The following is a 57,671-nucleotide window of genomic DNA, read 5'->3' as shown; positions in this document are numbered from 1 at the left end:
AATCTCGTGGGTTTTTATGCCCATCAAAAGAGTAGTTAGTAGATAGATAAATAGGCGGAACAACGGCACCATGTTGGCTATCGGACTCAATGCCTTGACGCACTGCCGCAGTGGCGAGTTTACGCTCAGTCATGTACTACTCCTTTTAATGCTAATTTTCTTATTAGAGATGTCTGGACGTCTAAATGTACCGAAGCCATACCTCGCCGTCAACCACTTTAGACGTTTAGACGTCCATGCATATAGAAATCTATTTGCAATTGTCATAAATAAGAGGCAATAATTTGACTGCACAATTTAAAGGGTTAAAATCTGCCCCGAATTTTGAAATAACAGGTGAGTCAATGACTGAGTGGAATGGCGATTATATCAGCCCATATGCTGAACACGGCAAAAAGAATGAACAAGTAAAAAAAATTACTGTGTCCATTCCTTTGAAAGTACTTAAAGTGCTTACCGATGAACGCACCCGCCGCCAAGTGAATAACTTGCGTCACGCCACGAATAGCGAACTGTTATGCGAAGCATTCTTGCATGCGTATACAGGCCAGCCACTACCAAACGATGCAGATCTTACCAAAGATAAACCTGACAGCATGCCTGCAGAAGTGAAGCGTTTGATGGATGAGATGGGCATTGAGTGGGAAGAACTTGAATAATCTTCATCGATTATCCAAATATACTTTCTAGATAAGGACTGCTAAGCAGTCCTTATCTGTTTTTGACATCTGCACAATCTTAAGAATCATTCCACTTTAGCCATTTGCGACTGGACAAACTAATGATAGAGCCCATCACTCTTCTACTCGCCTCACTGATTATTTTTTGTGGTGCATTGACCCAAAGCTTAATAGGCTTTGGTCTCGCCGTTGTTGCCAGCCCTTTACTTTATATTATCGACCCAAGCTTAGTCCCTGCTCCAGTGATTATGATGGGGTTCTCTATTGCACTACTTACACTATTTCGAGAACGAGGTCAGTTGGAATTCAATGGCCTGCAATATGCGCTTTTAGGAAGGATCCCAGGCGGTATTATTGGTGCGACCTTAATTATTATCACACCGCAGCCGATCTTAGGCTTGGCCATTGCCGGAATTGTTGCGCTAGCTGTAGGTTTAAGCTTGATGAAATTTAGTATACCGGTTAATCGATTTAGCTTATTTATTGCCGGCGTGTTGTCTGGGGTATTTGGTAATATCGCTGCTATTGGTGGACCACCATTAGCGATATTGCTATCAGGTAAAGACGCGGGGCAATTTAGAGCGGCTTTATCAGCCTTCTTTATTTTCAGCTCAATGATTGCATTGATAATTTTAGCATTTGCAGGCCTACTCACCCTTGAACATTTTTATATTTCACTAATGCTACTACCTTCAGTGATATTGGGTTATCTAGTAGCGGGTCGGTTGGTTGGAAGAGTCGATAAGCAGAAAACCAGATCACTCACTTTGGCCTTATGTGCTGTCAGTGCGCTTGTTTTAACGATTAAATCGATTATTGAACTAGCTTAAATCTGACTAGAAATGATAGGAGGTTTGCAACACGCCTCCTATTGCGTCACCGTCACCAAACATGCCGGTAAAGTCTAAAGAAAAAGACTCCCCAATCATAAAGCCAGAACCCAAAGAATAAATGTCCGCTGATGAGTCTTTCATATCATGACGATACCCCACACGCACTGACATCCAATCAAAAGCTCTCACCTCACCACCAAGTCGCCAATATTGCGCCCCATCAAGCTCTTTAAACTTTTGATTCTCAATCAAATCAATATCAGAGGAGACTGATAACATGCTCCAGTCATAAGCCACACCTGCTGTCACTAACGGCTCAACCTGATATGTAAAACTTTGCCTATCGACCTTTATAGAATCAACGCTTTGGCTTATAAGGTTACGCCCAGAAACAGCTAAGGTTAAGCCATCAAGTGGCTGTATGGCGATACCTATGTCGACATTGAAATGACTTTCATCATTGCGGTATTGCGCTTCATCAAAATCACTGTCTCCGAAGTGGTTGCCATTAGCAACATAACTATAAGTATCAATGCGTTGTAATTTGGGCGATATCCCCATCGAAATAGGCATATTCACTATAGAAAGAGGAAAGCTCAGCGCAACACCTAAATCTGACACTGTACCACCAATCATTTGTCCTTGAGGTTCAAGAGCATCAACTTCTGCAGCTATATTCACATCGAGATTATTCAAACTGCCCATTCTAGACATGGCAGCATTAGACTGAGCGGTGTCTGATTGGCCATTATCAGAGAAAGCAATATCCTCAACATCGATTGCGCTTAGCTCACTCTGAAAAAAAATAGCCATTGGCATGTTTTGATAAGGGAAAGCAACACTTAAGTCAGAGATAGCGCTAACATAGGCAGAGCTACCCTTTAGCGCTCTTGAATCACGAATACGTTGGTCATGATAGCGGCTATTGTTATTGCCCGTTATCGTAATAGCTAGAGCAAGTTCATTGTAAGCATCACTGAATGAATCAATTATCTCACTCATTCTATCGCGATCGACCATTTCTACGCCCAGAGCAGGAGCACGAACCGGCATAACAACGGCGTTGTCTTTGCGGATATTTAGCGCAAGCAAGGCTGGATTAACAAGTATGGCGCTATCGAGATAGGTGGCGGCAACAGATTCTCCGCTAATACCATTAATCCGAACCTCACTGTATTCTTGATCTGCTAGGACAGAAAAGCAGGGAAGCAAGACTAAAAATAACGCTATTTCAGATCGTTTCATCCATCTCACCCTTTTTATGTCCTTAACGCTTTAAGCTGCAATACGGCTCAAATCGAAAAAAGGTTAATTTTTGTTCTTAGAATATTCTAAGACAAAATTTTCTAGTGAGGAGGAAAATAAACAACTTAAAACGAACATTTTTAAAACAGAAGTTAGCGACATCTTGTTTCGCGGCGGACTAACCTAAATATTAGGTAAATCTACATAATTCATAAAGTTCTCCATCGTAAACTCAATAAACCGTCTTAACCTAGCAGGTTGAAATTGGTCTTTGCTATAGAGTAGGTAGAGTGGAGTGTCGGATATGGTCCAATCATCGAACACATGCACTAACTCACCATTATTTAACTCGCTACTACAATAAATCTCAGGCAGTCGCACAATCCCATTACCTGCTATTGCGCTACTTTTCATCACCCTACCGTTTTTACACAAAAATGCGCCAGCAATGGTGACTTCTGTCTTTTCAGTTTTATCAGCACGGCGGTGGTAGTTCCAATGATAGATAGAGCCAGTTATACAAGCGTGGGATTTGAGCTCTTTCGGGTGTTCAGGTCTGCCCCGGCGGGCAATATAACTAGGTGAAGCTAGGGTGCAGTTCGCAATATCCATCAGCTTTCTGGCGACTAGGCTTGAATCCTCAAGCTCACCCATACGAAATACCAAATCAAACTCATCGAGCACTAAATCCACACGTTGACTACTAAAATCGAGGTGGATTTGAATATTAGGATGCAGACTCATAAAGTCATTCACCAATTGATTGACTATCTCCTCACCGATATAGCCGCCAACACAGTTGATATTGATCTTACCCTGAAGGTTATGAGCATCATCGACAGTCTTAGCTACCGCTTGCTCCATCACATCCAGCGCATGCTGGCAGCGTTCATAGAAAAATTGCCCCTGCTCAGTTAACCGCTGCGCCCTTGTAGTACGGGTAATCAAGGTTACGCCTAGATAGCGCTCAAGTTGAGTTAACTGCTTAGAAAGGTGTGAGCGTGAACATCCGAGCTTGTCAGCAGCCAAGGTAAAACTGCCCTTTTCTGCAATCACGGTAAAAGCACGTACATCTGCTAAATTTAGGTCTTGGTACATAAGTAGAAACTCGTGTTATCTCAGAATACAGCTTGGCATTAGGAGTTATATGTAAACAATCATATTCTCTATACATTATATATCAACAATAATCTGTTAGTTAGAATACTCACCAATTACTAAGACCCACATATTTGAGGCTGATATGAAACAATTAATCGTTATTACAGGTGCATCTTCTGGTATTGGCGCAGCCATGGCTCAAGCATTCAGCGCCAAAGGCCACCCTCTTCTTTTATTGGCGCGTCGTGTTGAACCGATGCAGGCACTAGCTTTAGAAAACAGCTTATCTATTAGCGTTGATGTAACCGATGCCGATGCAATGAAAGCAGCAATCGCAACAGCAGAAGCAAAATTCGGCCCAGTGGGCTGCTTAATTAACAACGCTGGCGTTATGCTTCTAGGCGCTGCAGACGTGCAAGATCCTGCAGAATGGAGCCGCATGCTTAACATCAACGTTATGGGTGTACTAAACGGCATTCATGCTGTTTTAGCTGATATGAAAACCCGTAAAACCGGCACCATTATCAACGTGAGCTCAGTTGCAGGCCGTAAGACATTCCCGAACCACGCAGCTTACTGTGCAACTAAGTTTGCAGTACACGCACTAACTGAAAACATCCGTGAAGAAGTCGCAATGGATGACGTACGCATGATAACAATTGCACCAGGTGCGGTTGAGACGGCATTGCTAAGCCATACCACCAGCGAAGAAATTAAAGACGGCTATAACGACTGGAAAGAGTTTATGGGCGGTGTAATGGACCCAACTGCAGTTGCAGATGCAGCGGTATTTGCCTTCGAGCAACCACAAAACGTATGTGTACGTGAAATCGTATTAGCACCTACGCGTCAACAGCCTTAACCTTATTACTGTAAAAATCAGCTCTACTTGAAATGACAAGTAGAGCTTTTTTATGTTTCATTTTTGGCTTTACTGTAAACCTTCATTTTATCTGCTCTCTGCTATGCTCAATAGACCATGAAAATTGGTTTAAAAATCATCTACAAATCCGTACACAAACCACAATTTTGCTGTTAGGTTTAAATAGTATCCAATCACCAAAAGTGCATCGATGCATTTGAGCTAACCGGCAAGTGACTTGTCTATAACTATGATTTGATTTATCCAAGGATGAGGTAAACAATGAGAGAAAACTTCAATCTAATAAAAGCTAACCGCGCTTGGACAGAGCTATTGCTGTCATCAACATTTATCAATCTCCTATCTCTCGCCTTGCCTTTCACCATGCTACAAATTTACGACCGTATCTTGCCTAATCAAGGCTATGGCACCGCCAGTGTGCTGGCATCGGCTGTTGCGGTGGCGATTTTACTGGAACTCATTTTACGTTATGCCCGCAGCTGGATGCTCGCCTCTTCAGCTGCTAACTTTGAACTACAGACCACCACCAAGGTCGTGTCAGCGTTAATGCAGTCTGATTATCATCACGTCGAAAAGTTGGGGACTGGTAAAGTCTATAACGGCCTTTCAGGCATTGCAGCCATGCGCGAGCTCTATTCTGGCCAAGCCTTAGTTGCCTTAATGGATTTTCCGTTCGTGCTTATATTTTTAGCCTTAGTTGCCTACATAGGTGGGCCTTTAGTGTTTATTCCTATCGCGGTTTGGGCGCTAATTGGTGTGATGGTATTTTTAATCGGCAAAAAACTAACGTTAGCAACGCAGGAGCTCGCGCTCTCTGAAGGCGAACGCTCACGCATGTTGATATTGGTATTATCAGGATTAACCACAGCTAAAGCCTTAGCCATGGAGTCACGCCTCGCATCAAGCTACAGCAAAATCAACTATCGGCGCTTGGCGGAGCAGCAGCAAGTAGACTGGTTGTCCTCTAAATTACAAGAGTTAATCCAAGGCGCCTCCCAAGGAACAACATTGCTGATTGTACTCATTGGTTGCCTAGAGGTGCTCAATGGCACATTAACAACCGGTGGATTAGCAGCTTGTTCAATATTAGCCGGACGCGCCATTGCTCCTTTAAGTGCCATCATAAGCCTACGTTCAAGACTCGCTAGTGCGAAAACTGCCATGTCACATGTGGATGATCTAACTAAGTTGCCGCAAGAGTCATTTAAAGCAAATGTGCAATATCAACAAAAACTTCCTCTCGGTCCCATCACTTTTACAGATGTAGCGAGCCACCAAGTGGGTGCAACACTCCATAAGTTTAATCTTGAGATTAAACCCGGAAATTTAGTTTGTATCACCTCAGATCCACTCACTCATGCCAGCTTGTTACTCAGTGTAGTCGGTGCATTTCATCACCTAGAGCAGGGGGCTATCTATATTGCTGAAGTTGCGCAACATGAACATAGCGCAGACGAGTATCGCCAATCCGTTACCTACGTTGCTCCTTGGCCAACTTTGTTTGCGGGCAGTTTGTTAGAGAACATGACGCTATTTAGACCAGAAAAAGAGTCACTCGCAATGGAGATTGCAGAGCAACTGGGACTAACAATGAGTATTGCCAAGTTACCCGCCGGTTACCAAACAGAGGTGGGTGTCAATGACAGCCAAATGCTCAATAAAGGTGCCATAAAGCTACTCGCTATCGTGCGCGCAATGGTGCAATCCCCTTCAATTTTATTACTTGATGAGCCGATGATCTCACTCGATGCAGACTCCCAATCGAGGTTACTAACGCTATTGACTCGATATAAAGGTCAAATGACCATTATTTGTGCATCTCACTTTGCCGCACTCGCCGATATAAGTGATTTAAGAGTCAATATTAATCCCAAGGGCCAAGCTGAGCTTCTAACACCAACGACTGCAACTGCAGCAACAAAAGGATGAAAACAATGACTGATAGCACCATGATTCATCCAGAAAGCCCGGCTCGATTCACAACAGAACAGTCTGCGAGTACTGAATTAAAAACCATTTTAATCGTCCTATTGCAGCAACTTGGTCTATATGCTCAAGCCACAAATCTAATTAGTGATAAAGCGATTACGAGTATTGATACAGCTCAACTTGCAGGATTACTTAAGAAACACCATCTGAACTTTTCTGTCTATAAACTGCATCAAAGCGCACTATCTCAATCTATCCACCCTTTTATTGTGGTACCTGATTGTGAACCGGCCTTTTTGGCACGCAGACATGGCGAAGTAATTGAGCGGCTTGATAGTTCCAGTAATCAATGGCAACAAATAGCTTACGCTGAGCTGCCAAAATCGAGCCATATCTTTGTGATTGAGTCACTACCCAGTAGCAAACAAAATGCACGCGCTTTTGCAGCCCACATGAGCAAGAGAACCAAGTGGTACCGACCCGTGTTTTGGTTAAGTTTACTGTCGAGTATTACAGGCCTTGCCGTGCCACTATTCACTATGGCCGTTTACGATAAGGTTATCGGCGGCCAAGCCCCTAACGTATTACCAAGCATTGCCCTTGGCGCAGCGCTAGCGCTAGCGGTATTAATCTCGAGTCGACTAGCCCGAGCCAACCTGCTCGCTACCGTCAGTAATCGATTTGCCCGAGACTTATCAGATATCACCTTCAGGCGCTTGCTTAGCATGCCATTAATGGTGCTATCACGAGTAGGTGTGTCTAATCATATTGCACGAATGCGCAATGCAGAAAAAGTGCGAACGTTATTGTCAGGTCCTGGTGGTGCTGGCTTAGTGGATCTCCCCTTTACCCTTATTGCCTTTGTCACTATTGCGCTATTAAGTGACTGGTTAGTCTTGGTGCCGATAGTGATGTTATTGCTGTTTTATTTTGTTATGAAGGCAGTCAATAAATATGCCCAGTCAGCCTCGCCAACAATCAGTAATGATTACCAAAACTCAATAAACGAGCTCGCTAAAAACTTACTCCAGCTAAAAACCAGTGGTGATACCGAGGGCTGGAATACTAAATTTGCCCGACAATGCAAAGAAAACTGCCGGCAAAACTTTTTATACGCCAAACGTAATGGCCTTAATGCGGCCGTGGCCCACGCGATGAGTCTATTAACCGCACTAGTGACGGTTTTCACAGGTATTTTCTTAGTATTAAATCAAAGTATTAGTCCGGGGGCCTTAATTGCGTGTGTGATGCTTATTTGGCGTATTACCGGCCCAGCACAATTAGCCTTTTCTTCCAGTCAAAAGATCACCATGATGGATTCGGCAATTAAGCAGTTTGATCGCTTTATGCAAGCTGGTACCGAGCATAGCGAATTACGCTTGGATACTCCCGCTACAGATCGCGCTCCGACGATTAGCTTCCAGCATGTAACCTTGCGCTATAGCGCCGAAACAGAACCAGCTCTCACTGGCGTATCGGTGGATATTGCTCCTGGTGAAAATGTTGCCATTATCGGCCCTAATGCCTGTGGCAAAACATCTATGTTACTCGCGGCAATGGGCGTTGCAGAAGCGCAAGCTGGCTACATCACAGTCAATGAGAAAAACCTTAAACAGTACGACCCTGAATCCTTTAGGTTATGGGCAGCCTTTTGCCCTGCAGAACCCGATCTGTTTCCGGGAAGCCTAGCTGAAAACTTAAGGATAGCTAAACCCGATGCTAGCGATGAAGAACTGATTAACGCACTTACCGCAGCGGGAGGTCGCTCGCTATTTACAGCGCTCAATAATGACCTAGATATCGACCTATTTAATCGCGGCCATACATTATTATCAGCAGTAGAAGGCAGTTATATCAGCTTAGCTCGGGCTCTGTTAAAACAATCAACTCTTATCATCTTAGATGAGCCCATTGCCAACCGTAACCCTGCAGCTAAAGCGGCACTACTTAATACCTTTAACGAATTAAAGGGCCAAGCTACCGTGCTATTTACCAGTCACGATCAAGAGCTGATTCAACAGGCTGACAAGGTCGTGATCCTTGATAAAGGCGCTGTTGTTTACGCTGGTCCTATTCCCGACAAAAATCAATCTCAAGCTGCTGGCTCACAAGAGGAAAACTCACATGGATAATCGTCAACTGGCAAATAGAGTCTACCCAGCGCATGAGTTTACCGATGCGATTGAGGCGCCCACTGAGCGTAAATTTATTAAGCGAGTTATATTGTTAATTACCGGTTCAGTCCTCGTCATGCTGCTTTGGTCCATCTTTACTCAGGTAGAGGAGATCTCAAAATCTAAGGGGCAAGTTGTGCCTTTAGGCCATAGGCAAGTCATACAAAGCCAAACCGGTGGCACTATTGCCTCGGTCATCGTAGAAGAAGGCGATGTTGTAAAAAAAGGCGATGTTCTCGCAAGTTTTGTCGCCATTGATAGCCAATCAGCAGAAGAGGAATTAGCCAGTAAACGAGCTAACTTACTCCTAAGAATTGAGCGTTACGATGCCTATATTGATGAGCGTGATGCCGACTTTAGTGAATTCCTCGAGGTATATCCGCAATTAGTTAAACTACATCGCTCATCGTTAAAGCGTATGAATGAAGAGCGCCTAGCTATGGCAAGCCTTTCTGAGTCTGACATTGCCAAATCACAAGCCGAACTGAATGGTTTAAAAGCAGAAATAGAACCGCTTAGCGACCAAATCAACACCGCGAAACAAACATTAAAAATGATGAATTCAGTAACAGAAGAGCAAGCTGTCTCTAAGTTACGTATTTTAGAATCGCAACAGAAACTCGACTCTTACATGCGTGAGTTAAAAAGCATGGAGAGTAAGCAGCAGGTACTCGCAAAAAATGTGGTTAACCTGGAGCGACAGCTCAACCAAAAACAGGCCACTTTAGTCAAAGAAGTCGGAGAAAAACGCACCGAAGCTCAAGCAGAACTGTTAGGAATTATTGCCAGATTAAAATCTTCAGGATCGCTGGTTTCACAAAATACCATCACTGCGCCAGTTGACGGCATTATCCAATCAATTCCATCAACTTCATCAGGCAGTGTTATTCAGCCAGGCGGAACGGTGGCAGTCATTGTGCCTATGACTAAAACCGGATTAATGGAAGCAAAACTATCACCTAGGGATATTGGCTTTGTAAGGGTTGGCCAACCAGTGCGCATCAAAATTGATGCTTTTGATTACAGCCGTTACGGCGCTTTAGATGGCGTAGTTAAGCGTATTTCCCCTAGCACCGACGCCGATGAAAAAGGTGGTGTGTTTTATAAAGTGCAAATCGCAATCGATAAGCCTTACTTCTCTGATAAACCGGGACAATTTGACCTGATCCCAGGAATGACGGGGGAAGCCGATATAGTCACTGGCGATAAAACTGTTTTTCAGTATCTTTGGAAGCCTGTATTTACCAACGTAACAGAAGCTTTTGGTGAGCGATAAAGAGGACGTAAACAATGAGCCATGATGATAACAAGCATGATAGTAAACATAGTTCTGCCTCTGAATCGCACAGCAATTCTGCTAGTAATCTTAATAACAAAGATAGAGATAACAACCTTGAAAGCGAACAGAGTAAACGTGATAAAACATCAAAAAATAAAGCCAAGCAGCTCGATAAAGATGTAGCGCGTCTGCAAGCTAAAGAATTAAGAGATTCAGCAAACACCACTAACATAGGCAATAAAGATTTGGTTGCCGATAAGTCATGGTCCAGTCAATCGACGGCCTCAACAGATGCGCTTGATGGTTCTAGTACCGCGAATGTCATAGATCCAGCGGAAAATCTTAAACAAGGCAATCAGGCGTTAACGGCTCTCGACAACAGTAGCACTGCAGCAGAAACAAGCAGTGTTACTGAGCCCGAAAATGCTGCAGAAACTCAAACCTCGCCTACAGAGCAAACCGCTGCCAATAAAGCTGCACGACCAACGGGATCGAGCGAAACAACAGGCTTGGGTTCAGGGGCTAATTTCCACTATCAAAACGCCCAAGCGCCAGCACTCACAAACTTAGAACAAGCACTGACGCTTAGTGGCAATGAATATCAGCAACCGCATTTTACTGTTACCTTAAAACTGCATCATTCTCAGCCGACAACTAGCACGCCGTCACACACACCCGATATTTTACCAAGTACCACGGCAACAACTGCGCCCTTACCTACAGGTACTGGCACAGGTACTGGCACAGGTACTGGCACAGGTACTGGTACTGGCACAGGCACAGGTACTGGCACAAGTACAGGTACTGGTACTGGCACTGGCACTGGCACTGGCACTGGCACTGGCACTGGCACTGGCACTGGCACTGGCACTGGCACTGGCACTGGCACTGGCACTGGCACTGGCACTGGCACTGGCACTAATGAAAAGCCATTAACTATCGATGGTCAACAACAAATTCAACAAGTTAAAGAGGATTCGTCTGTCGATACCGCTCAAGGAACATTAGTGGCTCATGGCGATAATAGCCAATCGATTACTTGGTCAAGCCATCAAACCCAAGGCCAATTTGGCGAACTCATTCTTGACGGAAAAACGGGGCAGTGGCACTACAGTCTCAACAATGCCTTAAACTCAACAAACTCGTTATCTGCAGGAGAGCAACAGACTGAACAGTTTGTTGTTACCGCGACAGATACTGAAGGCCATCAAGTTAACAGTGTTATTGCTGTTGCTATTGAAGGAAGTAATGATCTGCCCGCTATTTCAGGTATTCATCATGCGTCGTTAAATGAAATGGGCAGCATCGATAGCGCTTCTGGTCAGTTACTTGCTACTGATCCTGATCACAATGACACAGCAGCTTGGAGTGTAACCCAGAGCCAAGGCCAATTTGGCCAACTCGTTATCGACGCACAAACAGGCCAATGGAATTATCAACTTGATAATCAATCAGCTAATACCCAAGCACTAAATGAAGGTGATAAAGCCTCAGAGCAATTTATTGTCAAGGTTACCGACAGCTCAGGGCAAAGCGTGAGTCAGCTTGTCACTATCGATATTACAGGCAGTAACCAAACTGCACAGCTCCAAGGCGTTAACAGCTCAACTGTCACTGAGGACAAGAACTTAGATAATTTGGGTTCATTGCATGCTAGCGGGCAGCTAAGCATCACCGATCCTGATGCAGGCCAAGCCCAGTTCAATGCGGAGTCATTGCAAGGCCTGTTCGGCACGTTATCAATCAACAATCTTGGTCACTGGACTTATACTGCAGATAACTCACAGGCCAACATTCAAGGCCTTAAAACGGGTGAGTCGCTCACTGATACAGTATTGGTGCACTCAGTCGATGGTACTGAGCAAAAGATTACAGTAACCATCAATGGCACTGATGATAAAGCAGTGATCGCAGGGACCTCGACGGCAAATCTTACCGAAGATAAAGACGTTCATTCAGGGCAACTTCGTGTTGATGGCGCACTCAGCGTCACCGATTTAGACAATGGCCAAGCCCAGTTCAGTGCTGAGTCACTGCAAGGTCAATTCGGCACGTTATCAATCAACAATCTTGGTCACTGGACTTATACTGCCGATAACTCGCAGGCCAATATTCAAGGGCTAAAAACGGGTGAATCGCTCACCGACACCCTGCTAGTGCACTCCGTTGATGGCACTGAGCAAAAGATCACTGTCACGATTAATGGCACTGATGATAAAGCACATATCTCGTCCACAAGCAGTGCGGGCACATCAACCGCCTCTCTGACAGAAGATAAAAGTGTTCATTCAGGGCAACTTCGTGTTGATGGCGCACTCAGCGTCACCGATTTAGACAATGGCCAAGCGCAGTTCAGTGCGGAGTCATTGCAAGGTCAATTCGGCACGCTATCAATCAACAATCTTGGTCACTGGACTTATACTGCCGACAACTCGCAGGCCAGTATTCAAGGGCTAAAAACGGGTGAGTCACTCACTGATACCCTACTGGTACACTCTATCGATGGTACCGAACAGAAGATTAGTGTAACCATTAACGGCACTGACGATAAGGCTGTGATTTCTGGCACCAGTACTGCAACCCTCACCGAAGATAAAGATGTTCATTCAGGACAACTTCGTGTCGATGGCGCACTCAACGTCATCGATGCCGATAACGGCCAAGCGCAATTCAGTGCGGAGTCACTACAAGGTCAATTCGGCACGCTATCAATCAACAATCTTGGTCACTGGACTTATACTGCCGATAACTCGCAGGCTAGTATTCAAGGGCTAAAAACGGGTGAGTCACTCACTGATACAGTATTGGTGCATTCCGTTGATGGTACCGAGCAAAAAATTACCGTAACCATCAATGGCACTGATGATAAAGCAGTGATCGCGGGGACCTCGACGGCAAATCTTACCGAAGATAAAGACGTTCATGGCAGCCAACTGAGAGTCGATGGTGCACTTAACGTCCTTGATACCGATAACGGTCAAGCGCAATTCACTGCTGAGTCACTGCAAGGCCAATTCGGCACGCTATCAATCAACAATCTTGGTCACTGGACTTATACTGCCGATAACTCGCAGGCTAGTATTCAAGGGCTAAAAACGGGTGAGTCACTCACTGATACAGTATTGGTGCACTCCGTCGATGGTACTGAGCAAAAGATTACCGTAACCATCAATGGCACTGATGATAAAGCACATATCTCGTCCACAAGCAGTGCAGGCACATCAACCGCCTCTCTGACAGAAGATAAAGGTGTTCATTCAGGGCAACTTCGTGTTGATGGCGCACTCAGCGTCACCGATTTAGACAATGGTCAAGCGCAATTCACTGCTGAGTCACTACAAGGTCAATTCGGCACGCTATCAATCAACAATCTTGGTTACTGGACTTATACTGCAGATAACTCGCAGGCCAGTATTCAAGGGCTAAAAACGGGTGAGTCACTCACTGATACAGTATTGGTGCACTCCGTCGATGGTACTGAGCAAAAGATTACCGTAACCATCAATGGCACTGATGATAAAGCACATATCTCGTCCACAAGCAGTGCGGGCACATCAACCGCCTCTCTGACAGAAGATAAAGGTGTTCATTCAGGACAACTTCGTGTTGATGGCGCACTCAGCGTTACCGATTTAGACAATGGCCAAGCGCAGTTCAGTGCGGAGTCATTGCAAGGTCAATTCGGCACGCTATCAATCAACAATCTTGGTCACTGGACTTATACGGCAGATAACTCGCAGGCCAGTATTCAAGGCCTTAAGACAGGTGAATCGCTCACTGATACAGTATTGGTGCATTCTATTGATGGTACCGAGCAAAAGATTACCGTAACCATCAATGGCACTGATGATAAAGCAGTGTTCGCAGGGACCTCGACGGCAAATATTACCGAAGATAAAGGTGTTTATTCAGGGCAACTTCGTGTTGATGGCGCACTCAGCGTCACCGATTTAGACAATGGCCAAGCGCAGTTCAGTGCGGAGTCACTACAAGGTCAATTCGGCACGCTATCAATCAACAATCTTGGTCACTGGACTTATACTGCCGATAACTCGCAGGCCAGCATTCAAGGCCTGAAGACAGGTGAATCGCTCACCGACACCCTGCTGGTTCACTCAGTTGACGGTACCGAGCAGAAAATCACGGTGACCATTAACGGCAGTGACGACAAGGCTGTGATTTCTGGCACCAGTACTGCAACCCTCACCGAAGATAAAGATGTTCATTCAGGGCAACTTCGTGTCGATGGCGCACTCAGCGTCACCGATTTAGACAATGGCCAAGCGCAATTCACTGCTGAGTCACTACAAGGTCAATTCGGCACGCTATCAATCAACAATCTTGGTCATTGGACTTATACTGCCGATAACTCGCAGGCCAGTATTCAAGGGCTTAAAACGGGTGAGTCACTCACCGATACCCTACTGGTACACTCTATTGATGGTACCGAACAGAAGATTAGTGTAACCATTAACGGCACTGACGATAAGGCGGTGATTAGCGACGCTCAAGCAAACCTTGACGCTAGAGGTGTCACCGAAGATCGTGGTTATATCGATACACACTATAACCTGCACTATGATGGTAAGTTAAATATTCAAGATCCTGATAAAGGTGAAGGCTCGTTTGACCCCAATATCGGGTCGCAAACTTACCAAGGCATAGGTTACGACACCAAGCTAGGTGGGCACATACTGCTAATGCGGGATGGCCACTACACTTACACCTTAGATAATCGCAATATTCAGAATCTCGCCGCAGGAGAGACCAAACAAGATTCAGCGGTTATTCGCTCTGCCGATGGTACAACCCACACCATAGAGCTCACGGTACACGGAACCAATGATAAGCCAACGATTGCGGCACAATCGCATACAGTTGTTGAAGGCGGCACTCTATTACAGGGACAGATGGTCGGCCAAGATATTGATACGGGTGCGCAACTTCATTACTCAGCCCCAAGAATCGATGGGCTTATATTTAACTCTGATGGAAGCTATAGCTTTGACCCTAGTCATGCAAGTTATCAGTCTCTAGCCGCAGGGGCGACAAAAACGCTCACGATTCCTGTCACCGTAAAAGATGAACACAATGCCAGCAGTACTCAAGATCTGACAATTACAATCACTGGCGTAAACAATTCCGCTTCAATAACAGGTGTTAGTACAGGAGATGTGCATGAAGGCCACTATTACACCGCTGCTGATGGCAGTATTTCTGGCGGCAGTGTTGATGATCGCTCACCTGACCACAAGCACGGAAACATAGGGAAACTGTGGAACGATGAAATCCATACTGACGGCCACCTAGCAATCGTTGATGCAGATACGGGGGAAAGCCATGCCCAAACAGGCACTTATTACGGCACTCACGGTCATGTGATACTTCAAGATAACGGAGACTGGAGCTACTACGTTTCCATCGGCCAAGATGCAACAGGGAGAGCGATTGATCATCTGGGGCAAGGTGAGTCATTAACTGATACTGTCACCGTAAAGTCAGCAGATGGCACCACACACGATATTATTATTACTATTCATGGTGATAATGACCGCCCTTATTGCTCTTCAGAAGTACAACTTAACAGTGGCAAAGAAGACCTAGCCCAAACCTTATCAGCTGCAGAGCTATTAGCAAACACAGTAGACGTGGATGCCAACGATGCAGGTAAACTCACCATTAGCAATCTGCATGTTGATCACGGTTCAATTCAAGATAACCAAGATGGTACCTACACCTTTACACCAGAAAAAGACTACAACGGCCAAGTCCATTTTAGTTATGACGTAAAAGATGCCCATGGAGGTATTACCCACACTGGCGCCATCAGCACACTAACAGCAGTAGCAGATAGCGCCACTTTCAGCGGTAACGATAGTGACTCAATAAAAGAAGATCGACATGTTCAGGGAGATGCAGATCAAAGTGTTGCAGTTTCAGGGGTATTAAATGTTACTGATCCAGATGCAAATGAAAGTGAATTTGTTGCTAGTCGCAATGTTCATGCAGTGAGTGATCCGTTCGGTGGTAACTTGAGCATTGGCCGCGCGGGTGATTGGACATACTCAGTGCCAAATGCCAATTTAAATCATCTCGCGGAGGGGGAAACGGTACAAGTCACTTATCAAGTTCGTTCAAGAGGCGGTGATACCCACAACATTACCATTGATGTAGTCGGAACCAACGATGCGCCAACCATTAACGTGCAAACTCTTGCCCACGGCACTGAAGATGTTCATTACCAAATGCAGGCCAGTCAGTTTGGATTTGCTGATGTGGATAGCAAAGATACGCTACATTCTATTTCGATAACAGACTTACCCGATCCCGCTCAAGGTCTATTTGTACTCGATGGCCAAGCAATTCATGCCAATCAAGTCATTGCTACAGGCGACATCAGCAAACTACAATTTGTACCCGCACATAACTTTAATGGCGATGTTAACTTCTCCTACACAGTTAACGACGGCCGTGCTGATTCAGCCAAAGTGACTAATACTCTGCATATAACTCCTGTCAATGATGCAGCCAACATTGATGGACAAACACAGTCCACAGTCAGTGCTTCAATTACTGAAGATTCAGCCACCAGCACAATTTCGGGCCAATTAACGTTAGTGGATCCTGATACTGGCGAAGACAAATTTGCAGCCAATACCCTATTCAATGGTCAATATGGTCAGCTCGCAGTTGATGAAGATGGCAGCTGGCATTACGCACTCAATAACGCCTCCCCCCTTGTGAATATGTTGAACGCAGGGCAGCAATTAACAGACTCGATAACGGTTACCTCGCCCGATGGCACAGCTAGTAAGACTATTGCAATTACCATTAACGGTCATAGCGACACCCCGACCCTGCAACTGCAAGAGGCGGGCGCAACCCAAGGGTTAGATCTTTATGCCGGTATTCAAGGTAACCAAATTAGCCAGTTGCAATACTCTACAGACGGCGTCAATTTTACTAGCCAAATACCAGCGGGCTTTAGCTTAGCTGCCGATGGACACACACTCGAAGTTGATCCCGCCCATTCAAGTTACGATCATTTAGCCAATGGCGCCCAGCACAAAATCTGGGTCAATTACCAGCTACAAGAAGGCAGTGGCAGTCACGCACACCTCTCTAGCCAACAGGCACAAGTGGTTATCAGCGGCACCAGTGATAAACCGGTTATTCATAGTTTCAGTGCCAACTCAGATCAATATAGCGGCCCTGTCAGTGGTAACTTACTTCAAGGTGCAACTGACATAGATGATGGCTCTGCGCTTATTCTGCAAGATGTGCAGTTTCAAGATCCGCAAACCCATCATTACATTACGGTTCATACGGGCCAAGATGTGTCGATCACAGGTGTTGGTCAAATCCATATTGCCAGCAATGGTGACTATCAATTTACCCCAGATGCTAACTTTAGTGGCGACGTACCGGAATTCATTTATCGGATAGTGGATACCCATGGTGACTATCAGGACGAGAGCCAAAACACCTTAAATATTCATATCAATGCCAACCACCAGCCGAGTGTGCAAAACCTAAGGGCCAGCACAAACGAGGACACAGACTTTCAGTTTTCCGTTGCTAGTTTTGGTTACCAAGATAGCGATCATGATCCCCTAGCTCACCTCACTATTACTCAGTTACCCGACCCAACTGCCGGTAGCTTGATGTTAAATGGCCAAATTGTTACTCAAGGGCAAACGATCAGTTCCAGCGACATAGGCGCACTAACCTTTAAACCTGCGAGCAATTTTAATGGTGATGCTCACTTTAGTTACACGGTAAACGATGGGCACCAAGACTCTGCGCCCCACAGTGCCACCCTGAATGTTACGGCGGTAAACGACTTACCAACGCTGACAATCCACCAAACCAGCCATACACAAGGTAGTTTAGTGGCAACCGATGTTGATACTGGCGATATCCTGACGTTTAGTGCGCCATTAACCACAGGTGCCTTTGGTAGCTTAAGCGTCGATACGCAAACAGGAGCTTACTTGTATACGCCGAATCATTCTGTGGCACATATGAGCTATAACAGCGCAACTGCGACCTACTCAGGTATCGATATTTTTGAGGTACAGGTTAGCGATAACCACGGCGGCGTTACCAGCCAATTTATCAGCTTCAACCCTCAAGCAACGGTATCCAACACCTCAACTGGCAATATTGTAATAACCAGCACAATCCCGAATCAGCCAATAATTACTAGCCAGCTCCCCACGGGTCATATAGTGGCAACACCGCCAACCAATCATGTCAGTATTGATCTCAATGCAAGCAGTGATACTGGCAGCAGCGATAATGACAACTTAACCTCGGATACCACACCAGATATTAGCGGCCATACCGATATTCCTTTCTCTAAAGTAACGATTTATGACGGCAATAATCCTGTAGGCCACGCGATATCTGATACTAACGGCAATTTCACCGCCACCTTGGCAACGCTAACAGACGGCAGCCACAGCTTGTCTGCCAAAGCGCTTGCCCCTTCATCGGTATTACCAGTTGTATCACCTGTACTTGATATCAATATCGATAGCAGTACTGCAACGCCAACAATTGATTTAGCCACTCACTCAGATTCAGGGGCTTCAAATACAGATAACCTCACCAACATCCACAGTCCGATTTTTACTGGTATTGCTGAGGCCAATGCCAGTATCAATGTTACTGATGAGCACGGTAACATCCTGGCTTCCGGCAACAGTAATGCCAATGGCCAGTATCAATTTAACACCAATAAACTTAGCGAAGGCCTACATACGCTAAGCATAGTGGCAACCGATAACGCAGGTAATCAAAGCCGAGAACAACTTGCAATTGAGGTCGACTACAGCGCGCCAACAATCAGCAAAGTAAACCTCAAAACAGAAACCACTCATCAACCCACCTTCAGTGGTACTGTAAGTTTAGATACCGCTAAGGTTGATATTGTTATCAAGCAAGGTAGCCATATTATCGAGACTTTGCACGCGACTTTAGACGGCAAAGGTGGCTACAGTGTTGATGCAACGAACCTACCCGATGGCGCTTATACCGCCTTTATTCAAGCAACCGATAACGCTGGTAACCAAACACCATCAGGATACACTGGCAATTACGATCATTTCTCGGTAGATACACACGCTAACCCCCCCAGCATTACTTTCGAAAGTGCTGGTGGCGATAATATCTACAATGCCGCTGAAGTTGCTGCGGGCGCAGCCCATACCATCACAGCAAGTATTCACCTGCCCAGTGATGCCTCTTCATCAAGCTCCTTAGTCATTAATGGTGTCGCTCATAGCATTACCAACGCTGAGTTTCTTGCTGGTCAGGTCGATATTGAAGTTGCTCCTGCAGCCACTATCACCGCAAGTATGGTCGACTCGGTCGGCAACCACTCTAATCTAACCAGTGCCGTGGCACCGAGTGCCGATATCATTGTTGCGAAACTCGGCCTCAGCTTGACCCAAGATAGCGGCCAATCGGGGGACTTAATTACCAACGACGGTGCATTAACCATTAGTGGCCAAGAGGCTGGGGCAACGCTTGAATATTCAACTGACAATGGCACACATTGGAGTCAAAGTTTTACCCCTATTGCAGGCACCAACACAGTAACAGTGCGGCAAACCGACAGTGCTGGTAACGTATCTGCTAGCACATCAATGAGCTTTACCTTAGACAACCAGGTCAATGCCCCCACTGTTGCGCTGCGTAACGATACCAGTGGCGAGTTCAATCCGAGTGCAGACCTGATCACCAGAGATCCGCGGCTATCCATTCAAAGTGAAGCAGGCGCTAAGATTGAATATTCCACAGATAGTGGCCACAGCTGGAGTACGGTGTTTAATCCAAGTGAAGGGGTAAATAATTTACTCGTCAGGCAAACAGACATTGCAGGCAATCAGTCTGCTGCGACGCATTTTAGTTTCACCTTAGACACCACCCCAGGTACAGTTTCGGTTAACCCAATTTCAGCAGATAATGCACTGAATGCGCTAGAGAATAACCAACCGTTAGTGATCACAGGAACGACCTCCAATATCGCAGCAGGAGATCGAGTCTACATTGACTTTGGCAACAACCACTTCCGCGAAGCGAGTATACACAGTGACGGCACATGGAGCTTAACAGTCAGTGCAGGCGATCATCAAAGGTACTTCAGCGCCGATGGCAACCACCCGATCAAAATCGGTTCAGTGGATCTTGCCGGCAACGCAACCCCTGAGATCTCAACCAACTTGATTGTTGATACCCAAAGGCCTATTCCACATATCAGCGTAGATGGTGTCACTGCCGACAACGTTATTAACTTGGCTGAATCGGCACAAAACATTGATATAACGGGTACGGTGAGTGGTGATTTCAATGTTGGCGATATAGTGAGCTTAAGTATCAATGGCGCCACAATAAGTAGTTTAACTGCCGTAGTTGATGCCAGTGGTCATTACAGCATTTCTGTTCCGGCTCAAACCTTAATCAATCCAAATATTCATAACAGCGCAGTTAACGGGCAATCACCCGTTCATTCGATTGAAGCCACCGTTATCACCACAGACAGTGCTGGCAATCTAGGTTCAGCCACTACTGGCACCCAAGCGTTTGCTATCGATACCCAAGCAAGTGCCGCTATCATCATTAACCCAATTACCGCCGATAATGTAATTAATGCTCATGAGAGCCAAACCAATATTGATATCACTGGTAGCGTCACAGGCGATTATCATACTGGTGACACAGTGACACTCACTCTTAATGGCAATCAATACAGTGGCCAAGTCAATCAGCAAGGACACTACAGTATAGCCGTTGCTGGCAGCGAATTAGCCTCAAAATCATCTATATCAGCCTCTGTCACCACCACTGATAACGTAAGAAATACCGCTCATGCAACCCAAACTTTGCACTATGATACCGACACTCAAGTAGGAAGGCCGAGTATTAGCTTCGAATCTCCTGGTAGCGACAATCTTTATAGTAAAACTGAAATTGCTCAAGGACATGCTGGAACCATTACCGCGACAGTGCATGCTGCGGCAGATGCCAAGATGGGAGAACACTTAAACATTAACGGAGTTGACCACATACTCGATGCAAGCAGCTTAGTCCACGGAATTCAGCTCGAAGTCACACCTAGTAGCATAGTCAAAGCCATAATGACTGATGAGCACGGCAATGTGAACTCTGCCTTAAGCATGGCTGCAAGTGCGAAACCAGATCCAATCGTTGTCACAGCACCACCAGGCAGTCACCACATTGGTGCTTCATTAGGCGTACCAACAGTTATTCCCGGTCAAACTCCTGTACCTATAGCTGAACAAGGCTGGAAAATCTTAGTCAACGGCCATTATCAAACCTCTTATACCAGTCAATGGGGCACCCTAACGATTGACCCTAAGACTGGACAATTAAGTTATCAAGAACATGGAAATACCCATACAGGACCTCATGGTAGTGCTCAGAATGTTGGCGTGCATGAAGACAGGTTTGAAGTCGCCTTGCAGGGCTCACATCACGACGATGTGGTCATGCATGTTCAGGTCAGCATCTTGAGCCATGGTCCTGGCCACAGTGGCAAGCTCACTTTAGGCTCTGAAGTGCTTGATATGACGGTCACTCCCGTCATTGGTCATCAAGCACCTCCTCCGCCTCCACCGGCCCCAGTCATGCATGATGAACCAATAGACTCTGCGCGAACAGTCAGTGTCGATGATTTGATTGTTGTAGATGATACAGCTTCATATCGAGAGGATACGCCTGATAGCTCCAGCCAGCTTGATCAAGAAAATACTCTGCAAGACAATGAGCTCAATACAACCCCGCAAGCAGACAGCAGCGCATACACCGAGGCGCATAATGATACAGACCAACAGAGCCTTGACGAGTTACAGCCTATAGCCAGTAATCAAGCATGCGCGCCAATAGACCACTATCTCAACATGGTGGGCGTTGCTCACCAAGATATCGAGCCCTCTATTGACAAACCTGCAACCGAAGAGCTTGCGCTCGAAGTGCTAAACAGCAGTGATATCAATGTAGATATGTTAGATGTGACTCAGGCAGATGCTTTTGAAAACCCACTTCTCGATGACGAACATAAACACCAAACGCTCGACTTAACAACACTCGATGACAACATAGATAATACTCACCACGATCAGGTTAGTGATGATGACTTGTTGCATCAGGCACTAAACGATATGCATAACCAACTTTAAAAAAGCAGGGAAATGATAGCTAGCTCATTGTAAAGTATAAAGTTTGCTCTATTTATACTTTACAATCTACTAGCAAAATAGATCTCGTCAAATTCAGTTATTACGAATATTAGACCAATTGACCATTTAAAATAAAAGCGGGAGCCAACTTGTCTCAACTCGATTGGACTATTGCCGTCTTAACAGCATTTTGCTCCCCATTTTCGGCATTAAAACTGGCATCATTCTTGCGATAGTTAAAGCGTTCTTTTCCCACGGCAAGCTATATGAGATGTAAGACCAATAAATTTGATAGTGTTAACCAGTATTCAGGAGAGTTTAGCGGCGCTTTTGCCGATCTAGGTACCTTTCTTCCCCTCGCGCTAGGTTTAATCGCCCTTAATCATTTCTCCCCACAAGGGATATTTATGGGCTTTGGTCTATTTGCCCTATTTACCGCGTTCTATTATCGCCGCCCTATTCCTGTGCAACCGATGAAGGTGATCACCGCTTTAGTGATTGCGCAAGGGTTAACTCCAGGCATGTTACAAGCCAGTGGCATGTTAATGGGGCTAATTTTACTTGTGCTGGCCTACAGCGGCGCCATTACTTGGATGGCCAAGCAGTTATCCCCCGCCATCAGCATCGGTATTCAATTAGCCATTGGTTTGCAGCTTATTTGGATGGGCGGTCAGATGATGAGTCAAACTTGGCTTGTGGGTCTTATTGCTTTCATTGCGTTATTTGCCAGTAAGTTCTTGCCGATGCGTTATTTAACGATGCCATTAGTCATTGTGTTGGGTATAGTTTGGCAACTTAATAGCGGCACAGCACCTAGCTTTGATCTATCAGTATCAACCCCTTGGCAATTTATTTGGCCAAGCCTTGATGAATGGACCTCAGCGGCAGGCTTATTAGTGCTACCGCAACTCGCGCTAACACTAACCAATGCCGTTATTGCCACCTCAGCCATGGCAAAACAGAAGTTCCCAGAAGATGGTGATGCGGCCTTTGCCCCTAAGCGCTTTGCCACCAGCTCAGGCTGGGCTAATTTATTGCTAGCACCTTTTGGCGCTACCGCTATGTGTCACGGTGCGGGCGGCCTTGCTGTGCAGCATCACTTTGGCGCGCGAACTTGGCTAGCGCCAACAATTTTCGGTAGCAGTTGCTTACTGATAGCTGCGTTCTGGGGGCAAGGTATCGCAGGCGTGCTATCACTTATCCCGCTGGCCGTTTTAGGTAGTTTACTGGCCATTGCGGGTACGCAATTAGCATGGTCACAGCGATTTATCGATGGTAAACCTTTCTGTATTTTTGTGATTTTATCAACGGCAGCGATTTGCTTACTGGTTAATACCGCTGCTGGTTTAGCAACAGGCATAGTGCTTGAAATGGGCCGACGTCAATGGCTAACTTACTCTGATCTTAAGTCATAACAGCTAGTTAAAATGATAATGGTGTAAGACTAGTACATACGTAATTTATTGACGTTTATACTAGTCTTACCTACTCACTTCCCGTCATACCTTTAACACCAAATTCGCCACTAACCCGGTGCAGCCATAGATTAAGCTTTAAATTTCTAAACTAATATTTATCGCCTGTTATCTACTGACGAATAAAACTAATCTAGATAGTTGGAGTAATCCGTGTATCCCGCAGCCCCACCACCAAAAAGTGGCCCTTTATCAAAGTCAGCCAACGGTAGCTGTTGTTGCAATCGACTAGGCAAATCTGGATTTGCAATAAATGCGCGCCCAAAGGCAACTAAATCAGCATATCCATTAGCCATCATTTCTTCAGCACGAATAACATCATAACGCCCAGCCACAATAATCGTACCACTATAAGCTTTACGTAAGGCTATACGAAACGACTCGGGAATTTGCGGTGCATCGTCCCAATCAGCTTCTGAAAGGTGAATATAGCCGACACCGAGCTTTTCTAGCTCCTGAGATGCTAGTAAAATAGTTTCTACAATTTCAGGACAAGCCATATCTTTAAAAGTAACAAAAGGTGCTAAACGCACTCCGACTCTATCAGCGCCTATTTTGGCACTTACCGCCCGGACTGTTTCGATTAAAAATCGCACTCTTTTAGCGGGAGTTCCCCCATAAGCATCAACTCTGTGGTTTGAATTTGTTCGTAAAAACTGATCGATTAAATAGCCATTTCCACCATGGATCTCAACCCCGTCAAAACCAGCATCTACTGAATTTTTTGCAGCATTAGCAAAATCATTAACAACTCTGTCGATATCTGCTTGAGTCATTTCCCTAGGTATAGAGCATTCAACCATTTGTCCGTCGGGATGCTGCTCATCCACCAACCAAACTCGCGTATCTGTAGGCTTAATCGCTGACGGTGCCATAGGTGCTTGTCCTTGTTGAAATACCGGATGCGATACTCGGCCTACATGCCAAAGCTGATTAAAGATTGTTCCACCAGCCTGATGCACTGCATCAGTCACTAATTGCCAGCCAGCCTGTTGCTCCGATGTATAAACACCAGGAGTAAAAGAGTAGCCTTGGCTATCGTCAGAAATCTGTGTTGCCTCAGTGATGATTAACCCTGCTGACGCTCTTTGAGCGTAATATGTTGCCATCATAGCATTTGGGATATTACCCGGTTGCGTAGTTCGAGAACGGGTCATTGGTGCCATTACCATACGATTTCTTAGGTGTAAGGCGTGTTTTTGATACGGGGAAAAAAGGCTCATACTAACTCCTGTAGCTGACTAAAAATGGGAAAGGCGTATTGTTGGGATTGATCTATTGTTTGCAGCTCCAACACCCATCCCCCCATACGCAAGAAAACTTGCACAACATCGCTATCCGGGACTTGGTGAATTCTATATGGCAGCGATTTTTGCTGCAGTTTATCGGTTAACTCTTTCAAGTTCATATCAACACCAAAGGCGATGTGGCCTATGGCTTCCGCTTCGATATCGTTTGCTTCAACAACATGGATAAGCGCTTGCTCGCTCTGATAGAGCCAGTGCCCATTAAAAGGGAAATTAGGACGTTCGCCGACATTAAGTCCTAAAACATCAATGAATAATGACGTACATTGGTTACCTGCTGGTGCCAATATATTGAGATGATTAAACGTAATAGCCATCGCCTCTATTGCTCCAATTGAAAACATAAATCGAGCTTACGCCTGTTAACAAGTTTTGATAATTAGGCTAATATTAAAATCATTTTCAAAAAATATTTGATATGTATCATCTCAATGACCTACAGCTAGCTATTCGTATCGCTGACCTAAAAAGCGTTTCAGCCGCAGGACGCGAACAAGGCATGACACCCGCTGCTGCCAGCGCAGCATTGCAAAGGCTAGAAAAGAAAATAGATTGCTTGTTATTTGCGAGATCAACGCGGCAAATGACTCTTACTGAAGAGGGGCAACTATTTATAGATTCAGGTCGCCAAGCATTAACTCTGCTAAACAATGCCAGCAATGCACTTGCGGATAATCGCGGCGAACTACAAGGAGAACTAAGAATAGCGCTGCCGTCAGATCTTGGGCGTAATATCATACGCCCTTGGTTAGATGAATTTTCACTGCGTGCACCGGAGTTAAACATCAGCCTCTATTTCGGCGACCAGATGACAGATCTGATTAGTCAAAACGTCCATTTGGCTGTGAGATATGGTCAACTAGAAGACTCAGGCCTTATGCGCAGGCAATTAGCGATGATGCCAAGAGTCGCCGTTGCTGCGCCTAGCTATATTCAGCAGTATGGACAACCACACCAGCCCAAAGAGCTGGTTAACCATAAGACTTTAATCTTAAATAGAGGCGGCCAACCTTGGAGTAAATGGCCGTTTTCGAGCCAAGATACAGATTATCATGTCGAGCTTATTGGATGTAAAAGCAGTAATGATGGCGCTGTCATAAAAGATTGGGCGCTAGCAGGGAAAGGAATTGCTTTTAAAAGTTGGTTTGATGTGGCTAAAGAAATACATCAAGGCAAACTCAAACGACTCTTTACTGAGCAAGCCTCAACTAAAATACCTTTACAAATAGTGTACTTACAAACAGATTACCCAAGCCATAAAGTCAGGGCTGTGATCGATTTTCTTAAGGAAAAATGTCAGCAATTTACCCAGCAATATCCACTAATCTAGTAACTTGTACAAATGCGCTAGGCTGTTACCAACCGATAGAGCAAGGTTGTTTAGCGCAAGCCGTTATCCAGCTAGACGTTGCTTTCGCTTAAGCATGTCTTGATCAGCTCTATCTAGTAAATTGGTTATGTCGATATTGCTATCAACAATCGTGGCACCGATTGAAACAGAAAAATCCGGTAAAGATAACGCCTCACGCTGAACCGAAAAAGCAGCGCTAAGCTCCTGTTTTACCAACAGCAATGCTTGCTCATCTTCAATTGCGATCAAAGCGACGAACTCATCACCACCTAAACGCCCAATGACATCGGCCTCGCGAGTATGGTCTGTTAGTACTTTAGCAACCGTCTTTAACACTGCATCACCAATGCCATGTCCATATTGATCATTTATATGTTTAAACTGATCGACATCCAGATAAAGCATCCCTAATAAGCTTGATGTGCGAGTCGCAAACTCAATTCTTTGCTGCGCTAATACATCAAAACCCCGACGGTTATAGACCTCACATAAAGGATCAGTTATTGCCAATTGCTGCAATTGAACATAACTACCAAGCAAAGCTAAATCAGATTCTAGCAAGTCCTTTAACTGAGTAATTAATTCAAGATAAGTGGCTTCATAATTCGTAGCCTGGTAATCCATCACGCAAAACGTGCCGAAAGGGGTACCACATGGCCAAAAAACAGGAACCCCAAGATACGAGCGAAAACCATCATTATGCACTTCAGGGTTAGTATCCCAGCAAGGATCTAAAGGGGCATTTCCAACATAAAGGGGCTTACCTGTATCGACTATTTTGCGGCAAAAAATATTAACTTCAGGCTCAATGATTACCCCCGCCGGATAAGGATTCGAGACTTGCTGACTTGCAAGGGTCACCTGGAACCCTGCCGTGGTGTATTGCACAAGAAAACCTGCTGGCGCATTAAAAATCTTAGCCAATAGGTTTACTGTTTTCTGCCACTTATCAACCGAAATAAGATCATTAGGGTTATCGAGCAAAAAAGAGTCGGTAGCAAATACAGTTTTATTTTCCATAGTCAAACGGCCATCCCAATATTGGTGCCAATGTACACAGTATAACTTTAGTTCATTAGATTTCGGCAGCCAAACACTGTTTAAGCCTATACTCTCCTTAAAAAGCTACACTATATTTTCTGCGACATTAGATTCATCTTAACTTACTAGACACTCGGTTCTCGATGATCAGCAGTAGGCTTTTTCAATAATTTACGTTGTAAAGTACGTCTGTGCATTCCTAGCTGCCTTGCGGTAGCAGACACATTGCCGTTATTAGCGGTAAGAACTTGTTGTATATGCTCCCATTCTAACCGCTTAGGCGATAACGGTTCCTCTGTTAATGTTTCTATCTCATAGTCAAACTGCGTCACTGACAACGCACTGAGCAAGGTCTGGGTATCAACAGGTTTAGCCAAGTAATTATCAGCTCCAAGACGAATAGCCTCTACTGCAGTGGCAATGCTCGCATATCCAGTTAACAGCACCATAGTGACATCGGGCAATAACTGCCTTAGCGGCGAGATTAATTTCAAACCATTCTCTTGCTCTAATTTCATATCAAGCAGTACATGCGTCGGCCTAAACTGCCTAGCGATTAATAAACCTTGAGTCGCATCATGGCACTGCTGGCATTCAAAGCCTTGCTTGATCATCCGCCGAGTCAAAACGCTCGCTAAAGCGATATCATCTTCGATGATTAATAACTTCTTTGCTGTGGTAGTCGTCATTATGCAGCTCCAACTTGGGAGGCAGATACAGACTCACTGACTGGGAAACAGACTTTAGCAATCGTCCCACCTTCGTTAGCACTGCTCAGTAATAACTGACCACCTAAACGTTCGAAACTGGCATTACTTAACAGGAGTGCCATCCCCATACCACGCTCACTTTCAACCAACTTATGGCCTAACTGCAACTGCATCTCTTTTGGGATCCCTGCGCCAAAATCTTTTACCGAAATACACAAGCGGTGACTGCCAGCATCAACCTTTACCGACACCAATACTCGCGACTCGCCACTGTGAGCCAAACTAGCACTGCCGGCATTTTCAATTAAGGCTAATAAGGCAGGCAATAAACTTGCATCGGTTTGGATCATTCGCTCATTTTCAGACTCATCAATCTCATGGGCTAAACTCAACTCTAAATTGATTTCAGGCATGAGCAGCAACACTTGCTGCTTAATCGTCGCCGCGAGTTGCTCGGCACTCATTAAGGCTTTTCTTTGTTGGCGAATAGATTCTGTTGCCATGCGCAAAGAGTTAAGCGTTTGCTCACAGCGCACCAATGCAGTATCCATCTCGTGCAGTACTTGCTGCTCACTTACCGCATCCTCAACGGCTTCATCGACCAATAAACGCAAGCTAGCTAATGGTGTTGCGAGTTGATGTGCCATTTGCGCCGATGCAGTTCCTAGCGCAATTAACCGCTCTTGGCGTAATTGTGCCTCACGCATATAACCCAGCTCGACTTCTTGCTTGCGCATACGCTGCGCGATATAGGCCACACTGGTAGTCAGTACTAATGACGAGATTAAGAAGTTAAACCACATGCCTAGATAGTGAGAACTCATGTCCATGCCATGGTGTTTCATCTGGCTTTCAGGCACGGAGAAAATCATCAGGCTATAAGCTAATGTCGATATCAATGCTAAGACCCAAGGCGCCCATGTTGGCAATACAACCGCAGCGATTGCCGTTGGCAACAACAACAGCGAGATAAAAGCGTTCGTTGCCCCGCCGGTGAAATATAGCCAAGAGATCCAAAATAGGGTGTCGAGCAAGAGTACGATAAATAAACCTGAGCCTAACCGTGCGATAGCGCTACGATGCCAAAAGGTAAAACCTAAATACAAGGCTTCTAAGCTCATGCCCCAATACAACACTGGGCTCGTTAATGACAAACCAAAGGTGTCTGCCGCAAAAAATGTCAGACCAATTTTTAATAACAGCCCAGCAAATCTTAATAGGGCCAACTGATCGACTGCACCAAGATTGCGGATGAGTAAATTTTTAACGCGCAGGTTTAGCATGAGAAGGTTTTCTTAATCTATTGTTATTGATTTTAAACATTAATATTTAGCATTAACCTTGGCGTTCGTCGATTTGCTTTAGCCATTGTTGAACAACGACCGACTGCTGTAATGCTTTGGTTATGCCGCTTGCAAAAGGTAGCGTGCTTTTAATCCCTAAACTCATAAGTCGCTCACAGCTTAAGGTGCAGTCTTTAGGGCGTTTAGCGCTATCTGTGGGGGAAGTCACAGGCTGTAGGTGCTCAGTCGATACATTCAGCACTTTAGCCATCTGCAATAACATCTGGTATTTAGTCATGGTTTGCGCTGCACTAAAGTGGTAATACCCTGTAATCGGCTCGCCAGCCAGTTGCAGATTGAGTAATTTCTCTATCGCTAATGCAATGTCTTCAGTCGAAGTAGGGCTTCTTATTGCCCAGTCATCCACAGGTAAAGTCGCTGGTTTGACGACGCTCGACTTGAAGCCATCTTGCAGACTTTGCAGCAATACCGTTACAGCAGACTCATCTAGGGTTTGCACCTCACCGTAAAGAATAGGTAAGCGTAGTACTGCAAATTGCGCAGCGACTTCGCCAATGATCTTTTCACCCAGTAACTTAGATTCACCGTAAAAATTAACCGGATTAGTGGCTGCTTTCTCAGTGTATTTAGGCTGCGTGCCGTCAAACACATAGTCGGTAGAGATATACAGTAACCAAGCGCTATTATCGCGCGCGGCTTGGGCTAAAGTACGAGTGGCATCCGCGTTAAGCGCCAATGCAGCTTGTGGATCTTGCTCTGAAATATCAGGTCTGCGTTCGGCAGCGCAATGCACAATCACTTCAGGTTGATGCAGAGCAATAAAATCTGTTACTTGCTGATTCTGGGTTAAATCAACTTGAAACTCCCCCTCGCCAACACGACTATAACCACACGCAATAACTTGGTGTACATTAACTTGTTGCAATTGCTTTACCAACGCACGCCCTAATAAGCCTGTCGCGCCAGTAACCATGATTTTCGCCATAACAGCTGCTCCCTTGTGCAAAACTTTGCCATCTAGCTTAAGGGCTTTTCATCTTCTAAGCACTGGTTTACTCTTGATAAAGATAACTTTTTGCTAAAGAACTGATTTATGCCAGCAGCTAAACCTATTCCACACATCATTGCAGGGCCCACTTTACGTCATTGCGATGAGCAACACTTTACCCTGTGGTTTGTTTGCCGTGAGCGCTTATCTTGTTTACGTTTGGCGATATTAGGTGCTGATTTTGACCGAGAGTTAAATGCTAGCGAAATCCACTGCATCCCCCTTGGCCTGCATGCATATCAGTATTTAATTCGCGTCTCAGAAGCGGCGCTGTTAGCTAAAGATACCCCACTCACGTATGAGCTGTTCGAGTCCAATTCTGAGCGTTCGCTGTTCGCCGATGTAGATGAACTCAGTTATCCACAACGGTCTTCAGGCGAATTTATCGTCAAACCGCACATCGACAAGTTATTACATGGCTCATGCCGTAACGCCCACCATCACAGTAGCGATGCCTTAGTGGCTGCCGATACACAGCTAGCAAGCTGTACCGATATAAACCAACGTCCAGCATTACTAATGATGAGTGGCGACCAAGTTTATGTCGATGATATTGCGGGGCCTATGCTGTATGCCATTGGCGAAGTGATTAAGTTACTTGGTCTACAGCAAGAGCAGTTTGTGGATGCGCCAATTACAGATTCAACTCAGATAAATTATCAACCTGAGGCCATGTATAAGCGCCACCTCCATCTGCTGCCAAAGACCCAATATAAAGCTAAGACAGCGATTACGCGTTGGTATATCAACCATCCTATTTTTACCTCGTCATTGGCTGAGAATCATTTAATTAGCCTCAATGAATTAATGGCGCTATATCTGCTTTATTGGTCACCAGAGCTATGGGAGTTAATCGACATACCTAAAGAGGTCCCCGGGCTTAGCGCGGCGCATAACCAAAGGTGGCAACGCGAATGGACCCATCTGTTAGCATTTAAAGCAGGGCTCAAGCAAGTACGCCGCTTAATGGCGCATGTACCGACTTATATGATTTTTGATGATCATGACGTCACCGATGATTGGAATCTCACCGCAAGGTGGGAGTTAGCAGCGTATCAGCATGCGTTTTCAAAACGCATCATAGGTAATGCTTTAATTGCCTATACGGTATTTCAAGGTTTGGGCAACGCCCCTGCTCGCTTTGATAGCGAAATTACCCCAGATTTGGATGCATTCTTTGCAACCCCAAACCCAGCAGCGCAAGATGCCTTGATAGAAAAATTATTGGCGTTTGAACATTGGCATTACAGCTTGCAAACCACGCCAAAACTGCTGGTGCTAGATACTCGTACCCGTCGCTGGCGTAGCGAGTCTAACTTAGGTAAGCCGTCTGGATTAATGGACTGGGAAGCGCTGATGGAGTTTCAGGCAGAACTCGTTAACCAGCCCAATGTGATTATTGTATCTGCAGCACCAATGTATGGCGTCAAACTGATTGAAACCGTACAACGAATGGCAACCTTATGCGGCGGCTCGTTATTAGTGGACGCCGAGAACTGGATGGCACACCCTGGCACGGCAAATACGCTACTGAGTATTTTCCAGCATAGAAAAACACCTGAGCAATTTATTATTTTGTCCGGCGATGTGCACTATTCATTTAGCTACGATGTCAGTATTCGTTTTCGTCATGGCGGGCCGCAGATCTATCAAATTACTTGTAGTGGCTTTAAAAACCAGTTCCCAGAAAAGCTATTACCAGTTTTTGATAAGCTAAACGGTTGGCTTTACGGCCATTTTTCACCGCTTAACTTCTTCACCAAGCGTAAACGCATGTCGATCAGAGGTCGCCGCCCTAATGGCGAACGCAGTAAACGCCTAGTCAATAAAAGCGGCATTGGCATTGTAGAAATTGCCCCAAGCGGCGCGCCGACTAAAGTTGCGGTACTGCATGGTGATATGACTGAAACTGAGTTTTTACCGCCAAGACATTAGATCATAGGCCTAGGAAAAGCAGATTTGAGATCCTAGGACCTAGCAAGAATAAAGCTATCAAAGAGTCAGTAATAATATTTATAGGTTTTTTACTTCATCTTGTAGGTTAAAGCCATCACAGCTCACATCGATTTGCTTACGACTTATGGGGTCGATAAAGCATAGACGTCTTGCCATCAATTTTAGCGGCTTATCAAAATCATCATCAGCTTTATCGAGTAACTCTGGGTACAACCTGTCGTTAACAATCGACATCCCCAGACTCATCATATGTACTCGCAATTGATGAGTTCTGCCTGTTACAGGCTCTAGTTCAAATAACCCATATCCATCAAATACTTCAATCAAACGAATTTCTGAATGGCTGTTTGCCTCGCCCTCAGCGACACACATTCTAAAACTAGGAATGGTTTTGGCTATGCGGTTTTTCACTGTCCATTGCAACGGCAATTCAGTTTGCTCTAGCAGTTGCTTTACTTCGGCCGATAAAGACGCAATGGCTTGATAAGTCTTACTAATATTTCCAGACTTAAAAAGCTCATGATACTCATGACGTGTTTGCGCATTAACACTAAGCAACATAACACCGGCTGTGGCTCGGTCTAGACGGTGAGCAGCAACTATTTGCTGATTATTGGTTTTTAGACGTAAACGATTCACTAAGCACTCATTGACGAAGTTGCCACTAGGATTGACCGCTAGAAAGTGTGGCTTAAACACCAACATAAATTCATCAGTTTGTTGCAGTAATTGCTCTTTAAAAGGAATGAGGCTTTCTTGGGCGACTTCTCGGTAATAGTAAACACGTTCGCGAGGAATAAATTGCGACTCTAGAGTAACCAAGCTACCGTCACGCCAATGTACTTTGCCATCAACAATACGCTGTTGCCAAACAGCAGCTGTAATGGCTGGAAATTGGCTCACTAAAAAGCTCAACACTGTCGGTTTATCAGTGACGGTTTCAGATAGTACAACGTAAGAAGCCTGGGCGGCGCGTACAGAAGAGCTCATAGGACTCGATTATCAGATAAGGTCAAAACAAAAGTGGCGCTACTGTAGCAAACGCCTGTCTATTGTCAAAATAGGCTTATCATAAATTGCCAGGATCGAGAAAACGGCCTAATTAGGTAGTCTCAAGAGTATTGATTATCTCTAGCGTGCGATTTAATCAGTTCAAGCACAAAGTTCATGGTTTTATGGCAGTTAGGCTGGTTCATCAAGCGCAGCTTATCTTGGTTATAAAGCGGTAACACTTCAAGCCAACGCTGACTAACCCACGATGCATCTTCAAGATGAACATCATTTTCATATAGGCCGAATAGGTCTGGGTTAACCTCATAAAACTGCTCTAACGCAGCGCTAATTAACTCAAACTCACCATAGATAGGTTCTTGCTGCCAATTATGACTACGAAGTACTCGGCTTATCCACACTCCATCACGGCGCTGCGCCGCTGAAAGCACCCTTACTCGCTGCTTACCTTCGAGTACTATACCTAATGACTCATCATCAAGTTGATTAAAGTCGATGATTTCACATTGAGTTGCCATCTCATAGCAAGGTAGCTCACTGTTAGCCTTGCTCATACCAAATACCAACGAGTAATGCCCTTTAAGGATCTCTGCAATCATGCTTAAGTAACGCGGATCGATCACCCTGATCTCTACCCGACCTTCAGGTAACAACAAGGTGTCGTGTGTTAATAACGCCATTTCTTGTGTTTGCATAATCACCTCCCCCCTTAACTAGGTAGGCTGTATCATTTTGGCTATGCTCAAGTAGTAACTTAAGTAAAGCTAAAGTGTAGCAGCTGAACCAATTTCAGCCAGCAAGCCAAACACCTGAGCAGTTCAATTATTAGACAGGGTTTAAGGGGGATTTATTACAATAGTAAGCAGTTAAATTATAAATGTTCCAACCTATCAAGCAGACTCCCCTTTGCAATAACATTGGCAAAATCATCAGCTAACACTTGGCTCATCACTGCTGATTGGCGCCAATATTTAATTCGGCTATCACTATCTAATTGGGTAAAATCTTCTCTATCTGGCAATTTGTTATAAGGCAAACTCTGCAGGTAAGCATCGGTCGGCGCTAAGATAAGGGCATTGTCATAATTATGCTTAGCAAAGCGCCACGACAAAGATTTATCAAACCAGCCCGGTGACATTCTCGGGTAAAAATGTGGGTACAAGGTCAGCCCTTTACTGTGATCAAGTGGCAAATCAAAGTGGTAATCGGTAATGCCGCCATCATAATAATGCCCTTTCGGTGCGCCGTTAATCTCAGTAACAGGCGCCAGTACTAAAGGGATTGAACCGGTAGCTAATAACACTTGATGAATGTTTGCTTGCGTTAAAGAGTAATACTGACTCGGCAGATCGGTAAGCTTTGCAAAAGGCGATAGTTGCTGCTCAACACCAAATACACAGCGCGTAAAATGCAAAGATAAACTCTTGCGATTAACAAGGTTGGTCATCGCAGCCGCAGTGAGCCCCACACCGAGACCAGCGCGGCTGCCCATGCGATTAAAGTGGCGCCCCTTACATGCAATGTAATGGCTATTTATGTGTTGGTGCCCAATCACCTCTTTGGCTCCAGTGCTACCTAATAGCCCAGTGATAATACCGCTGACCTGAGCAGAGATTTGCACACTCGTTGGCTTAGTATCATAGCGTTGACCTATATACAGCTCTTCTAATCGGTCATAAGCCGCATTTGGATTACTTTGCGCTAAACAAGCTAAGCGCCATGCACCTGACGAAGCGCCTAACGTATGTAGAGGTTGGTTCAAGTCTTTAAAAAACTCAGTAAACAAATACCGATCTAACGCCGCAATGCCTATCCACTTAGGACCACCAGATGCTGCGAGTAGCTGAGTAAATAGCTCAGGTTTAAAGGCATTTTCGCTCAGCGTTTTATAAGCTTTAGGGCCTGCGATAAATCGTAATGAAGACACATGAATCCTTAAATACTCAACTTCAATGCCCTTAGCCTAAACTTGTATGCTGACTCAGGCAATAAGATGAGTAACTCTTGTTTCGTCAAAGATAAGTTAGCGCTACACTTGCCAACATAAATGACAAATCTCACTGGTTTGTCTACGTCTAATCGTTCCCGCTGACCCAAAGTCACTAGGCATTATTTTGAGTAAACATCATGATTGTTGATACTTTAGCTAACCGCGACATTTACAAAGCCATTAATCCACGTATTGCTAGAGCACTAGAACACCTGGCAACCACTGACTTTAGTCAACTAGAAACCGGTAAGTACGAACTAGAAGGCAAAGATCTATTTGTGATTGTTAATGACTACCAAACACAACCTAAAGAGCAGCAGCCCTTTGAAGTCCACCAGCAATACATTGATGTGCAATATGTTGTCAGCGGAGAAGAAGAGTTTGGTTACCTGCCACTGGTAAACCAAACACCGTCTAAAGCTTATTTTGCTGAACATGACTACGCTAACTACGACTATGAATCCAACAAAGATGATGCGGCATTTATTCCCCTAAAAGCCGGTATGTTTGCCTTGTTTTTCCCGGATGATATTCATATGCCTGGTACGGGCGATAATGCCAGCCAAGTGCGTAAAGTCGTGATAAAAGTCAAAGTCTAACGATTAAGTCTAAGTATTAAGACTAACTATCTGTTCTGCATCTGAACTTATGCATTAAGTCTTACTCTTATACCCGTTGATATTGATTACATAAAAGGAAACCAAGATGCGCTTTATTTTATTGCTAACAAGCTTGCTTAGCCCTTTGGCATTTGCAGCGATAACACCGGATGCGTTACAGCAAGTTAAAGATGTTCAGTTTAATAGCGATAGAGTCATCACTGCTGGCTTACCTACGCAATCTCAATTCAAAGCACTTCAAGAGTCTGGTGTAGAGCTAGTGATTAACTTAATCCCTAAAGATAATCAGATGGGCTATGCCAATGAAGCTGAACTAGTTAAGCAGGCAGGTATGGATTACGCGCAGATTGATGTGGACTGGAAACAGCCTACAGTTGCAAATGTTCAGCAGTTTTTTGCCATTATGGACGCTAACCAAGACAAACAAATTTTAGTGCATTGCGCTGCCAATTATAGAGCGTCAGCCTTCTATTATTTGTATCAGTTAACACGCGGCCAGAGTGATTCTAAGGCTTACCAGCAACAAGTCATGGCACCATGGGGAGAGCTTTCGACAAGCTTACAAGAATACCCTCAATGGCAAGTTCTGATTGAGCAGGTAAAGTCTGACATAGCCCAATAGACTTGGTTTACCAAGCTGACTACCTCTTCTTAAAAAGCGCCTATTTAGGCGCTTTTTAATTTTGATTGGTATTCACCTTCCCCTCATTTTCCTTCATGGCAACCACTGAACTTAGCTCTAGTGAACCTATTGTTCAAAACTAAAAATAGAACTCCCTTCGTGCATAAAATGTGATCTTGATCATTATTACCAAACTGCTAATATAGCCAACTAGAATTAGTTATACCCAAAAAGAATATAAAGTTTTCATTGTAAATAAAATAACAATAAAGAGCCTTACGCCATGCCAAACCACAATGAACTAACCCAAGTTTATCTCGATGCCAATGCAACAACTCCTGTGCTACCTCAAGCTGCAGATGCAGCCTTATCCGCAATGCAAACACTGTTTGGCAATCCAAGTAGTAGCCATATTACCGGTTTACAAGCTAAACACTTAATGGAGCAGACTCGTGCTAGAGCTAAAACCTTATTGGGCACAGGAGAGGGAAAGTTAATCTTTACCAGTGGCGCAACAGAAGGGATCCAAACCTCAATTTTATCAGCTCTTATTGCAGCGAAAGAACTTATCCAGCAAGGAAAAACCTATAGCGTACTCTACGGTTCGACAGAACATAAAGCGGTACCAGAATCACTAAAACATTGGCTTAAAGTGCTAAATATTCCAGCACAAGTTCTGGCGATCCCTGTAAATGAGTTTGGTATTTTGGATGATGAATTTATTCGTCAGCACGCACCTGATGCATTGATGATTTGTACTATGGCAGTTAATAATGAAACAGGTGTTTATCAAAATCTAAACCACTTAGAAAAAACAATACGCGATGCAAACCCACGTATTTTTTGGATGGTCGATTGTGTACAAGCTTTAGGTAAAACCTCATTAGATCTGCAACACACGAGTATCGACTATGCGCCATTTAGCGGCCATAAACTGTATGCTCCAAAAGGCATTGGCTTTGTGTATATTCGTAATAACGCACCTTTTACACCTTTTATTGCCGGTGGAGGTCAGGAAGCGGGTTTACGCTCAGGCACAGAAAACCTGCCTGGAATGGCTGCACTTAATGTTATTTTCGAGATGCTATTACGCACAGAAGATTCAGCTTTTAGCGACACTCAAACGCTGCACAGCTTTCGACAGCAAATTGCCGATACACTGACAGATTGCTTCCCGCGCATTATTTTCAATAACAGCTTCGAGCACAGTGTACCAACCACCATTAACTTTGCGGTTCCAAGCTTTAGCAGCAAAGAGATTATGGACCTATTTGATGCCGCCAACATTCGTGTGAGCTCAGGTTCAGCTTGCAGCTCCAAAGTTACTGGTAGCTTTGTTCTCGATGCGATGGGATTACCCACGTGGCAAAGTGAATCAGCAATTCGTATGTCATTTGGTCCTGCAATGACTCAAGCCGATGTTGATACAGCTTGCGCACGCATAAAAACAGCTTCTCTGGCGCTAACACATAGCTGCATGGTGCTCGACAATTCTAAAATAGGCGCAGATATTAACGACAAAGCCCAATTAGAGGGCCTATTGCAACTGCGTTCAGGGGCAAGCTGTACTTGGGTCTATGCCGATACAAGCACTAAGCAAGCTTTGATTATCGACCCATTGCCAGAGTTACAACACAGGCTTGATACCCTGCTGCAGTGCCAACAGCTTACCCCCATTGCCATTATAGATACCCATGGTCATGCGGATCATGTTTCGGGTCGAGAAGTACTCGCTAACCGCTACTTAGCAGACCAAGATAGCGATATGTTAGGTTGGCCGCATAATAGCAAGACTGTTAGCTATGCTGGCACAGAATGTGAGGCTATCAACGTCGGTGAATTACAACTGCTTAAAGTGCCGACTCCTGGGCATACAAGCGACAGTATCAGCTTAGTTTTATGCTCAGCACAACAAGCTAAATATGCCTTTTGTGGTGACACCATTTTAATGGGCAGCTTGGGTAGAACAAACTTTGAATCTAGCTCAAGTGCAGCACTATTGAGCAGCCTTAAACTGCTCAATAATACCCTTGCGGAAGATACACTTATTTGTGCAAGCCATGATTATAATAACGAATTTACAACGACCTTAGCGGCTGAGAGTAAACGTAACTCTTTATTAAACTCAGCATTGCTTGATCTAATCTCTGAGGCTGACTTTATTAAGCGTAAAGCCGAACTAGATAGCCATTTGAACGACCAAGTGGGTAGTGAGATTATGTGTGGCGCTTATGTCGGAAGTTGCAATAAATCAGCAATTCGTGAGTACGATGCGTCAAGCCTCGCCGACGCAATCGCAAGTAATACAGGCGTCAAAGTCATTGATATTAGAGAGCCTCACGAATATGCACTAACGCACTCACAAGACTCTAGCCAAAATGTGCCATTAACCCGCTTAGTGCAATTTATTCAAGAACATCAACATCAAAAAGACCAGCCTTGGGTATTAGTTTGTCGCAGTGGTAGCCGCTCCATGGTTGCAGCTCAAGCAATGCATAGGCTAGGTTTTGCTAAAATATCTCACCTAAAAGGTGGCTACGCCTTGAGTCACTAAATATTAAGGCAAGCCATTCAATTAGAAACTCGAAGGCTTGTTTTTGAAAAATAAAAGCCACCAGATATGTATTGTCTGCTGGCTTTTTATTTTAACAATAACGCAAAATACCGAATAGCTATCTTAAGGTGCAGCCATCACTACAGAACATTGCTTAGGCTTCACTTTTTTAGCTTTAGGTTTTGGCTTAGGTTGAGGTTTTTTAGGAACTTTTGGCTTTGAAGGCTGAGTCTGAGTAAATTGCTGCTTCCACCAGCCCAATTCATGGCAACCATTGCCACTCGGAATAGCCGCCTGATCTCGACATGACTTATCGCCATTTGGGCAGTTCAATCGCACATGCATATGATAGGTATGTCCCCACCATGGCCGAACTTTATTCAGCCAAGCATCGTCCTTTAACTTTAAATCACACAAGTACTGCTTAATTACCGGGCTGACAAATATACGTGCCACACGTTCATCTTCTGCAGCTAACTTAACCATATTGGTTTGCGCGTCAGACCATAACTGAGTATCGAGGGAAAATTGCTTTTTATTGACTAGTTTTAAAGGCGTAGGTTGCTCACGCTCTACATTAGTTAGCTGTTTATCGGTTTGTTTAAACCACACATCAACATCTAAACCTATTTGATGACTGCTATGACCATGACTAAAGTTACCGCCTCTAGGCATAGACATATCGGCTATTAAAATATCGTCTAAACCTTGTTGTTTTAACTCAACCGCATATTGAGTAATAAATTCGATTAGCTCTGGGTGACCATAATAGCGTGACCGTTGAGTACGGATCACTTGATATCCCTCACCAATGACGGGTAAGGCTTCAGCCCCTTTTAAGCAGCCATTCGCGTAACTACCTATCGCACTAGGCCGAGAATGATAAGGTGTTTTAATGGACTCCCATGGGTTAGCTATCGCTCCTCCCATAAAAGCACAAAGACATATTAATATTGTAGTTAGAGTCAGCAAGCAGCGAGTATGATTTAACATTTATTGACCTCAACCACCAAGTTCGTTCTGACTTGCATCAGCTTTACTCTCTTAAGTTTAAATTGTCTTAATCAATTGGATTTGAGCTTAAGCTACCAACTTAAGATTAGACACAATAGATTAATCTTATTAAGTTTAGCTGGCTTGTTCATCTGCTGAGTCAATATTTAACCCTTGAACAAACCTTTGATTTTGATGGATGTTCACTTCTAATAAGTTAATCAACTGCTGCAAACGTTCTAATTCAGGTTTCTCAGCCTTTACTGAATCAGTGTTGAGTAAACGGCTCGCAACTTCTTTTGCCAATACCTGCATTCGAGTCGAGAAAAGTACACTCGCTTTATCCTCAACTCGCTTAGCTAAATGGCAGATCTGTGCGACATCATCTTGATCATAAGCAGTTATTAGCTGGGTAATTGTTAACTCAGCAAATTCATTAAACTCACTAATACTGCGCGTAAACTCTGCCAAGTCATTGTTAAACAACTCTCGCAATTGCTGATAATTAATATCAGCCTCAGTGGTATTAAGCTCTTTAGTTTGATGCCGCGCTAAACACACAACTTTATGCTGATTTTCAGCAGGTTGAGCTTGGCAAATTAAATGACAGTATTGACTCAATGCATCTCTAAAACTCTGCTCTTGCAAAGGCTTGGTAAGTACATGGTTAGCCCCTGCTTTTATCATATTGTCATGTGCTTCTTTAAACACATCCGCTGTACAAGCAAAAATTGGCACAGACAAACCTAAAGTCTTCCTAATGTATTCCGTTGCCTCTATTCCGTCCATTTCAGGCATATGGTTATCCATTATGACTAAGTCATAATGCTCATGCTGTAACGCACGAACAGCCTCAAGACCATTAAAGGCGATTTCAACACTATGACCTAAGCGCTGACAAAAAGTCTTGGCAACTAACGCATTCACCTTATTATCTTCAGCTATCAAGATATGGATATTCTCAGGCTGCGCCTCGGTTTGTAGCATCCCGACTTCAGCTTCTTTAGACTCTGCTTGGCCTCGTTCTAATGCAAGAAAAACCTCAAACTGAGTGCCTGTGCCAACTTGACTTGAAATAGTGATGTTGCCATCCATCAGCTCCACGAGCTGCTTAACAATAGACAGCCCTAGTCCTGTCCCGCCATATTGTCGAGTCGTTGATGATTCGGCTTGAACAAATGGCTCAAAAATCGAGTCAACCCGCTCTTTTCTTATACCTATGCCAGAGTCCTCAACCGTCATAGCGATGCCAGACTGCCCAGACAAACCTATTGATTGTTTAAACTTAAGCGTCACTTGTCCCGATTCGGTAAACTTTACAGCGTTACTCAGTAAGTTATAAATAATCTGCCTGACTCTTGCTTTATCTCCCTTAAAAGCCTGCTGTTCTTCAATCAAGTTCTCTACGATGAAACCAATATTTTTCTCATTACAAATAGGCTGATAGGTATTAATTATCGGCTCGATCACCGTTTTAAATTCAAATAACTCATGCTCTAAAGATAACTTTCCTTCTTCGACTTTTGAGAAATCTAAAATATCATTCAGTAAAGAGGTGAGATGGTTACCAGACTCCAATAGTATTTGAATTTGTTGCCTATGCTCAGGGTTTTCCAAGTTGGGTTCGATGATCTGCGCCATGCCTAAAATACCATTGAGCGGCGTTCTTAATTCATGGCTCATGGTTGCCAAAAATGTCGACTTGGCTTTATTGGAAACATCGGCCTTAACCACGGCTTGCGCCAGTTCAGTTTCCATTTTCTTACGCGCAGTGGAGTCCCTTTCTACTGCGATAAAATTAGTCAGCTCGCCATTAACATCAATGATCGGGTTGATGGCAATATCAATCCAATATTCACTGCCATCTTTATGGTAATTAATCAGTTCAGCTGTTACTGGTTGCTGTGCAGTCACCCCTTTACGTATTTTATCGACCTCATCACAGCAGGTGTTTTCTCCTTGCAGTAGTTGTCCGGGTTTTTTGCCTTTTATCTCGTCAGCTTGATACCCCGATAAAGTAACAAACCCCTTATTAACCCAAGTTACATGCCCGCTATCGTCGGTAATAATAATCGCATCCTGAGCATGCTCGGCAACTAAGGATAATTGAGCTTTCTCGGCTTCAACCTCATAAAGGCTTGCGAGTATTTTGGCTTCTTTACGATATTGCTCTGCTTGCTGCACCCGATAGTTAACACTGTAAATACCAATTAAAACTAGAATATTGAGTAACAGATAAACCTTACTATCATCAACCTGACTCAGCCAAAACATGGCTTGCTGCGCCATTCCTTCGCTCACACTGCTATGAAATACTTGCTGACTTTTAAATCGAATTTGTTCATCTAGCTCAGTCCCAAGCCTGCTATGTATAGCTAAACTTTGGTATTGATTTGTGTTAAAAAGAGAGTTTGTTGTCGCTACCTGTAAGGGGTGACCTGCTACTAGTGCAAATATATGCATTCGACTTTCAGCATCAATAAAGTTTGTCAGTAACTCTTGCTGTAATAACTCTTCAGTGTGCAGGGAGTATTGCTGTGAAATTTTTAATCGCAGCAGTGTTTCTAAATTGGCAACTAACTCAACGACTATGGTTGAAATCTCATCTGCATGATTTCGCATTTCACTATCGACAATTAACGATGCTAGCGATAATGCAGACCTATCGTTCTGCAAACTTGCCTGCAAGGCTTGTACTTGGCGCTCGACCTCCACTAATGATTGCGAAATATCGTCATAACTGTAGCTATCACTGATTTTTATTTTAAAAACTTCATCCCTAATCGATAACACCTGATGACTTAAGTCGGTAAAAGCATATTGATACTTTTGTACCAAACTAATTTTGACCAACAGCATCAACAACACCATCAATGCCGTAATACAAACCACAACTAAAGCGTAACTTTTTGCCTTATAACTTATCGTTTTATAGATTAGCGTTTTCACTGTTCAAGCTCCTCCAGTACAGCAGGTGTAGGAGCTGAAAGTGAATCAAGAAAAGCGACCAATTCAACAAGTGTTGCTGGCTCAAGCTCTTTACCCAATTGTGTCCTTGCCATCACCACTACAGCTTCTTCTAGACTGGCCGCTCGTCCATCATGAAAATACGGTGGTGTAGTCGCTACATTTCTTAAACTAGGTACCCTAAAAACATGTTTATCGCTACGATTACCTGTAATCGTAAATCGGCCAAGATCACTACCTTGCTCTGTTAACGCTTGTACATTGCCAAATTTTTGAAATAGATTGCCACCGAGGTTTTGACCTTGATGGCAATAGATACAACCTAATGAACGAAACTTATGCCAACCATTTACTGCTGCAGTTGATATGGCCTGTTCGTCTCCCATTAAATATCGGTCAAAGGGGGCTCCTGGTGTATTTAGCTGTAACATAAAGCTGACTAGAGCATGCTTAATCGTCTCTTCGGTAATAGCCTCATCATAAAGCTCATCAAAAGCTTGCTTATAATAAGGGTCTGTCGTTAGCTGCTGAATGACCTCATGCCAGCTACTGTCCATTTCTAGCGGATTATGAATAGGGCCATCAATTTGTTCCTGCAAACTATTCGCTCTACCGTCCCAAAAGAAACGCGTGTTAAAAGCAACATTAAATACAGTAGGAGAATTACGTTCACCTGTACCATTGACCCCTGTAGACACAGCAATTAGCTCAGCACCGTTATCATTCAAGTGATGGCATGACTCACAACTCACCTTACCGTTTGAAGAAAGCCGAGGATCGAAAAATAGCTGCATTCCCAGCTTAATTAAAGGTTTATCTTGGCTTGAAAAACTTGTAATTGGGATTGGGGAAACAGAAAGAGATTGGACTTTAGGGGAGCTGATGCTGACAACAAGGTTTTGCTCATCGATTTTCAATGCAGCTACTGGTGCATCTATTACGCTGAAATAAAGGTATAAGCTAAAGCAAGTAACGAAAAGAGCCGCTAGTAACCAGCGTAATTTAAATAACATATTGACCTCCCTGTATCGATCGCAGCATTAAACAACAATCCTTTGTCGTTTCTTTAGTGTAGTTAGAGTCGCACAAATAGCTAGCTCACTAAGCCCAGTGTGCTGTGTTTCCGCCCAAGCACTGACAAAAAAGCGGAGCAAGCCTGCTCCGCGTACTAAATATACTCGCCACATCAGTGTGATTAATCAAACAGGTTAGGCATAACCGCAAGTACCACTAATGGTCACTCACTTTAATCAATAACACACTGCACTTTGGCAAGAAAACCGTAGCAAAAAAACCAGAGGTAACGCCGAGGGCAGACGAATGCATCGACGCCTTACTCAAGTCCTTTCCATTGTCCCTAATGGAAATATAATCGTTAAAAATCAATATTTGGCGCCCTAAGGGCGCCGAGTCCCCTGTTAAGACTTACCGCCTTGGTAAATCCAGCGGTAAAGTGTCGGTAACACTAATAGCGTCAGTGCGGTTGAGCTAAATAAACCGCCAATGATCACCACAGCAAGAGGCTGCTGGATCTCACTGCCTACGCCCGAAGACAGTAGAATCGGGATCAAACCTAGTGCTGAGGTTAACGCCGTCATCAGTACTGGACGTAAACGCCCTACCGTGCCCTCATAAACTGCGTCATAAAGCGAAGCATCTGTTTCTTCAGTCACGCTGACGCGTCTTTGATTTATCGAATCCACCAGCACCACACCATTGAGCACTGCCACGCCAAATAGGGTGATAAAGCCAATCGAACTTGGTACCGACAAATAAGTGCCGCTGGCGTACAAGGCCACAACACCACCAATTAATGCCAATGGTACGTTAGCCATAATCAGCCCCACCTGCTTTACCGAGCCGAATGAGAAGAACAGTAACAAGGCAATCAACACGATAGAGATAGGTACCACCAACATTAGCTTTTGCTGTGCACGCTGTTGGTTCTCATATTGACCACCTACCACTACGGTGTATCCCGGTGGTAAGTCAGCCTTTGGCACAATCGCGTAAATATCATTTACCACTGAACCCATGTCGCGGTCAGCAACATTAGCTTGCACCACCACACGACGCTGCACATCATCGCGACGAATGTTAGGCGGCGCCATTTCAATCACCACATCAGCTACTTCACCAAGACGTACCGTTGCTCCGCTGACACCTGTCAGTAACAAGTTTTCCAACGCATCAGGTGAACTGCGGTATTGCTTAGCTAGACGTACATAAATATCGTAACGCGCATTACCATCAATCACTTGGCCTGCGCTGCCGCCACCAATACCTTGACTAACCAAGGCCATCACTTCATCAACGCTAATACCATAGCGCGCCAGTTGATCTCGTTTAGGGCGTACGACTAACTGTGCTTCGCCGCTCACCTGCTCAAGCGATACATCCACCGCACCAGGAATTTGCGCCACGAGATCTGTTAATACTTGGCCACGCTCAGACAGCACATCTAGATCTGGACCAAAGATCTTAATCGCTAGCTGCGCTTTAACACCCGATAGTAGTTCGTCAACGCGAGTGGCAATTGGCTGAGAGAAGGTGAACAACAAGCCCGGATAGACATTGAGTTTCTCTTCCATTTTACGCTGTAGCTCAAAACGATTGCTCGCGCTAACCCACTCTTCAACTGGCTTAAGACCGATGTAGATCTCGATGTTATTCACCGGCTCTGGGTCACCACCTAACTCTGCAGCGCCAATACGGCTGAGTGCGTAGTTAACTTCTGGGAACTCAAGTATTAACGCCTCAAGCTTTGGCGCGACATCAAGAGATGTCCCTAAACTTGCCGTTGGAGCTAGCGTGACGCGTAAGTTAATCGTGCCCTCTTCAAGCTCAGGCACAAACTCAGTACCCAGTCTTGGGAGCAATAACATACTCAAGGCGAACATCACCACAGAAGCACTCAATAGTACCTTTGGATGTGCCATCGTCGTGCTCAGCAATTTACGATATAGCGCTTCAATCGGTTTAAGCACTGGGCTTTTACGTAATACAACGCCGCGCTTAAACAGATAAACCGCCAACGCAGGTACAGCAATTAACGCCACTAATAGTGCCGATAGCATCGCTAAGATAATACTCACAGCCATTGGCTGGAATAATTTACCTTCTACGCCTTCAAGGGCAAACAAGGGCGCAAACACCACGATAATAATCGCGGTCGCAAAGAAGATTGGGCTACACACTTCTTTGGCGGCCAGCATCACTTGATTGATCATGCTGCTTGAACCAACGTCTGACTCTTTGTTTTTACTCGACTGCGTGAGGTGTTTAAAGATATTTTCTACCATCACCACCGAGCCATCAACGAGCATACCAATCGCTACAGCTAAGCCACCAAGCGACATCAAGTTAGCCGACATTCCGAAGTAAGACATGACTAGCAATGCTAGACCGATTGAAACTGGAATAGATAGCAGCACTAACAAGGTCGCGCGAATGTTGACGAGGAACAGCGCTAAAATCACCACAATAAACACGAACGCCATTAATAGCGCGTCACGTACCGTGCTTACCGCTTGGTTAACTAAGTCTGATTGGTCGTAGAACACTTCAAACGACACACCGTCTGGTAGTGCTTGCTCAATCATGGCAGTGCGCGCACTAATGTCGTCGATAGTTTCCTTGGTATTAGCGCCCATACGTTTAAGTACAACACCGGCAACCACTTCGCCAAGATCTTGCGAATTACCCGCCTCGTCACGGCGAGTCATGGTCACCGCGCCCACGCGGATCTCACTGCCGTAATCGACTTTAGCAATATCGCCAATACGCACTGGAGTACCCGCGACTTCCGTTAACGGGATTTGTGCAATCGCTTTAAGACCCGCATCACCAGAAGGCAACATGCCATAGCCGCGCACCACTAATTGCTCTTGCCCTTGGTCCATAAACCAACCGCCAGCATTACGGTTATTGCTCTCTAATGCGCTAGTCACTTGCGCCATTGATAAGCCGTAACTCATCAGTTTATTAGGCTCAATTTGCACTTGGTATTGACGAACTTCGCCACCAAATGACAGCACTTCGGTGACACCGCCAACAGGCATCATCAGTAACTTAACCATGTAGTCGTTAATACTACGTAGCTCTGACGCATCTACACCCGATTCAGGAGTCGCACGTAAGATGTATTGATAGATTTGCCCAAGACCAGAAGTGTTAGGACCAATTTCAGGTACCCCAACACCATCAGGGATCATTTCACGAGCCGCTTGTAACTGCTCAAACACCTGCTGACGCGCGAAATAAATGTCCGTGCCTTCGGCAAATACGACCGTCACAATCGACAAACCAGTACGTGAAAGTGAACGTACTTCAGTTACCGCAGGTAAAGCGTACATGGCCGATTCGACCGGATAACTAATCAGCTTTTCTACTTCTTCAGCCGCCAAGCCCTCAGCCGCTGTGTTAACGGTAACTTGTACGTTGGTCACATCAGGAAAAGCATCTAAATTCAATTTTGGTAACATGGCGATACTGGCAACAACTAAGGCCAGCAGCGCAAGCACCACCATCAGACGATTGCGTATGGCAACGTCTATCAGTTTTTGTAACATAGCTGTCGCCTCTTAGTGGTTGTGGATATCGAAGCCAGATTTGGCTTGCTCTGATGCCAGGAAGAACGCTCCAGAGATCACCACCTGCGCATCTTTAGCTAAACCGCGCACTAAGTTCATACCGCGCTGACGCTCAACCACTTCAATCTCAACCCCTTCAAAGCCTTCTGCGCCTTGAATAAATACCTGCCAATGACCATCGCTGCTGCGAGTTAATGCCGAATCCGGCAAAATAACTCCGCCTTCTGACGCATCAGGTAGGTATAACTCCGCAAATTGACCGGCATGCAATACATGACCTGCGTTTTCAAATGCCACTAAGATCTGCTCAGTACGGGTGACACTATCAAGCTCATGAGAACGGCCAATAATGGTACCCTCTAGGCTCTTATCGCCGACCTTAACCACAGTCTTGCTGCCGATGCTGACTTTTTCAGCCTGTACAGGCGTTAACTCAGCTTCAACCCATAAGTGAGACTCATCAGTTAACTGCATCAAGGCTGTGCCTGCAGGCACAATTTGCCCTAACATAGCGATGTCTTTTTGCACACGACCACTGATTGGCGCGATTAGCTGATAGCTACCTATGGTTTCAGGTGCATCAGCAAGCGCGGTAATTTGAGCAGACGTCATCTTCATCGCTTCTAGCGTGGCACGCTTAAGTTCTGCATCCACTTGCGCTTGTAAGCGGCGGCTCGCACTGACAGCGCTAGCGCTCATGCGTTTAACTCTGCTCCATTCAGCAGCGGCATTAATATAGTCAGCTTGTGCCTGTGCAACGGCAACACCGCCCAATGTCAGTAACACATCGCCCTTATTCACTTCTTGCCCCGGTACTACACTGCGCTTAAGTACGCGTACATCCACCTGCGGTGCAATGGTCACAGTTCTGTCGCGATCAACGACTAAGGTTGCCGTTGCAACGGCTTCTAAACTAAAGCTTTGCTCACTAAGTTGCGCCACTTCAATCTTTGCCAACGCTAATTGCTCAGCCGTTAACTCAATACCGTGAACGTCTTCTTCTGCAGCTGCTTCCTCAGCGTTATGACCGTGACCATCATCTTTAATTAACACAGCTTCTTCAGCACTGTGATCATGACCATCTCCAGCAGTTGCCAGAGTCGGGATGACCAATGCAGTTGTCAGGCTCATCAATAAACCAAAGCTCATTGCGCGGGTAATGGCGTTAAGTCCGAATGCGCTAGATTTTGCCGTGCTATTAGTCAGCATCATTGTTGGTACCACTGTTTTATTGTTCGTTTTCATAATCAAAGCCTTTACTGAGCTTGTTCAGGTGCTGCCGCATTGGCACCCTGAGTTGATAACTGGCTATTGAGGTAGCCTTCCAATTGTCCACTTGTCCCCATCCAGCTAAGCCAGCTCTCGTAAAGAGCAGACTCGAGCGCTAGTCCAGCTAAATAGCTGCCACTCATCTGTCTTTGGCTTTGCAAGTAGTCACTGGTATTGATATCACCCGCTTGCCATTGTTGAGACAAAGACTGCGCGGCTTGGGTGCCAGAGGTCAGCACCAACTCGCTCCAATCTTGATAGCGCTGAGTGAGCCTTGGAAGGCTTAATAAAAACTGCTTTTGCTGCTGCAGTAGTACGCGCTCTTGGGCTAAATAAGTTTGCTCAGCTATGGCTACCCCCTGGCTCGCAACAGCAATCGCTTCGCTGTAGTTATTGCGGATCTGCAGCGGAATAGATACACCGACGCCAAACTTGTTTTCGTCACCTTCTCGTTCAGCACTTAAGCTAATACTCGGATCGGCGCTGCCATCAGCCTTGGCTTGTTCAGCCACCACCTTAGCAACTAATACTTGCTGATAAGCACTTTTAAGTGCAGGTAATTCAGGCGAGATGTTTAAATGCGCCGCTTGCACCGTTAAGGCATTAACAAAGTCTGCAAACGGCAACTCAAACTCACCAAACAAAGCTAATACTTGGCCGTCCGCCGCAATAGAGGCTTGCTCAGCTAATGCGTAATCGGCTGCATTACTAGCAACATCAAGCTGCATAAGTTGCAATTCAACGCTCGACAAATCACCCACCTCTGTACGTTGACGGGCGATATCAAGCTGGCCTTTAGCTAAGTTAAATTGCTGCTTTTGAAACTCTAATGCTTTACGTGCCTGACTTTGATTGGTCAAGGCTTGCAGCCTTTCGGCTAACATTTGGTTACGTTCAAGCGTAATGCTAGATAAAAGGATTTCACTTTCTAACTGGGCAATACGTGTCGCTACTCCACGCTTATCCCCCCAGTCTATTGTCTGACTAATATCCAAGCTGTAAGTATCCTCACTCGCATTTTGGTAGCCTAATCCTAACTCTGGGTTATACACCGCTTTGTCGGCGGCCTCTACGCTCAATAAAGCTTGCTGACGGCGCGCTGCTTGCGCTTGCACTTCTGGCAGACTATTAAAACGTTGCATCACTTGCGGTAGCCAGTGACTAAATTGGTCAAGACTATTTGTTGTCGCAGCAAGCCCTGTTTGGCTCATTGCACCACTGAGAGTTGACTCAGCAGCGGTTACAGTCGTTACAGGTACCGTTAAAAGGCCCAAGAGTAGACTGGCGATTATGGTTTTTTTCATCGCGGATCCTATCGACCCGGCTATCACGAAGTCATGGCTATTAGCCAGACCTTAGGCTAAACATAAGACGGACTTTTACGTGATATTGCCTGGGTACAAATCAATATAACAGTCGCGTAAACATTGCAGGTGCAGCCAGTTAATACCCAAGAAAAATTGAGCTAAAAGCAGCGATGCAATAAATACACGGTGATTAAATAAAGATTTAGCGAAGCGGAAGTTAAGGCAGCAATGCCATTCAAGCAAAGATGTAAAATCTTGCCAACTTCAACCTCTTAAGGGTTAAACGATTGGAGGGCGATAGTCTGGAAGTTGCTCTGGAGGTAAATACTGTCCATCAATACTGGTAAGTGCGTCACTCACAGGCACTGAAGGCACAATTGACACTGTAGACATGGCGGTTACATGGCCACCATGACAAGGACAATCTAAACAAAGATCAAAGCTTTTTGATTCGGTTTTCGCAACGGTGTGGCTATGTGGCTCGACATCCGCTGCTGCACTGTCAATAATCGAGTCAAAGGCACAAGCGCAATCTACACACTGCGATAACGTGGTAACGTCAGCAGTAAATTGAATATGTGGGTGAGGTGCGCTCTCTTCTTCATGATCTCCTAAATGTAACTGATGCATGCCTAGGTTGCCGCCTGCGAATTGCAGTACAACAACAGCAATTAATACAGCTGCCATTTTATACAGAGATTGAGGAGTAAATAGACGCAAAATTCACCTATCGATTAATGTAAAAGTGTAAACATTGATACTTTGTAGCAAATCAGACCCGCATCATAAACAAAAGTTCACTGCAAACAAGATTTTATAGAGCCCTTAGTGAACTTGGTCTCATTTTAAATTTAGGCCTGATAAAGAAATTATTATTTAAAAACGCAGTGCTTAGCGTAATCAGTCGCTTCGTTAGCAGACCAGTCACCAGACGGCTTTTCTTTCATCTGCTTACACCAGGCTTCGCTGCCAACTTCTGGGGCACAGGCACTCAAGCCAAACACTAATGCACACACTAACGACAACCCTGAGAGCTTAGATAACGACATTGGTAAATCCTTCTATTACGATGACTAAAAATATATTTTACTGGATTATAACAAGATTCGAATTAAGTTCTTGCTGCAATCCACTCTATTGCAGACTCTTTTTGCTCTAGTGGGTACCAAGCGACCTCACCTTGCATAAATGGGCCCATTAACCTTACAGCATTACCGAACCAGTCAGGGCCACCTACAAGTACAAGGGCGTCAAAATTGGGTAATTGCACTTCACCACTGCCCGCTAATGACTCTTGTTGCCAGCCTTCGAGCAAGACATCGGCTTCAACGTAGATACAAATCTTAGCGTTATCGTCACGACAACGCTCAATTAGCGGCTGCATGATCTGCCCGTAATCTTCTGTAGATAAACGGCCGCTGGCAAATAAGCTAATCACATCAGCCGTTATATCAGGGATCTTACACAGCATACTCTGTCTCCATAATGCTCAATTTAGAGAGGAACATTGCTTGATAATAGCAAACCCGCCATGAAGGAAAAGTGGACCGCGCCCTTATTTCGGCTAAAAGTCTGTTAATATTGAGCAAAGGATTAAAAGCCTACGCCTAGTTTTGCGTTAGGTAAACCACCAATTATTAGGCGTACTGCTTTGGCAACCATAAAAATATCAAACTCAGTATCAATTCAAGACAGCGAACTTGAGTGGCAATTTATCCGCTCTAGTGGCGCAGGAGGTCAGCACCTCAATAAAGTCTCTACAGCTGCCCAGTTGATATTCGATATCAAAAACTCTTCTTTGCCAGAGTACTATCAGCAGCGCTTGCTCGCTAAGGCTGATCACCGTATTACTAAAAGTGGCAAAATCATCATTAAATGTCAGCAAAGCCGAAGCCAAGATTTTAATCGCCAAACAGCATTAGAGCAGTTTATCGCCTTAGTCGTAAGCGTAAATGCGGTGCAGAAAAAACGCATCGCAACCAAGCCGACTAAAGGTAGCCAACGCCGCCGAGTCGATGCAAAAAAGCAAAAAGGTGCCACCAAAGCACTAAGACAGAACAAAAGCAGTTTTTAGCACTAAGTCCAAATGCCTTAGTCATTTTATCTTTCGCGCTACAGCAATCGACAAATGACTGATTATTTGTTGAAATCAAAACGATATTAGCGCGATTGCGTGCACTTAAGTACACCAAGGGAATAGTCATGAGCAGCCAAACAAAAATCTTACTCGTTAATGGTCCTAATTTAAATTTACTCGGCCGTCGTGAGCCTGGTCATTACGGCCACCATACCCTTGAGCAAATTGTCGATGACCTTAAGCAAAGTGCAGCCCAATCCAATGTGGAGCTTGAGCATATTCAATCCAATGCAGAACATTTATTGATTGAGGCGATTCACAACAGTGATGCCGACATGGTGATTATCAACCCAGCGGCTTTTACCCATACCAGTGTGGCACTGCGAGATGCATTACTTGGTGTAGCGATCCCCTTTATTGAAGTGCACCTTTCTAACGTGCATAGTCGCGAACCGTTCCGCCATCATTCTTACTTTTCAGATAAAGCCATCGGCGTGATTTGTGGATTAGGCGCCCAAGGCTACCAATTTGCTCTGCAAGCAGCCATTGCCCGTTTACATTCCACAGACAAACATTAAGGTCAGCTTACCCAATGGATATTCGTAAAATAAAAAAGCTTATTGAGCTGGTACAAGAGTCAGATATTGCAGAGCTTGAAATAAAAGAAGGCGAAGAGTCTGTGCGTATTTGCCGGCATAGCCCAGTGCCGATACAAGCTAATAACCAGACTTACCTTGCCCCAGCAAGTAGCGTTGCAGCAGCAATACCTAGCCAACAAATCAAACATAATAGTGATTCAGACAATAACGATATCGACGATGAGCCACACCAGCTGATCTCGCCTATGGTCGGCACAGTTTATTTAATCGATAAACAAAGCCAAGCTCCACTTTGCCATGTGGGTCAAACCGTGAAGGCTGGCGATATCGTTTGTATCATTGACGCTATGACTATGAGTAACCGTATTGCAGCTGATAAAGACGGTGTGATTAGTGCCATTTTAGTTGATGACGGACAAGCTATTGATTTTGAACAGCCGCTAATCGAAATCGAATAATAACGAAAACGATCAACCCAGTGGTTAGCTATACCAATCTAAATATTCGGCTGAACAAGCTTCAATAAAGGACTCTAATGCAATGATATTAATTACCGGCGCTAGCAGTGGTTTAGGAGCTTCTTTAGCTCAACTTTATGCCGAGCAAGATGATATTGCGATTACAGGGCGTAATGCTGAACGTTTAGAACAAGTTGCGGAATCAATTAAACGTCCTATTAATTCCTATGTTTGCGATTTAAGCGACGGGCAAGCGGTTACGCAGCTATTTGACGCCTTACCAAGCACACCAAACATGATCATTCATTGTGCTGGAAGTGGTTACTTTGGTCCAATCGAGAATCAGTCTCCTGACGCTATCAAGACGCTAATTGATAACAACCTCACCTCAGCTATTTTAGTGTTGCGAGAAGCCGTTAAACGCTACAAGGATCAAGCTGTCACAGTGGTGATAGTTATGTCTACCGCAGCATTGGCAGCCAAAGCTGAAGAGTCAACATATTGCGCAGTAAAATGGGCGGTAAAAGGCTTGATAGAATCCGTACGTTTGGAGCTAAAGTCCAGCCCAATGAAGCTAATTGCAGTATACCCCGGCGGTATGGATACTGATTTCTGGCCAACCAGTGGTAAACAAACAGATACCAATAGTTTTATGGCTGCAGATGAAGCGGCTGGTATGTTAAAGCAAGCCTTACAAAGCACAGCTCATGGTTATATTTCAGATCTCACGATCACTCGCGGTTGATTACAGATAAAAACAGCGAGTAAATAACAGGAAGTTTTCGAGCTTTTTTCTATACTTAGCAAACATCGATTAAAATTCGCTTGGCAGTTAGTCATAAATAAGGACAAGGAATGCGCACGAGCCTAATCATTTTTATCGTCACAAGCTTACTCTTATTTATTGGCTATCATATTTACCTATTTATGATGCCAAGCGTTAAGATTGTGAACCAATCAGGACAAATCTTAACTCGTGTCGAAGTCAACTTACCTAGTAATCGCTTAGTGTTTGATAATATCGCGCCAACAGAAACTATGCGAATTCACTACAAGACAGACCAAGCTGACGGCGAGTATGCCTATCAAATTCGTTTATCCTCAGGTGCCTATTTAAACGGCCAGTGTGGCAGCGTGACTCACGATCAATACATGAAAGTACTAGAGCTAATTGTCGATAGTGAAAACAAGGTTAATTGTATTGAGTAAATTGCGGATACATCCAACCCTGTGATATGACTAATTGGAAACTAAATGACTGATTTGTTCAAAGCTCTTACTCGCGTCAGTATAATCAATATCAATTAAATAGAGCTCACCGTTAACTAATAACACCAGTGAAGGAAAGCCTTGCAAAGGCAGATGACGCGTGCGATTAATTTCTTCTAGCAAATTAGCCTCTACGACTTCACTTGTTAACGCTTTAGCAAAAAGCTCGGCACTTATTCCTAGATTACTTGCAAGCTCTATTAAGGTTCTATCATCAGAAGGGTTCTTAGCCTCAAGATAATATGCCTGCTGGATAGCCAGCAGCATCTCTTTCTCTAAACCTTGTTCCCGTGCAATCAAGGTTGCACGGCAAGCAGGGTAAGTTGAGCGTCTAGGCTCATTTTGCTGCCAAAAATCAAAATTAAACTCTGTACCTAGTTGCTGAGAGATCTTGCTCCAGGTTTGCTTTAACAACTCCTGCATATCGTTAGCCATAGGTTCATCAGTATCCGGCGCCAAACCACCTAATCGATATTCAACTTTAAGCTCAGGGTAAACTTGTGCTAACTGAGTTTGTAATGCGGACCAAGCAGGTCTATAGCCCCAACACCAACTACACATAGGGTCGTAAACATAATAAAGAATTGCCAAGTTCATGAAATGATTTCTTTAACTACAATATATTCCTTAGACTACCTAGGCAGACAAAAAAGTCTAGCCATTGGCACCACAAAAATGATAACAATTGAAACCATCAACTTTACACTGATATAGGTAAAGCATGAAAAGCTAAGCAAGTTTAAGTATTCTACCAATATAGCCATTAGCAAAAAGACAAGCAGTGTCCAAACTCAAACCTAATATAAGTATTATCCGCAGCGGAATATTCACCCAGTGGGATGATGCAAGTGATGACTTGCCACGGCAATTAAAAGCCACGGTGCATGTTCCAGCTGAAATCGATATCGAATTCGGTTTTATCGCTCACATCAAAAAAGCTAAAAACCAAAAGCTAAGATATTGCATTTATCACCCTAATATCCCCGACGATAAGGGTAATGTTCGCCCACCTTTTGAAGGCGAAGTATTCGTTCAATCAAACGATTGGAAGTTCTATTTAGGCGACACCATCTGGGCTCCTGAACATAACAAAGTCGGTAACTGGCGAATGACGTTAGAACTCAAAGGCAAGGTGGTTGCCGAAAAGACCTTTAAAGTGCATATGAATGATGAGCAAGACAAGATTGATGCTTTTTGGAAGCATAGAGGTTTCTAGCTAGGGCAACAAAGCCCCCAAAAGCTCTGGAGGCGTCATAAACGGTTATCTGTTTACACTCACCTCTTGAAAGCTAAACTGGTCACTGTCTAACTTTTGTTTAACTTCACTCTTAGCCGTAAAATCTAATTGATTAAGATCCACTCTTTTAATTGTACTGTTATGCATTGTTTTATAAAACAAGAGTCCATTACTTTGATCTATCACTGACGTCCACTGAGTGGCACTCGGTAAATCAGGGATATGAGACTTATTGTTAAATTCGCTCCCTATTGGAATATCGAAGTTGTTCAAAATATGGAATGCTTGCGAAACAGCTTGTTGAGCATTTTCCATTACCGGAGCAGTATTGACATAGAAAGCCGCGCGAACAAAACGAGATGGTGGTGAAATATCACCAGGAAGGCCGACAAAGTTAGAGCCTACCCCGAAGGATTGTGTCTCAACGCCATTTATCTTTTGTGGCGGACTGATACCGGGATGGAGGTTGATATAATTGTTAAGGTTTGTGACCTGCCAACTATAGTCGGGCGAGTTAGTTAGTACCTTAGCCGTATTTTTATGGATATTGATTTTGCCGTGCTCCATTATCTCAATCACAATACTGTGACCCTGCTTATCAGATACTCGCCAATGTGCTGTCGGTGATGGATTACCTTGCTGATCAAAGTAAACAGTGACAATCTTAATTTTACCTAATGCTGCCTCGACTTCTGCAACCGTTTCAAATTGCGTTAGCATCCAACGAACAAAATCCATATCGGTAATGTTATCCGCAGTTTGTTTAGGATCATACTTAGCAAGTGAGCCGTAATTGCGGAAATAAAATAAGCCTGCGCTTAGTCCCTTTTCATTCAAACCTTCAGCAATAAAACGATCATCGCTGACAGAGATCCCTGCAAAGCCATATTTGCTGTTCCAGCTTAGTCCTTGCTGTTGATCAGGCATAGTTGCTGTGTATTGATGATTACGGGGGGAAACGATAAGTTTGCTGTTTAGATCGCTATGACCCCATTCAATCGTTCGAGCCTGGATCTGTTCATTCGCTGTGGTTGATAAAGTTATACCGGTACAAGCACTAGCTGCATAACTAAAAGTAGAAGCGAGTATTAAGGTGAGTAATGTCTTTTTCATGATATCAGCTTAACCCTTTGAAGAATTGTCGACCAATGAGCTCTTACAATGCTCTTCATTAGCCATTGGTAGCTACAAACTTACACCCAAATATCAAGAATACAAAATACTTCTACTTATCAGCATAAGAAGTTGACTAAGCGAAATATTTTAAAAGTTTGTCATAAATGGCGGTATGAAAATAGTCTGCTTGATTCGTCTTACTTCACATGAATATTGAACCACACTAGGTTCAGACTTTTTACTTCCCCATGTTCGAGTGGTCAATTCTCGTAATTAAAGAGTCTAGACAAACGAAAAAAGCCCGTTGCGTTAGCAACGGGCTTTCTCGCTTCTCTTTCGAGAATAAATTGGTGCCTAGAAATGACCTACTCTCACATGGGGAGACCCCACACTACCATCGGCGATATTGCGTTTCACTTCTGAGTTCGGAATGGATTCAGGTGGTGCCACAACTCTATGGTTTCCAGA

General features: G+C 44.5%; 42 protein-coding genes and 1 rRNA gene (1 of these 43 running past the window's edge). 19 read left to right on the top strand and 24 right to left on the bottom strand.

Features of this window, described 5'->3' with window-relative positions; translation table 11 throughout:
* Nucleotides 1-133: the beginning of a cystathionine gamma-synthase gene (gene metB, locus L2747_RS05655; protein WP_248998115.1), read on the bottom strand. The gene continues 1,028 nt to the left of window position 1, outside the view; the window shows 133 of its 1,161 coding nt (coding positions 1-133); its start codon is at nucleotides 131-133; the stop codon falls past the left edge of the window.
* Nucleotides 134-344: 211 nt separating this feature from the next.
* Here metB and metJ point away from each other — a divergent pair, with 211 nt between their 5' ends.
* Together metJ and L2747_RS05645 are read left to right on the top strand one after the other, a co-directional pair.
* Nucleotides 345-659, top strand: coding sequence for a met regulon transcriptional regulator MetJ (metJ, locus tag L2747_RS05650; protein WP_012153825.1), 315 nt, complete (start codon nucleotides 345-347; stop codon nucleotides 657-659).
* 122 nt (nucleotides 660-781) lie between these two features.
* Nucleotides 782-1,510 (top strand): sulfite exporter TauE/SafE family protein, encoded by a 729-nt coding sequence (locus tag L2747_RS05645; protein WP_248998114.1) that lies wholly within the window; start codon nucleotides 782-784, stop codon nucleotides 1,508-1,510.
* 6 nt (nucleotides 1,511-1,516) lie between these two features.
* Here L2747_RS05645 and traF read toward each other — a convergent pair whose 3' ends face one another.
* The gene (traF, locus tag L2747_RS05640) at nucleotides 1,517-2,758 is read right to left on the bottom strand and encodes a conjugal transfer protein TraF (protein ID WP_248998113.1); all 1,242 of its coding nucleotides are present in this window, start codon (nucleotides 2,756-2,758) and stop codon (nucleotides 1,517-1,519) included.
* Nucleotides 2,759-2,941: 183 nt separating this feature from the next.
* Nucleotides 2,942-3,856, bottom strand: coding sequence for a LysR family transcriptional regulator (locus L2747_RS05635; protein WP_248998112.1), 915 nt, complete (start codon nucleotides 3,854-3,856; stop codon nucleotides 2,942-2,944).
* Between the two features lie 145 nt (nucleotides 3,857-4,001).
* Here L2747_RS05635 and L2747_RS05630 point away from each other — a divergent pair, with 145 nt between their 5' ends.
* From L2747_RS05630 to L2747_RS05605, 6 genes are all read left to right on the top strand, one after another.
* Nucleotides 4,002-4,721 (top strand): SDR family oxidoreductase, encoded by a 720-nt coding sequence (locus L2747_RS05630; protein ID WP_248998111.1) that lies wholly within the window; start codon nucleotides 4,002-4,004, stop codon nucleotides 4,719-4,721.
* Between the two features lie 282 nt (nucleotides 4,722-5,003).
* Nucleotides 5,004-6,671 carry an ABC transporter transmembrane domain-containing protein gene (locus tag L2747_RS05625; RefSeq protein ID WP_248998110.1) on the top strand — a complete coding sequence of 556 codons (1,668 nt, stop codon included), beginning with the start codon at nucleotides 5,004-5,006 and terminating at the stop codon, nucleotides 6,669-6,671.
* 5 nt (nucleotides 6,672-6,676) lie between these two features.
* A complete protein-coding gene (locus tag L2747_RS05620) occupies nucleotides 6,677-8,803 on the top strand; it encodes a peptidase domain-containing ABC transporter (RefSeq protein WP_248998109.1) in 2,127 nt (708 codons plus the stop codon).
* Nucleotides 8,796-10,121, top strand: a complete 1,326-nt coding sequence (locus tag L2747_RS05615) for an HlyD family type I secretion periplasmic adaptor subunit (RefSeq protein WP_248998108.1) — start codon at nucleotides 8,796-8,798, stop codon at nucleotides 10,119-10,121. Before L2747_RS05620 ends, L2747_RS05615 begins: the two co-directional genes overlap by 8 nt.
* A 14-nt stretch (nucleotides 10,122-10,135) precedes the next feature.
* Nucleotides 10,136-22,330 (top strand): VCBS domain-containing protein, encoded by a 12,195-nt coding sequence (locus L2747_RS05610; protein ID WP_248998107.1) that lies wholly within the window; start codon nucleotides 10,136-10,138, stop codon nucleotides 22,328-22,330.
* A gap of 266 nt (nucleotides 22,331-22,596) precedes the next feature.
* The gene (locus tag L2747_RS05605) at nucleotides 22,597-23,745 is read left to right on the top strand and encodes a putative sulfate/molybdate transporter (RefSeq protein WP_248998106.1); all 1,149 of its coding nucleotides are present in this window, start codon (nucleotides 22,597-22,599) and stop codon (nucleotides 23,743-23,745) included.
* A 188-nt stretch (nucleotides 23,746-23,933) separates the two neighbouring features.
* Here the strand turns inward: L2747_RS05605 and L2747_RS05600 are convergent, their stop codons facing one another.
* Together L2747_RS05600 and L2747_RS05595 are read right to left on the bottom strand one after the other, a co-directional pair.
* Nucleotides 23,934-25,028, bottom strand: a complete 1,095-nt coding sequence (locus L2747_RS05600; RefSeq protein WP_248998105.1) for an alkene reductase — start codon at nucleotides 25,026-25,028, stop codon at nucleotides 23,934-23,936.
* Entirely contained in the window at nucleotides 25,025-25,456 is a 432-nt protein-coding gene (locus L2747_RS05595) for a VOC family protein (RefSeq protein WP_248998104.1), read from the bottom strand. The genes L2747_RS05600 and L2747_RS05595 overlap by 4 nt, the downstream gene beginning before the upstream one ends.
* Before the next feature lie 74 nt (nucleotides 25,457-25,530).
* Between L2747_RS05595 and L2747_RS05590 the strand changes: the two genes are divergently transcribed.
* On the top strand, nucleotides 25,531-26,442 hold the full coding sequence (locus tag L2747_RS05590) for a LysR family transcriptional regulator (protein ID WP_248998103.1): 912 nt from the start codon (nucleotides 25,531-25,533) through the stop codon (nucleotides 26,440-26,442).
* 63 nt (nucleotides 26,443-26,505) lie between these two features.
* Here the strand turns inward: L2747_RS05590 and L2747_RS05585 are convergent, their stop codons facing one another.
* The 4 genes from L2747_RS05585 to L2747_RS05570 all read right to left on the bottom strand — a co-directional run bounded on the left by L2747_RS05585 (nucleotide 26,506) and on the right by L2747_RS05570 (nucleotide 30,503).
* On the bottom strand, nucleotides 26,506-27,483 hold the full coding sequence (locus tag L2747_RS05585; RefSeq protein WP_248998102.1) for a sensor domain-containing diguanylate cyclase: 978 nt from the start codon (nucleotides 27,481-27,483) through the stop codon (nucleotides 26,506-26,508).
* 146 nt (nucleotides 27,484-27,629) lie between these two features.
* Complete coding sequence (locus tag L2747_RS05580; RefSeq protein WP_248998101.1) at nucleotides 27,630-28,193, bottom strand: response regulator transcription factor; 564 nt, start codon at nucleotides 28,191-28,193, stop codon at nucleotides 27,630-27,632.
* A complete protein-coding gene (locus tag L2747_RS05575) occupies nucleotides 28,193-29,497 on the bottom strand; it encodes a sensor histidine kinase (protein WP_248998100.1) in 1,305 nt (434 codons plus the stop codon). The genes L2747_RS05580 and L2747_RS05575 overlap by 1 nt, the downstream gene beginning before the upstream one ends.
* A gap of 52 nt (nucleotides 29,498-29,549) precedes the next feature.
* Complete coding sequence (locus L2747_RS05570) at nucleotides 29,550-30,503, bottom strand: dTDP-4-dehydrorhamnose reductase family protein (RefSeq protein ID WP_248998099.1); 954 nt, start codon at nucleotides 30,501-30,503, stop codon at nucleotides 29,550-29,552.
* 108 nt (nucleotides 30,504-30,611) lie between these two features.
* On the opposite strand from L2747_RS05570, the gene L2747_RS05565 reads away from it, so the two are divergent.
* Nucleotides 30,612-32,501 (top strand): alkaline phosphatase D family protein, encoded by a 1,890-nt coding sequence (locus tag L2747_RS05565; protein ID WP_248998098.1) that lies wholly within the window; start codon nucleotides 30,612-30,614, stop codon nucleotides 32,499-32,501.
* A gap of 78 nt (nucleotides 32,502-32,579) precedes the next feature.
* Here the strand turns inward: L2747_RS05565 and L2747_RS05560 are convergent, their stop codons facing one another.
* The 3 genes from L2747_RS05560 to L2747_RS05550 form a co-directional block, all read right to left on the bottom strand.
* Nucleotides 32,580-33,512: a pseudouridine synthase gene (locus tag L2747_RS05560; RefSeq protein ID WP_248998097.1), complete on the bottom strand. Its 933-nt coding sequence runs from the start codon at nucleotides 33,510-33,512 to the stop codon at nucleotides 32,580-32,582.
* A gap of 122 nt (nucleotides 33,513-33,634) precedes the next feature.
* A complete protein-coding gene (locus L2747_RS05555; RefSeq protein WP_248998096.1) occupies nucleotides 33,635-34,228 on the bottom strand; it encodes an LON peptidase substrate-binding domain-containing protein in 594 nt (197 codons plus the stop codon).
* Nucleotides 34,229-34,404: 176 nt separating this feature from the next.
* The gene (locus L2747_RS05550) at nucleotides 34,405-35,460 is read right to left on the bottom strand and encodes a patatin-like phospholipase family protein (protein ID WP_248998095.1); all 1,056 of its coding nucleotides are present in this window, start codon (nucleotides 35,458-35,460) and stop codon (nucleotides 34,405-34,407) included.
* A 200-nt stretch (nucleotides 35,461-35,660) separates the two neighbouring features.
* Between L2747_RS05550 and L2747_RS05545 the strand changes: the two genes are divergently transcribed.
* The 3 genes from L2747_RS05545 to L2747_RS05535 all read left to right on the top strand — a co-directional run bounded on the left by L2747_RS05545 (nucleotide 35,661) and on the right by L2747_RS05535 (nucleotide 39,319).
* Complete coding sequence (locus L2747_RS05545) at nucleotides 35,661-36,122, top strand: NanQ anomerase/TabA/YiaL family protein (RefSeq protein WP_248998094.1); 462 nt, start codon at nucleotides 35,661-35,663, stop codon at nucleotides 36,120-36,122.
* 106 nt (nucleotides 36,123-36,228) lie between these two features.
* The gene (locus L2747_RS05540) at nucleotides 36,229-36,765 is read left to right on the top strand and encodes a protein tyrosine phosphatase family protein (protein ID WP_248998093.1); all 537 of its coding nucleotides are present in this window, start codon (nucleotides 36,229-36,231) and stop codon (nucleotides 36,763-36,765) included.
* Between the two features lie 283 nt (nucleotides 36,766-37,048).
* On the top strand, nucleotides 37,049-39,319 hold the full coding sequence (locus tag L2747_RS05535) for an aminotransferase class V-fold PLP-dependent enzyme (RefSeq protein WP_248998092.1): 2,271 nt from the start codon (nucleotides 37,049-37,051) through the stop codon (nucleotides 39,317-39,319).
* Between the two features lie 123 nt (nucleotides 39,320-39,442).
* Here L2747_RS05535 and mepA read toward each other — a convergent pair whose 3' ends face one another.
* The 9 genes from mepA to L2747_RS05490 form a co-directional block, all read right to left on the bottom strand.
* The gene (mepA, locus tag L2747_RS05530) at nucleotides 39,443-40,249 is read right to left on the bottom strand and encodes a penicillin-insensitive murein endopeptidase (RefSeq protein WP_248998091.1); all 807 of its coding nucleotides are present in this window, start codon (nucleotides 40,247-40,249) and stop codon (nucleotides 39,443-39,445) included.
* Nucleotides 40,250-40,447: 198 nt separating this feature from the next.
* Nucleotides 40,448-43,261: a hybrid sensor histidine kinase/response regulator gene (locus L2747_RS05525; RefSeq protein WP_248998090.1), complete on the bottom strand. Its 2,814-nt coding sequence runs from the start codon at nucleotides 43,259-43,261 to the stop codon at nucleotides 40,448-40,450.
* Complete coding sequence (locus L2747_RS05520) at nucleotides 43,258-44,292, bottom strand: cytochrome-c peroxidase (RefSeq protein ID WP_248998089.1); 1,035 nt, start codon at nucleotides 44,290-44,292, stop codon at nucleotides 43,258-43,260. The genes L2747_RS05525 and L2747_RS05520 overlap by 4 nt, the downstream gene beginning before the upstream one ends.
* A gap of 405 nt (nucleotides 44,293-44,697) precedes the next feature.
* The gene (locus tag L2747_RS05515; protein WP_248998088.1) at nucleotides 44,698-47,850 is read right to left on the bottom strand and encodes an efflux RND transporter permease subunit; all 3,153 of its coding nucleotides are present in this window, start codon (nucleotides 47,848-47,850) and stop codon (nucleotides 44,698-44,700) included.
* Between the two features lie 12 nt (nucleotides 47,851-47,862).
* On the bottom strand, nucleotides 47,863-49,116 hold the full coding sequence (locus L2747_RS05510; RefSeq protein ID WP_248998087.1) for an efflux RND transporter periplasmic adaptor subunit: 1,254 nt from the start codon (nucleotides 49,114-49,116) through the stop codon (nucleotides 47,863-47,865).
* An 11-nt stretch (nucleotides 49,117-49,127) separates the two neighbouring features.
* The gene (locus tag L2747_RS05505; protein ID WP_248998086.1) at nucleotides 49,128-50,444 is read right to left on the bottom strand and encodes a TolC family protein; all 1,317 of its coding nucleotides are present in this window, start codon (nucleotides 50,442-50,444) and stop codon (nucleotides 49,128-49,130) included.
* A gap of 282 nt (nucleotides 50,445-50,726) precedes the next feature.
* Nucleotides 50,727-51,134: a hypothetical protein gene (locus L2747_RS05500; RefSeq protein WP_428848510.1), complete on the bottom strand. Its 408-nt coding sequence runs from the start codon at nucleotides 51,132-51,134 to the stop codon at nucleotides 50,727-50,729.
* A gap of 185 nt (nucleotides 51,135-51,319) precedes the next feature.
* The gene (locus tag L2747_RS05495) at nucleotides 51,320-51,496 is read right to left on the bottom strand and encodes a DUF3012 domain-containing protein (protein WP_012153803.1); all 177 of its coding nucleotides are present in this window, start codon (nucleotides 51,494-51,496) and stop codon (nucleotides 51,320-51,322) included.
* 62 nt (nucleotides 51,497-51,558) lie between these two features.
* Complete coding sequence (locus L2747_RS05490) at nucleotides 51,559-51,918, bottom strand: SpoIIAA family protein (protein WP_220780642.1); 360 nt, start codon at nucleotides 51,916-51,918, stop codon at nucleotides 51,559-51,561.
* A gap of 180 nt (nucleotides 51,919-52,098) precedes the next feature.
* Between L2747_RS05490 and arfB the strand changes: the two genes are divergently transcribed.
* The 5 genes from arfB to L2747_RS05465 all read left to right on the top strand — a co-directional run bounded on the left by arfB (nucleotide 52,099) and on the right by L2747_RS05465 (nucleotide 54,790).
* The gene (gene arfB / locus L2747_RS05485; protein WP_248998084.1) at nucleotides 52,099-52,521 is read left to right on the top strand and encodes an alternative ribosome rescue aminoacyl-tRNA hydrolase ArfB; all 423 of its coding nucleotides are present in this window, start codon (nucleotides 52,099-52,101) and stop codon (nucleotides 52,519-52,521) included.
* Between the two features lie 128 nt (nucleotides 52,522-52,649).
* Nucleotides 52,650-53,102, top strand: coding sequence for a type II 3-dehydroquinate dehydratase (aroQ, locus tag L2747_RS05480; protein WP_248998083.1), 453 nt, complete (start codon nucleotides 52,650-52,652; stop codon nucleotides 53,100-53,102).
* Between the two features lie 14 nt (nucleotides 53,103-53,116).
* Entirely contained in the window at nucleotides 53,117-53,581 is a 465-nt protein-coding gene (gene accB / locus L2747_RS05475; RefSeq protein WP_248998082.1) for an acetyl-CoA carboxylase biotin carboxyl carrier protein, read from the top strand.
* 82 nt (nucleotides 53,582-53,663) lie between these two features.
* A complete protein-coding gene (locus L2747_RS05470) occupies nucleotides 53,664-54,326 on the top strand; it encodes an SDR family NAD(P)-dependent oxidoreductase (protein WP_248998081.1) in 663 nt (220 codons plus the stop codon).
* A 110-nt stretch (nucleotides 54,327-54,436) separates the two neighbouring features.
* Nucleotides 54,437-54,790 carry a hypothetical protein gene (locus tag L2747_RS05465; RefSeq protein WP_248998080.1) on the top strand — a complete coding sequence of 118 codons (354 nt, stop codon included), beginning with the start codon at nucleotides 54,437-54,439 and terminating at the stop codon, nucleotides 54,788-54,790.
* A 30-nt stretch (nucleotides 54,791-54,820) separates the two neighbouring features.
* Here the strand turns inward: L2747_RS05465 and L2747_RS05460 are convergent, their stop codons facing one another.
* A complete protein-coding gene (locus tag L2747_RS05460) occupies nucleotides 54,821-55,447 on the bottom strand; it encodes a DsbA family protein (RefSeq protein WP_248998079.1) in 627 nt (208 codons plus the stop codon).
* Nucleotides 55,448-55,631: 184 nt separating this feature from the next.
* On the opposite strand from L2747_RS05460, the gene L2747_RS05455 reads away from it, so the two are divergent.
* On the top strand, nucleotides 55,632-56,066 hold the full coding sequence (locus L2747_RS05455; protein ID WP_248998078.1) for a DUF3859 domain-containing protein: 435 nt from the start codon (nucleotides 55,632-55,634) through the stop codon (nucleotides 56,064-56,066).
* 45 nt (nucleotides 56,067-56,111) lie between these two features.
* Here the strand turns inward: L2747_RS05455 and L2747_RS05450 are convergent, their stop codons facing one another.
* Together L2747_RS05450 and rrf are read right to left on the bottom strand one after the other, a co-directional pair.
* Nucleotides 56,112-57,200, bottom strand: a complete 1,089-nt coding sequence (locus tag L2747_RS05450) for a linear amide C-N hydrolase (protein WP_248998077.1) — start codon at nucleotides 57,198-57,200, stop codon at nucleotides 56,112-56,114.
* A 355-nt stretch (nucleotides 57,201-57,555) separates the two neighbouring features.
* Nucleotides 57,556-57,671 (bottom strand): 5S ribosomal RNA (rrf, locus tag L2747_RS05445).

The organism is Shewanella marinintestina (assembly GCF_023283845.1).
GTDB classification, from domain to species: domain Bacteria; phylum Pseudomonadota; class Gammaproteobacteria; order Enterobacterales; family Shewanellaceae; genus Shewanella; species Shewanella marinintestina.
This window is presented reverse-complemented; position numbering and strand designations above follow the sequence as displayed.

Coding starts and splice junctions, on each gene's coding strand:
- metJ (WP_012153825.1), top strand. CDS start 345: ATGACTGAGTGGAATGGCGATTATATCAGCCCATATGCTGAACACGGC.
- L2747_RS05645 (WP_248998114.1), top strand. CDS start 782: ATGATAGAGCCCATCACTCTTCTACTCGCCTCACTGATTATTTTTTGT.
- traF (WP_248998113.1), bottom strand. CDS start 2,758: ATGAAACGATCTGAAATAGCGTTATTTTTAGTCTTGCTTCCCTGCTTT.
- L2747_RS05635 (WP_248998112.1), bottom strand. CDS start 3,856: ATGTACCAAGACCTAAATTTAGCAGATGTACGTGCTTTTACCGTGATT.
- L2747_RS05630 (WP_248998111.1), top strand. CDS start 4,002: ATGAAACAATTAATCGTTATTACAGGTGCATCTTCTGGTATTGGCGCA.
- L2747_RS05625 (WP_248998110.1), top strand. CDS start 5,004: ATGAGAGAAAACTTCAATCTAATAAAAGCTAACCGCGCTTGGACAGAG.
- L2747_RS05620 (WP_248998109.1), top strand. CDS start 6,677: ATGACTGATAGCACCATGATTCATCCAGAAAGCCCGGCTCGATTCACA.
- L2747_RS05615 (WP_248998108.1), top strand. CDS start 8,796: ATGGATAATCGTCAACTGGCAAATAGAGTCTACCCAGCGCATGAGTTT.
- L2747_RS05610 (WP_248998107.1), top strand. CDS start 10,136: ATGAGCCATGATGATAACAAGCATGATAGTAAACATAGTTCTGCCTCT.
- L2747_RS05605 (WP_248998106.1), top strand. CDS start 22,597: ATGAGATGTAAGACCAATAAATTTGATAGTGTTAACCAGTATTCAGGA.
- L2747_RS05600 (WP_248998105.1), bottom strand. CDS start 25,028: ATGAGCCTTTTTTCCCCGTATCAAAAACACGCCTTACACCTAAGAAAT.
- L2747_RS05595 (WP_248998104.1), bottom strand. CDS start 25,456: ATGTTTTCAATTGGAGCAATAGAGGCGATGGCTATTACGTTTAATCAT.
- L2747_RS05590 (WP_248998103.1), top strand. CDS start 25,531: ATGTATCATCTCAATGACCTACAGCTAGCTATTCGTATCGCTGACCTA.
- L2747_RS05585 (WP_248998102.1), bottom strand. CDS start 27,483: ATGGAAAATAAAACTGTATTTGCTACCGACTCTTTTTTGCTCGATAAC.
- L2747_RS05580 (WP_248998101.1), bottom strand. CDS start 28,193: ATGACGACTACCACAGCAAAGAAGTTATTAATCATCGAAGATGATATC.
- L2747_RS05575 (WP_248998100.1), bottom strand. CDS start 29,497: ATGCTAAACCTGCGCGTTAAAAATTTACTCATCCGCAATCTTGGTGCA.
- L2747_RS05570 (WP_248998099.1), bottom strand. CDS start 30,503: ATGGCGAAAATCATGGTTACTGGCGCGACAGGCTTATTAGGGCGTGCG.
- L2747_RS05565 (WP_248998098.1), top strand. CDS start 30,612: ATGCCAGCAGCTAAACCTATTCCACACATCATTGCAGGGCCCACTTTA.
- L2747_RS05560 (WP_248998097.1), bottom strand. CDS start 33,512: ATGAGCTCTTCTGTACGCGCCGCCCAGGCTTCTTACGTTGTACTATCT.
- L2747_RS05555 (WP_248998096.1), bottom strand. CDS start 34,228: ATGCAAACACAAGAAATGGCGTTATTAACACACGACACCTTGTTGTTA.
- L2747_RS05545 (WP_248998094.1), top strand. CDS start 35,661: ATGATTGTTGATACTTTAGCTAACCGCGACATTTACAAAGCCATTAAT.
- L2747_RS05540 (WP_248998093.1), top strand. CDS start 36,229: ATGCGCTTTATTTTATTGCTAACAAGCTTGCTTAGCCCTTTGGCATTT.
- L2747_RS05535 (WP_248998092.1), top strand. CDS start 37,049: ATGCCAAACCACAATGAACTAACCCAAGTTTATCTCGATGCCAATGCA.
- mepA (WP_248998091.1), bottom strand. CDS start 40,249: ATGGGAGGAGCGATAGCTAACCCATGGGAGTCCATTAAAACACCTTAT.
- L2747_RS05520 (WP_248998089.1), bottom strand. CDS start 44,292: ATGTTATTTAAATTACGCTGGTTACTAGCGGCTCTTTTCGTTACTTGC.
- L2747_RS05515 (WP_248998088.1), bottom strand. CDS start 47,850: ATGTTACAAAAACTGATAGACGTTGCCATACGCAATCGTCTGATGGTG.
- L2747_RS05510 (WP_248998087.1), bottom strand. CDS start 49,116: ATGAAAACGAACAATAAAACAGTGGTACCAACAATGATGCTGACTAAT.
- L2747_RS05505 (WP_248998086.1), bottom strand. CDS start 50,444: ATGAAAAAAACCATAATCGCCAGTCTACTCTTGGGCCTTTTAACGGTA.
- L2747_RS05500 (WP_428848510.1), bottom strand. CDS start 51,134: ATGGCAGCTGTATTAATTGCTGTTGTTGTACTGCAATTCGCAGGCGGC.
- L2747_RS05495 (WP_012153803.1), bottom strand. CDS start 51,496: ATGTCGTTATCTAAGCTCTCAGGGTTGTCGTTAGTGTGTGCATTAGTG.
- L2747_RS05490 (WP_220780642.1), bottom strand. CDS start 51,918: ATGCTGTGTAAGATCCCTGATATAACGGCTGATGTGATTAGCTTATTT.
- aroQ (WP_248998083.1), top strand. CDS start 52,650: ATGAGCAGCCAAACAAAAATCTTACTCGTTAATGGTCCTAATTTAAAT.
- accB (WP_248998082.1), top strand. CDS start 53,117: ATGGATATTCGTAAAATAAAAAAGCTTATTGAGCTGGTACAAGAGTCA.
- L2747_RS05470 (WP_248998081.1), top strand. CDS start 53,664: ATGATATTAATTACCGGCGCTAGCAGTGGTTTAGGAGCTTCTTTAGCT.
- L2747_RS05465 (WP_248998080.1), top strand. CDS start 54,437: ATGCGCACGAGCCTAATCATTTTTATCGTCACAAGCTTACTCTTATTT.
- L2747_RS05460 (WP_248998079.1), bottom strand. CDS start 55,447: ATGAACTTGGCAATTCTTTATTATGTTTACGACCCTATGTGTAGTTGG.
- L2747_RS05450 (WP_248998077.1), bottom strand. CDS start 57,200: ATGAAAAAGACATTACTCACCTTAATACTCGCTTCTACTTTTAGTTAT.